We start from the raw sequence: 43,456 nt of genomic DNA on the forward strand, positions 1-43,456 counted from the left end.
TAAGCGCTTGCCCCTCGTCCAGACATTTCAGCAGCGCAAGATTATCGACCACCGGGCCCCGGCAGGCATTTATCAGAATAGTGCCAGGCTTCAGACGACGGATCAGGGCTTCGTCAGCAAGGTGCAGCGACTTATAAGGCCCCTCTTTAAACAGCGGCGTATGGAAAGTGATCACATCGCACTGTGCAACCAGTTCATCCAGCGAACGGAAGTCGCCTTCATCACCGTTGTCTTTACGCGGCGGATCGCACAGCAGAGTGCGAATGCCTAACGCCTCAAGACGTTTATGCAGGCGCCCGCCCACGTTGCCCACACCAACAATCCCGACGGTACGGTCCTGCAACGCAAAACCGTCGCGCTCTGCCAGCATCAGCAGGGAGGAGAAGACATATTCCACGACCGCAATGGCGTTGCAGCCCGGCGCGGCTGAAAAACCGATCCCCGCCTGCTTAAGCCATTTATCATCCACATGATCCGTCCCTGCCGTTGCGGTCCCGACAAATTTCACTGCTTTGCCGGAGAGCAACGCCTCATTTACTTTGGTTACCGAGCGCACCATCAGCGCGTCTGCATCATCCAGCTCGTTTACCGGGATCGGCCGACCCGGGACAGCCTTAACGTTGCCGAGGCGGCTAAAGAGCTCGCGGGCATAAGGCATATTTTCATCAACGAGGATTTTCACGTCTGAGTACCTGTTTGAGAGGAAGAAAACCCATCAAGTGTGCCATAATCTGGCCGCCAGGCATATACGTCTGCCAGGTTTACGCTGAGTTTTGACTTTAAGGATTTTTTGACGATGCAGCCCATTTCAGGTACGCCGCCGCGCCCTCCGGGTGAAGGCCCTGTTACGCCAAACGTTGCAGGCGAACAACCGCTATCCACACAACAGCGCACCGTGCTGGAGCGACTGATCACGCGTCTGATCGCGCTGACGTCGCAGCAAAACGCGGAAGTCTGGGCTGGGGTAAAGCACGATTTAGGTGTCAGGAACGACGCACCTTTGCAGTCGCGCCATTTCCCTGCTGCCGAGCAAAACCTGAACCAGCGGATTGATACTGCACAGCAGAATCACAGCACACGCCAGATTGTCTCGCAGCTGACCGAGCTGTTGGGCCAGGGAAATAACCGCCAGGCGGTGAGTGACTTTATTCGCCAGCAGTTTGGTCAGACCGCCCTGAGCCAGCTGACCCCGGAACAGCTCAAAACCGTACTGACGCTGCTGCAAACCAATCAGCTGTCAATTCCACAGCCTCAGCAACGCCCTGCGACCGAGCGTCCGCTACTGCCTGCCGAGCACAACACGCTCAAGCAGATGGTGACCAAGCTGGCCGCCGCCACCGGCGAACCGACGAAGCTTATCTGGCAATCAATGCTGGAACTCTCAGGCGTAAAAGCGGGCGAGCTGATCCCGGCGAAACAGTTTACGCATCTGGTAACCTGGCTACAGGCGCGTCAGACGCTCAGCACCCAGACCGCTCCAACCCTGCACACGGTTCAGGCGGCACTTAAGCAGCCGCTGGAGCCGAACGAATTTGACGCCATTCGTGATTACGCCCAGCAAACCTGGCAGGCCACACCGCAAACGGTACTGACCACCGCGCAGGTGCAGGATGTGCTCAATCAGATTTTTGTTCGCCGCGCCGAACGCGAAGGGGGCGTGCCGGAGGCACGAAACATACAGCCAATCTACAATCCGCTGTTTGCGCCAGTGGTGGAAACGTTCAGAACCCTCTCTGCCCGTCCAGGATTGATGTTTATTGCGTTAATGATTGCACTGGCGATTTTCTGGCTGGTCGCATAACGGTTTCGCCCGGTGGCGCTACGCCTGCCGGGCCGACAGCACACCGGGGAAGGCATGCCGCCCCGGCACTTAACCAGCTAAGACTGCCGAAACGCCACCAGCGTCACCACAATGCCCATAACCGCTGCAACCGCGCCCGCCAGGAAAACAGACGGATACCCGAACGATGTCGCTAACAGACCTGTCAGCGGCCCGGTTACCCCGTATGAGATATCCTGAAACGCCGCATAGCCGCCAAGCGCCGTGCCACGCACCTGCGGGGCGACACGTTTTACCACCTCCACACCCAGCGCCGGGAAAATAAGCGAGCATCCGCAGCCGGTCAACGCCGCGCCTAACAACGCTACGGACGCAACGGGTGCACTCCACAATAATAGCAAACCCAGGGTTTCAATCACCAGTGATGCCACTGCAACCTTCACGCCGCCAAAACGATCCGGCATCCAGCCGAACAGCACGCGCATTAAGACAAATGCGCCACCAAAGGCGGTCAGCGTAAAACCTGCCATCGCCCAGCCGCGGCTCATAAAGTAGAGCGAGACGAACGTACCGATTACCGCAAAACCGACGCCCTGCAGGGCCAGGCCAAGGCCCGGCTGCCAGATTTGGCCCACCACGCTCCACAAAGACGGGCGCTCCCCTTTATGGGCAGGGACTTTACGTACCGGACCGTTGAATGCCCATGCCAGCAGCGGCAGCATCAGGGTGGTCGCTGCCAGCGCGGCAAAGCCAAAGTGGCTGTGGATAAGCAACCCGAGCGGGGCGCCTGCGGCAAGCGCGCCATAAATGGCCATGCCATTCCAGGACATGACTTTGCCGGAGCGCGCAGGCCCCACCAGTCCCATACCCCATGTCAGCGTACCGGTCAGGAGCTGGCTTTCACCAAAGCCCAGGATTAAACGCCCCACGATCAGCAGCGAAAATTTATACGCAGCGTCAACCGGCAGAAGAGCGGCCAGCAGCCATGCACCTCCCGCCAGACCACAGGCAAACATGCCCTGTAACGCCGAGCGTTTTGCGCCGTGCTGATCCGCCAGACGTCCGGCATAACCGCGGGTTAATACCGTAGCCAGGAACTGAATACCCACGGCGACGCCGACCATGGTGTTGCCATAGCCCAGCTCCTGATGAACAAACAGCGGGATCACCGGCAGCGGCAGGCCGACGGTCATATAGGTCAGGAACACCGCAAACGCGATGCGAAACAGCGAGACGTTCGCTGAAGAGGTTGTTTCTGTTTGAGTGACTGCAGTCATGCTTTACTCCGAAATGAAGAGTAAGGCGGGGAAAAACCACGCCCCCTCTTCCTGATAACCAGGATTTAGGTGCGTTGGTTGACGTTGAACGCTTACGCATTATCGTGAGGATAATGTTGAGGTAGGAAGTTTGCCTGCGAGATCAGCCGCTTGTCAATGCATAAAAAAAGGGAGCCGTCAGGCTCCCCTTTTGAATCAGTCAGAACTTATGCGTTGTACTTACGCATCACCAGCGTGGCGTTAGTACCGCCGAAACCGAAGCTGTTGGACATGACGGTAGTCAGTGTCGCTTCTTTTGGCTGGGTCACGATGTTTAGACCTGCGGCCTGCTCGTCCATCTCGTCAATGTTGATGCTTGGGGCGATAAAGCCATTTTCCAGCATCAGCAGAGAGTAGATCGCTTCCTGAACGCCAGCAGCCCCCAGAGAGTGACCGGTCATGGCTTTGGTCGCGGAGATAGCCGGGCTGTTGTCGCCGAACACTTCACGGATCGCACCCAGCTCTTTCACGTCGCCTACCGGAGTAGAGGTACCGTGGGAGTTCAGGTAGTCGATTGGTGTGTCAACGCCGTGCATCGCCATCTTCATGCAGCGCACTGCGCCTTCACCGGATGGAGCCACCATGTCAGCGCCGTCAGACGTTGCACCGTAGCCCACGATCTCAGCGTAGATGTGCGCACCACGCGCCAGCGCGTGCTCCAGCTCTTCAACCACAACCATACCGCCGCCGCCTGCGATAACGAAACCGTCACGGTGCGCATCATAGGTACGGGATGCTTTATCCGGAGTTTCGTTATATTTGGTGGACAGTGCCCCCATTGCGTCGAATTCACAGGCCATTTCCCAGCCCAGTTCTTCGCCGCCGCCTGCAAACACGATGTCCTGTTTACCCAGCTGGATCTGCTCAACCGCATTACCGATGCAGTGTGCGGAGGTCGCACAGGCAGAGCTGATGGAGTAGTTAACGCCGTGGATTTTGAACGGGGTCGCCAGGCAAGCGGAAACCGCTGAACCCATAGCTTTAGTCACAACATAAGGACCTACCGCTTTCAGACCACGTGGGCTACGCATTGCGTCGGCACCAAAGACCTGCGCTTTAGATGAGCCACCGGAACCGGCGATCAGACCTACGCGTGGGTTGTTCTGGTAAACTTCCGCGCTCAGACCCGCATCCGCAATCGCTTCCTGCATGGAGAGATAAGCATAAATAGAGGCATCGTTCATGAAACGAACCACTTTACGGTCAATCAAACCGGTGGTGTCCAGTTTGACGTTACCCCATACGTGGCTACGCATACCTGAATCTTTAAACTCTTCAGAGAAAGTGATCCCGGAGCGTCCTTCACGCAGAGATGCCAGGACTTCCTGCTGGTTATTACCGATGCTGGAAACGATGCCCAGGCCAGTAATCACTGCACGTTTCATTCAATACCTCTGTAAGTCGCACTATATTAAGTTTCGAGTCGCACAATAGCGTACACTTGTACGCCGAACAAGTCCGATCAGACATTTTCTGCGGAAATTTGCACCGATGGACGCACATCGTTAAGATCGTGTCACTGCCTGTCAGACGAGTAACTTACGTGAAACAAAACGCTATACAACCCGCCAACCTCGAATTCAACGCTGAGGGTACACCTGTTTCCCGAGATTTTGATGACGTCTACTTTTCTAATGATAACGGACTGGAAGAAACCCGCTATGTTTTCCTCGACGGAAACCAGTTAAACGCCCGTTTCCCCACGCATCCGCGCAGTCTGTTCGTGGTCGCTGAGAGCGGGTTTGGTACCGGTCTGAATTTTCTCACCCTCTGGCAGATGTTCGATCAGTTTCACGCTGCTCACCCTGACGCTACACTGCAAAGATTACATTTCATCAGTTTTGAAAAATTTCCGCTCACCGCGCATGACCTTCGTCTCGCCCATCAGCACTGGCCGGAACTTGCGCCATGGGCGGAGCAGCTTCAGGCGCAGTGGCCGCCGCACCTCGGCGGCTGTCATCGTCTGCTGCTGGACGGCGGGCGCGTCACGCTGGATCTGTGGCTCGGCGACATCAATGAACTGACCGATAAGCTTGATGATTCAATGAATCAGAAAGTGGACGCATGGTTCCTTGATGGTTTTGCCCCCGCCAAGAATCCGGACATGTGGAGCCAGCATCTGTTTAACGCAATGGCACGCCTGGCGCGTCCCGGCGCAACGCTCGCGACCTTCACCTCGGCAGGCTTTGTCCGCCGCGGATTGCAGGAGGCCGGCTTTACCATGCAAAAGACCAAAGGTTTTGGTCGCAAGCGCGACATGCTGGTCGGAAGAATGGATCAGACGCTGGAGATCCCCGCTCAGACGCCCTGGTTTTCACGCAGCGCCAGCACTTCACGAGAGGTAGCAATTGTCGGCGGCGGGATTGCCAGCGCCCTGCTTTCGCTCGCGCTTTTACACCGTGGCTGGCAGGTAACGCTCTACTGCGCCGACGACGCGCCGGCAAAAGGCGCTTCCGGCAACCGCCAGGGGGCACTCTACCCACTGTTAAGCGCTCACGATCCGGCGCTGAGCCAGTTTTTCCCGGCAGCCTTTACCTTTGCACGTCGCCTGTATGATGCTCTGCCTGTGGCGTTTGACCACGACTGGTGTGGTGTTACGCAACTGGGCTGGGATGAGAAGAGCCAGCAAAAAATCGCGCACATGTTGTCGCTGGGTCTGCCGCTCGAAATTGCCCGGGCGGTGAATGCGCAGCAGATAACCGAAACCGCGGGCGTCGATACGGGCTGCGACGGTATCCACTATCCGCTCGGTGGCTGGCTGTGTCCGGCAGATCTGACGACGGCAGCCATTGCGCTGGCGCAGTCGCGCGGGTTGACGGTGCACTATTCCCGCCAGGTCGCCTCACTTCACCACACGGAGCACTGGAACCTGCATTTCACCACCGGCGAAGAGGCGCAGCATACCTGCGTAGTGCTGGCCAACGGTCACCCTATCAGCCAGTTCAACCAGACGGAAAAGCTGCCGCTTTACCCTGTCGGCGGCCAGGTCAGCCATATCCCCACCTCGCCAGCGCTGGAAAGACTGCAGCAGGTACTCTGCTACGACGGCTATCTGACGCCACAAAATCCATCCAACGGCCACCACTGCATTGGTGCCAGCTACCATCGCGGTGAGACCGACATGCGCTACAGCGAAGACGATCAGCAGCAAAATCGCCAGCGCCTGCTCAACTGCTTCCCGCAGGCCGACTGGGCAAAAGAGGTTGATATCAGCGCCGGTGACGCGCGCTGTGGCGTACGCTGTGCCACCCGGGACCATCTGCCGATGGCGGGAAATGTGCCTGACTATGAAGCAACGCTTGAGGCCTATCAGGATCTTGCTGAAAACCGTGATACCGCGGTGAGTGCGCCAGTTTATCCGCAGCTGTTTATGCTCGGGGGGCTCGGTTCACGGGGATTGTGCTCAGCGCCGTTGCTGGCCGAAGTGCTGGCGGCACAGATGAGTGATGAGCCCGTTCCGCTGGACAGCGTTACGCTTGCGGGGCTCAATCCCAACCGTTTGTGGGTACGGAAGTTACTGAAAGGAAAAAGGGTGAAGTAACGTGCGGGCCGATGTCCTCCCTCTCCCACCGGGAGAGGGAGGAAAAATGACTACCTGGCTTTTGCCTGCTGGAACAGGGTGTCCCACATACCCAGCACTAATGACTGGTCACGCGGAGAGAGTTCCCCTGCCTGGATCGCTTTCTCCAGGCTGCGGCTCACTTCGTCATGAATGGCCTCGGCAGAGTGATCGTCCCCTGCTTCCAGCTCAGCGACAGCCAGCGTCAGGTGACCACGCAGATAACCGCTGGCGAACAGCTCATCATCACTGGCGTGTTCCACCATGTCATCAATTAACGCCAGAATGCGTGATTCAAATTCTGCGATCATCTTCTTTCCTCTGTTAAAGATCTTCCGGCCAAGGGAAGCATTCCGCCGTGATCTCCGGCGTGTGGTAATAATTCTGTAAGGCCTCGATCAGACGTGCCGGACGTTCCGGGATGCCTTTCTCAAGGTACTCCATCACCTGCGCATGAACGCGGCGCTGGAAGACAATACGGTCTGGCTCGACCTCTCCTTCGAGGTTGTCACAACTGACGTTGAACGGGAAACCTGCCGCCACACAGAATAACCATTCCAGCGCCTGCGGTTTCACCTCCACATCTTCAAACTGGCTCTGCGTGGCGGCGTCACGGCCGTCCGGACAATACCAGTAGCCGAAGTCCACCTGCTCACGACGCGCTTTCCCCGCTATACACCAGTGCGAAATCTCGTGTAACCCGCTGGCGTAAAAGCCGTGCGCGAACACGATACGGTTATACGGCACGTCCGCATCAGCAGGAAGATAGATCGGTTCGTCGTCGCCTTTAATCAGACGGGTATTAAAATCATCAGCAAAACAGCCATCAAAAATCTCAATCAGCTGTTCGTATTTATGGGTTGTGTACATTAATTCATTCCCAGCCAGGTGAGGATCTCTTGTCCATGGCTGTCATAAAGCAGTTTGGCACTCATGACCGCTGAGACGACAACAATCATCGGGCGAATGAGCTTCTGTCCTTTGCTTAATACCAGACGCGAGCCCGCGCGTGCGCCTAAAAACTGCCCTGCCATCATCACAAATCCGGTTGCCCAGATAACTTTGCCACCAATGATAAACAGCAGCAGGCCGCCGACGTTTGACGTCGCATTGAGCACTTTGGCGTGGGCGGTGGATTTAGCGAGATTAAAGCCGGCCAGCGTCACGAACGCAAGGGCATAGAACGAGCCTGCTCCGGGGCCAAAGAAGCCATCGTAAAACCCGACGCAGCCACCCGCGATAAGAGCGAACGGCAGGCCATGCAGACGTCGCTGCCGGTCTTCTTCCCCGAGCTTTGGCATCAACAAAAAGTAGAGACCGATGCAGATAACCAGAATGGGGAGGATCTGGCGCAGAATATCGGACTGTACATGCTGAACCAGCAGTGCACCCGAGGTCGAACCAATAAAGGTCATCAGGATATTGAGCTTCTGGTCAGCCAGACTGACGACCTTACGGCGAATAAAATAGAGCGACGCGGAGAGCGAGCCGCCGCACGCCTGAAGCTTGTTAGTGGCGAGCGCCTGTGCCGGGCTCATGCCCGCGGCCAGCAGCGCCGGTACGGTTAACAAACCACCGCCGCCCGCCAGAGCATCAATAAACCCGGCCAGCATCGCCACAAAGAAAAGCACCACCAACAGAAGCGGCGACACCATAAACAGTTCGACGAAATTATCCATTAAAGTACATGCTCATCCAGTAGCGCCTGGCAGGAAGGCGGCAACGGAGGCGGTGTCTTCTTCTCAGGCTTAGAGGTTCCAGGTTTTGCCGGCTCAAACCAGCTCTGCAGTTCCGCACCACAGCCATCGCCTGGCGGGGGTAACGGCTGATCTTCACATTCCAGGCTGTTTGCCGGGCAGCGCAGACGAACGTGCATATGTGCACGATGCTGGAACCACGGGCGCACTTTACGCAGCCAGTCGCGATCGGTGCCGGCATCCAGGCAGAGCTGCTGCTTGATGGCCGGGTTCACGAAAATCCGCGTGACATCGTTATCTTTCGCCGCCAGCTTAATCATGCTGAAGACGTCCTGCGTCCACAACGATGGCACGACGTTTTTACCGTCGCGCGCCACCAGATCCAGCGCCTGCGGTTTCAGCAACTGGGCTGAACTCCAGCGCGCTTTCGGCAGTTGCAGGAAGATATCGACATCGAGACCGGTCTGGTGACTGGCGTGTCCGCCGTTGAACCGACCGCCGGCAGGCATCCCCATATCGCCAATCAGCATCGTGCCCAGCCCCAGGTTATGCACCTGGTTTCCCAGACGCTGGATAAACAGCACCAGATCCGGGTGGCCAAAATAACGACGCTGGTCGGTACGCATCACCTGATAGGTATCGGACTGCAGCGGAAGTTCCTGTGCCCCAACGATACAGCCGTTCGAGAACGCGCCAATAGACTGCGCGCTGCCCGCCACAGGATGGGTGATTTTCTGCCATGGCGTCGCGGCCAGACTGGCTCCACTGGCAAGCAGTGCCAGCAGAGCAATGACGGTTTTTTTCATGTTTACCAGCGTGGAATGGTGGTCGTCACATCCGCATTCTGCGCGCGCTGGCGCAGGAAGTGATCCATCAGTACGATCGCCAGCATCGCTTCTGCGATCGGCACCGCACGGATCCCCACACAGGGATCGTGACGTCCTTTAGTGATCATCTCAACTTCTTCGCCAGAGCGGTTAATCGTGTGGCCTGGCACGGTAATGCTGGAAGTCGGTTTCAGCGCAATATTGGCAATAATCTGCTGACCGCTGCTGATACCGCCGAGGATGCCGCCCGCGTGGTTGCTCTGGAAACCGTCTTTGGTGATTTCGTCGCGGTTCTGGCTGCCCCGCAGCGCAACGACGTCAAAACCGTCGCCAATTTCTACGCCCTTCACCGCGTTGATGCTCATCAGTGCGTGAGCGATGTCCGCATCCAGACGGTCAAATACCGGTTCACCCCAGCCTGGCGGTACGCCATCAGCCACGACGGTGACTTTGGCACCAATGGAGTCGCCCTCTTTTTTCAGGCCACGCATCAGTTCGTCCAGCGCTTCCAGCTTATCTGCATCTGCACAGAAGAACGGATTTTGCTCGACCAGATCCCAGTCTTTGATAGCCAGTGGAATATCGCCCATCTGGGTCAGACAGCCGCGGATCACAATGCCAAATTTCTGCTGCAGGTATTTTTTGGCGATAGCCCCTGCCGCAACGCGCATCGCGGTTTCACGGGCAGACGAACGTCCGCCGCCGCGATAATCACGGAAGCCATACTTTTGTTCGTAGGTGTAATCGGCATGTCCAGGACGGAACACATCTTTGATGGCGCCGTAATCCTGCGAGCGCTGATCGGTATTTTCAATCAGCAGCCCGATGCTGGTGCCGGTGGTGCGGCCTTCGAAAACGCCGGAAAGAATTTTGACCTGGTCCGGCTCGCGACGCTGCGTGGTGTAGCGAGAAGTCCCCGGACGACGACGGTCGAGGTCGTGCTGTAAATCGGCTTCGGTCAGTTCGATGCCTGGCGGTACGCCGTCAACGATACAGCCCAGTGCCAGCCCGTGCGATTCACCAAAGGTGGTCACCCGGAATAATTGTCCAATACTGTTTCCTGCCATCACGGCTCCGATGTCGTTATTTGTGTTTGAGCGTTGTGAAACGGGCCGAAGCCCGCTGGATTAATCTTTGTAAATGCTGAAGTATTCGCGCGCGTCAAGCAGCTGCGCTTTGGTCAGCATAAAGACGCCGTCACCGCCGTTATCGAACTCGAGCCAGGTGAACGGCACATCCGGGTACTGCTCTATCAGATGTACCATGCTGTTGCCCACTTCACAAATCAGAACACCGTCGTCGGTCAGATAATCCGGCGCGCAGGCCAGAATGCGACGGGTAAGCTTCAGGCCATCAGAGCCTGACGCCAGACCCAGCTCCGGCTCGTGGCGATATTCGTTTGGCAGATCGGACATGTCTTCCGCATCTACATACGGCGGGTTGGTGACGATCAGATCGTACTGCAGCGTTGGCAGATCGCGGAACAGATCGGAGCGGATTGGCGTAACGTGATGGATCAGACCGTGCTCTTCAATATTGTGCTCGGTCACAGCCAGCGCATCGGTGGAGATATCCACGGCATCCACCTCCGCTTCCGGGAAGGCGTACGCACAGGCAATCGCGATACAACCGCTGCCGGTACACATATCAAGAATATGCTCTGGCTGATGGTTAATCAGGCCTTCAAAGTGGTTGTTGATCAGTTCGCCAATCGGCGAGCGCGGCACCAGAACGCGTTCATCAACATAGAACTCGTGACCACAGAACCAGGCTTTGTTGGTCAGATAGGCAACCGGAATGCGCTCGTTAACGCGGCGGATAACACGCTCCACGATACGGTGCTTTTCGCTGGAGGTCAGGCGTGCGGTACGCATGTCTTCCGGAATATCGAGCGGCAGGTAGAGGGACGGCAGCACCAGTTGAACGGCCTCATCCCACGGGTTATCGGTACCGTGCCCGTACCAGATATTGGCGGCGCTGAAGCGGCTAACCGACCAGCGCAACATGTCCTGTATGGTATGCAGCTCGTTTACTGCTTCATCGACAAAAATTTTATCCACTCTTTCCTCCAGGGCATGCTCGCATAATTTTCGGCGGCTAGTTTGCCATGAAGACGGCGATAAATCAGCAATGACGCGTCGCGCTTGAGGTTAAAAAATGCGTTTAGTCGGGTACACTGTCGGAAATACGAGATGAGAATGACCCATGAAAAAGAAAACATCCCTTAGCGAGGAGGATCAGGCGCTCTTCCGTCAGCTGATGACCGGGACGCGTCAAATCAAGCAGGACATCATTGTCCACCGTCCGATGCGCAAAAAAATCACGGAAGTCCCGGTCAAGCGATTGCTCCAGGAGCAGGCGGATAATAGCCACTATTTTTCAGATGAATTTCAGCCGCTGCTCAATACGCAGGGCGCGGTGAAGTACGTACGGGAAGATGTCAGCCACTTTGAGCTGAAAAAATTACGCCGGGGGGATTACTCGCCCGAACTGTTTCTTGATCTGCACGGTTTGACGCAGATGCAGGCGAAGCAGGAGCTGGGTGCGTTAATTGCCGCCTGTCGTCGCGAACATGTTTTCTGCGCCTGCGTGATGCACGGCCACGGCAAACATATCCTGAAGCAACAAACACCGCTGTGGCTGGCTCAGCATCCCCACGTGATGGCGTTTCATCAGGCCCCCAAAGAGTACGGCGGAGATGCCGCATTACTGGTGTTGATTGAAGTAGAAGAGTGGCAGCCGCCAGAATTACCCTGACAGGACGGCGGGAGGCATGTTCTGCTCCCCGCCATATCGCACGTCACATCAGATAGCTTTTGCCATCTTCAGATTGCACGGACTCATTTGCCAGTTGAAGACCCCTTTGCCCGTTTCGTCGAGAGCGACGTTGGCAATGGCGGAAGTCGTGAACATCGGCGGCGTCTCGCCCGGGCACAGCTCAGATACCAGATAGCCAACCAGTGGCAGGTGGGAAATGACCAGCGCAGAAGCGACACCTTCATTGCACAGCGCCTGAAGATAAGCGCTGACAAGGCCGACATCACCGCACGGGGTGAGTTCCGGGAGAACATCCACACTGGCTGGCAGGTTCATACACTCCCCCACCACTTCCAGCGTCTGTTCTGCACGCAGGAACGGACTCACCAGAACGCGTTCGATGTCCACTTTTTGACCTTTAAGCCAGGTCGCCATCAGACGAGATTCGTCGCAGCCACAGACGGTCAAAGGACGTACTGAGTCACTGGCGGCATCGAGTGCCGCGTCGCCGTGACGCATGATAAAAACTTGCATATTGCACCGCTTTTGTTAACCAGAATCACCGGCGTTGACTACCCGCGATTACCGCTCCGAGGTAGAAAACCCGATGGTCGGGCATTGTGCCTGATCCATTCGGTGAATGAAACGCTGTTTTTTACCTCAATGGCGTAAGTATAGTCAATCTCTGTTTACAAAATCGCCAAAACAGGTTCATACACTTCAGGATTTACCCTTTTTTGACCTCAACTTACGAGGACAGTTTCCCTTGAAGGCCAAAATGTCTGGCCCCGTTCCGCCATCTGCAATAATTCGTCACACGGTGTAAACCGCGGACCGTATTGCGAGGCCAGACGTTGCAGGATTGCAACCACTTCACCCGCACCGAGAGTGTCCATGTAACGGAACGGGCCGCCGAGGAACGGCGGGAAACCAATGCCAAATACCGCACCGATGTCACCATCGCGCGCGCTTTTAATCACCTGCTCACCAAAGCAGCGTGCCGCTTCATTAAGCATCATCATCACACACCGTTCAGCACACTGAACGGGTGACAGTTTCCCCTGACCGGTTGTCGGAATAAGCCCATAAACCGAAGGGTCGACCTGTTTCTTGCTTTTACGCCCTTTCGCGCCGTAAAGATAGAAACCGCGTTCATTTTTTCTGCCTTTGCGATCGTCCTTCAAAATTGCAGAAACAATGTTTGCAGGCGGGCTAAAACGATCTCCATAAGCATCTTCCAGCACAGGTATAATTTTAGTGCCGGTGTCAATTCCCACCTCATCCAAAAGTTGGATTGGGCCAACGGGGAACCCAAACTTCACCAGCGCCTCGTCGACGTGTTCGATCTTCTCCCCTTCCGTCAGAAGCCGCATCGCTTCATTTATATAAGGCGCCAGAATGCGGTTAACGTAAAAGCCGGCTTTGTCCGCCACCACTATCGGTGTCTTACCCTGCATTTTGGCCAGTTTAACCACGGTAGCAACGGTTTGCGGGCTGGTACTGGCGTGTGGGATAACCTCCACCAGCGGCATTTTTTCAACCGGACTGAAATAGTGCAGGCCAATCACCTGCTCCGGACGCTGGGCTCTGGCCGCAATATCGCCAATGGGCAATGACGAGGTGTTCGACGCAAAAATGGTATGGGGTGCGCAATGTTGCTCAACGTCAGCCACCATCTGCTGCTTAAGCGCCAGGTCTTCAAACACCGCTTCAATCACCAGATCGCGATGGGCAAAACCGCTGTAATCTGTCGTGCCGGAGATCAGTGCCAGGGTTTTATCACGCTCATTGGCCTTGATATGGCGGCGTTTAACCTTTTGATCAAGGTTCTGCCAGCTGTACTGCAGCGCGTGATTGATTCCTTTCGCATTGATGTCTTTGATACGTACAGGCAATTTGCCTTTGCTGGCGGTAACAAAAGATATTCCGCCCCCCATCAGCCCGCCACCCAGTACGCCAATGGCATGCAGCGGGGCAGGTTGCGCCTCGCTGCCGGGGTCTTTTTTTACCTCTGTACTGGCAAAAAAGATGTTACGCAGCGCCTGAGACTGCGGCGTCATCGCCAGCTCACCAAAGGCTTTTGCTTCTGCGACATAGCCGCTGCTGCTGCCCTGAGATAAGCCCACTTCAATAACCTCAAGGATACGTTTCGCCGCCGGGTAGTTGCCTTTGGTTTTTTGTTCGGTTTTCTTGCCCGCCATGCTGAACAGGAGTGTGCGGCCCAGTGGCCCGGCCAGCACGCGCTCACGCACCGGCAGAGGACGTTTTGCCTGCCGTCCTTTGAGCGCCAGTTCAACCGCCGCCTCAAGCAAAATGGCGTGAGGAACCACCTCGTCGACCAGGCCGGCTTTCAGCGCCTGACGGGCACGCAGTTGTTTGCCGGTTAATATCATTTCCAGCGCAGTGCTGACCCCAACCAGACGCGGCAGACGCTGCGTCCCGCCGGAGCCTGGCAGGAGGCCTAACTGTACTTCAGGCAGGCCCAGAACGGTTTTCGCATCGTCGGTACAAATGCGGCTGTGACAGGCCAACGCCAGCTCCAGCCCACCGCCCAGACAGGCACCGTGGATCGCCGCGATGACCGGGATAGACAGCGCATGGATCTCCGCCATGACCTGTTGCCCCTGACGCGCCAGCTCTTCGGCTTCCTGAGCGTTTTGCGCCCTGGCAATCATGTTGATATCGGCTCCGGCAATAAAGTTGTCCGGTTTCGCCGAGATAAACACCAGGCCGCGAATCGCTTTGTTCTCGCGGATCTGCTTTAGCATCGCGCGCACCTGAACGCCGAACTCGGCTTTCAGGGTGTTCATCTTCTCGTTGGGAACATCGATAGTAATAACGGCGACGTTATCGAGGCGTACCGTCAGATTAAATGCAGATGGCATATCCATTATTCAGCCTCCAGAACCATTGCCGCGCCCAGACCACCCGCTGCGCAGGCGGTTACGAGACCAAAACCACCGCCCCGGCGGAGTAACTCATGTAATGTCTGGGTGATCATTCTCGCCCCCGTCGCCGCAAATGGATGACCGTAGGCGATGGAACCACCCAGGACGTTAAATTTGCTCTGATCCACTTCGCCAGTGGCATGGGCTCGGCCAAGAACATCGCGCGCGAAACGTTCACTCGCCAGCAGTTGTATGTTTGCCAGGGTTTGTGCGGCAAAGGCTTCGTGCATATCAATGAGGGTTAAATCCGCGAGGGTAAGTCCCGCGCGTTCCAGCGCCAGCGGTGTGGACCACGCCGGCCCTAACAACATGTCCTGCCACACATCTATCGCCGTGAAGGCGTAGCTGCGCAGGTAGCCCAGCGGTTTTATGCCCAGCTCTTTGGCACGGGATTCCGTCATCAGGATCACCGCGGCGGCACCGTCCGTCAGCGGAGTACTGTTGGCGGCCGTGACGGTACCGTGTTTGCGGTCAAATGCCGGACGGAGCCTGGCGTAATCCGCCATCGTCGAACTGCCGCGAATATTGTTATCTTCTGACAGCGGTTCACGGTATGACGGGATGTACGCCGTCATGACTTCATCAGCCAGTTTGCCTTCCGACCAGGCTTTCGCCGCCAGCTGATGTGAGCGATGAGCCAGCGCATCCTGCTGCTCACGGGTGATCCCGTAAGTTTTTGCCATCTGCTCGGCGGTATCGCCCATTCTCAGACCGGTGGAATACTCCGCCACTGCGGGCGGTACAGGCATAAGGTCACGCAGGCGTAAGCGTGAGAAAAGTTTGAGTTTCTGACCGACGGTACGGGCTTTGTTGGCGTCAACCAGGATCCGGGCCAGCTTTTTACTGACCCCAATCGGCAGAACCGAAGAGGAGTCCGCCCCGCCGGCGATCCCAGCGCGAATGGTACCTGCCATCAGGCTTTCAGCCACGTTAGCCACCGCCTGGAAACTGGTAGCACATGCCCGGCTGACGCTGTAGGCATCAGTGTGGACGTTCATCCCCGTACCGAGGACGATTTCTCGCGCAATATTGGGTGCTTCAGGCATCTGCACAACCTGTCCAAAAACCAGCTGCTCGATGACCTCAGGCGGAATTTCGCTGCGAGCCAGCATCTCCCCCACCACCATTTTCCCCAGATCGACAGCCGGTATGCCATGAAACGCTGTCGCCTGACGTGCAAATGGCGTACGTAATCCACTGACAATGGCAATGCGATCGCCCTGACGGGTAATAAGCGGTAACGCCTGACTCATAACCTTCCCCTGTAAAATTTTTTACTCAAACATAAAGTGGTCTGACCTGATAACAGTCTTAACCATTTTTTTACATTCAGCCAATCAGGGAAACGAAAAAGTGCGAGCTAAGGCACAGAGAAGAAAAAGAAAATGTCTCTGCGAAAACAAAAGCAAAACGGTAACCCGAAGGTTACCGTTTTAGTGTGCACCCTCTACTGTGAGAGAGGGCCAGGATGAGGGCATTACGCCGTTGAGGTTAGCGCAGACCCAGCTGGAAAATCAGCGTTTCCGCCTCGCAGGCGAACACAAAGTCGATATCCAGCTTCACACCACCGTCCACGTCAGTAAAGGTGGATTTGATTTCGCACGGATCGGATTCGACTTCACGTGCACGTTTGCTCAGCGCGGCCAGGGTTTCTTCCGCTTCGGCGCGGTTGCTGAATACACGGCTGTAAGAGGCGGTGCAATCGGAGTTGTCCATGATGGTACCAACATCCATACAGCAGCAAACCGGGGTTTCATCAGCACTGCATTTACTCATAGCTCAATTTCCTCTGTATTCGCGCAAGGCGCGAGATAAACACGATGCTGCTATTTTACGCCCCGGGGCTGGCTCTCTCCAGCCGTTAATGGCGCAAAAGCGGATAAGTGACCAATATCACACTAAAAAATGATCTAGAACAAAAATCCCCCTTTCAGACGATTCGCAATGGTCACAATTTTGCCAACCAGATCTCGTTTCAAGAAACATGTTTGAAAATATTAATAAACAAACTTGCAACATTCTGGCTGGTCAGACCTATACTCTCGCCACTGGTCTGATTTGTATGTCATACCTCAGACCCTACACTTCGCGCTCCTGTTACGGTATGTAACAATTATTGAATAAAAATAACTCAATGAGGTTATGGTCATGAGCCAGAAAACCCTGTTCAAAAAGACTGCGCTGGCAGTCGCAGTGGCAATCGTCTCTACGTCCGCCTGGTCCGCGGGCTTTCAGTTAAACGAATTTTCTTCCTCTGGCCTTGGCCGTGCGTATTCCGGGGAAGGCGCAATTGCTGATGATGCGGGCAACGCGAGTCGTAACCCTGCACTGATCATGATGTTCGATCGTCCGACCTTCTCTGCTGGTGCAATCTTTGTTGATCCGGGTGTTGATATCTCGGGCCGCTCGCCAACAGGCGCCAGCCTGAAGGCAGACAACATCGCGCCAACAGCCTGGGTGCCAAACCTCCACTTCGTTGCGCCAATTAATGACCAGTTCGGCTGGGGCGCTTCCGTGACGTCTAACTACGGTCTGGCAACCGAGTTTAATAATAACTACGCCGCAGGGGCGTATGGCGGTAAAACCGACCTTGAAACCCTGAACCTGAACCTGAGCGGTGCTTACCGTCTGGACAACCACTGGAGCTTCGGCGTCGGCTTTGATGCGGTTTATGCTAAAGCGAAGATCGAGCGCTACGCGGGTGACCTGGGTAAAGTCGTTGCTGGCTCAGGCGCTCTGCCGCCGATTCCGGGTCTGGCACAGCAGGTTGCAGGTATTCCGGCAGATACCCAGATTGCTTACCTTAAGGGTGACGAATGGGGCTTTGGCTGGAACGCCGGTATCCTTTATGAAATCGATAAAAATAACCGCTACGGTTTAACCTACCGTTCCGAAGTGAAAATTGACTTCGATGGCGATTATAAGAGCAGCCTGCCTTCAGCCTATAACCAGATTCTGGGTAGCTTCGGCCTGCCAATGGGCACCGACGGCCGTACCACTGGCGGTTCTCTGAGCCTGCACTTGCCAGAAATGTGGGAACTGTCGGGTTATAACAAAGTGGCGCCGCAGTGGGCGGTTCACTATAGCCTGACCTACACCAGCTGGAGCCAGTTCCAGGAGCTGAAAGCGACCAACAGCAATGGTGACACGCTCTTCTATAAAGATGAAAGCTTCCGTGATGCCTACCGTATCGCGCTGGGTACCACCTACTATATGGATGACAACTGGACATTCCGTACCGGTATTGCCTTCGATGATAGTCCGGTACCGGCTGACAAGCGTTCCATCTCCATTCCGGACCAGGACCGCTTCTGGCTGAGCGCAGGTGCAACCTATGCCTTCAATAAAGATGCTTCTATCGATGCGGGCATCTCTTACATGCACGGTCAAAAAGTTAACTTTAAGGAGGGGCCGTATGAGTTCTCTTCTGAAGGTAAAGCCTGGCTGTATGGCATGAACTTCAACTACGCGTTCTAATCGCGCAGGGATTAAAAAAGGTGAGCATGGCTCACCTTTTTTCTTTATTCCGGGTCGATATCTTTATTCCGAGTCGATATCTTTTAATTCGTTCTCGATTGCTTTCGCGTTCGGATTCTCTTCCGGCTTCAGCTTGCCGCCATTGGCAATAAAGTCGTGATTCTGGAAGTAAGCTTCGCGGACCATAATATACGGGTCAGAAGACTGACGCAGCAGACCGTCCGAATCAAGCAGTTGCGCACGCGTCTCGATCCCTTCCACCGTCCATTTCCCTACCGACAGCGGCCAGGTCAGCCACGACAGAACCGGATACAGCGTATCCACCATGTCGCCGCCGTCATCTCGTACGGTGAAACTGCCGTAGAATGGCAGATGAACATACGGACCATAACCCACGCCATAATGCCCCATCGTACTGCCGAAACGGTGCGGTTGCTCACGCTGAAGTTTCGGGTTCGCCATACCGGCAACATCGATGAAGCCCCCCATCCCCAGCAATGAGTTCAGGAAGAAGCGGGTAAAGTGCACCATACCCTGATACGGATCGCCCTGCAGGAAGTAGTTCACCATCACCGCAGGTTCTTCCAGGTTACTGGTGAAGTTACTCAACCCGTTACGCGCAGGTTGTGGAACATAATCACGCCATGCAACTGCCACCGGGCGAACCACATACGGGTCCAGCACGTTGTAGTTGAAGCTGTACATTGAGCGGTTAAATCCTTCGAGAGGATCGGAGCGTCCCGTTTGCTCTCCAGAGCTGGCGCAGCCCACAAGCATCGTCGCGCCCAGCGCAAGCGCCGACAGCCGAAGTTTCATAAATATCTCCCTGTTCAGTATGGCTATCGTTGATTGCCATCCGTAACGGAGCATGGGTTGCTCCGCCTGTAAACGTGCAAGTGATTGTAACAGCACGTTTACCGATGTCTACGAGCACAATTACGGGCAGTAACCACCGTCACTCTGATCTCAGCATAGCCTGGCTTTTAGAATTCGTTTCGCTGGCAATTTTATAATGTCTTTTAATGAGATGTATCGCCTTTGTTGCCATTGCCGCCAATTTAAGAGCATCCCCACGGGCATTTCATTAAAAGCCGCTACGCTTTATAGAAAGATCATCGTGTTGGAGTGGCTATGAAAGAAGTGGGCGAAGAAAAAATTGGCGAGAGTAATGAGGAAATTGAAATTGAAAGCGAGGAAAAAGAGCGCGGTGAGGAGATAGAAATCAATGAAGATCGCCTTCCTTCCCGTGCGATGGCGATCCATGAACATATCCGACAGGATGGCGAAAAAGAGATGGAGCGTGATGCCATGGCTCTGTTTTGGTCGGCCATCGCGGCAGGCTTGTCGATGGGCGCCTCACTCCTCGCCAAGGGCATATTTCATGTGCAACTGGAAGGGGTACCCGGTGGATTTTTACTTGAAAATCTCGGCTACACCTTTGGCTTTGTGATTGTCATTATGGCGCGCCAGCAGCTGTTTACTGAAAACACCGTTACCGCCGTTCTCCCGGTAATGCAAAACCCTACCCTCGGTAATTTCGGTTTACTGATGCGTTTATGGAGCGTGGTGCTGCTGGGGAATATCATCGGTACAGGCGTGGCGGCATGGGCATTTGAATATATGCCGATATTCGATGAGCCCACCCGGGATGCCTTCGTGAAAATCGGTATGGACGTAATGAAAAACACGCCGTTCGAAATGTTCTCGAATGCCATCATCTCCGGCTGGATAATCGCGACCATGGTGTGGATGTTTCCTTCCGCGGGCAGTGCCAAAATTGTCGTGATCATATTAATGACCTGGCTGATAGCGCTGGCTGACACCACGCACATCGTGGTCGGAACCGTTGAAATCCTCTATCTGGTCTTTAATGGTACGCTTCACTGGAGCGATTTTTTCTGGCCGTTCGCCCTGCCGACGCTGGCAGGCAATATCTGCGGCGGAACGTTTATCTTCGCACTGTTAAGCCATGCGCAAATCCGTAACGACATGTCTAATAAGCGCAAGGCCGAACAGAAAGCGCGGGAAAACGATGATAAATCTGCAAAAAAATCGACCTGAATGGTGACTCTTTAAGCAGTCAGGCGGCGATGAGCTTAACGCAAAGTGTAAATGAGGCTATACTCGTGCCGCCTTGTCCCCTTAGTTAAATGGATATAACGAGCCCCTCCTAAGGGCTAGTTGCAGGTTCGATTCCTGCAGGGGACACCATCCCTGTCTCTCCCGAGCTCTACCCAACTCAACAAAACCCTTCTATAATCAGCAATAACCCCAGCAATCCTGCAAGCTGCTATCAACTGACATCTACCCAACAAAACGTAAATCAATTGATGCTTGGGGGCCTTTGTGGGGGCTTGCTGTGTTCAATTAAAATTGAGGCCCCCAAATGCCGCTTAATGCACGTCAGGTTGATACTGCAAAACCTAAAGATAAAACCTACAAACTTGCCGATGGCGGCGGGATGTATCTCCAAATCAATGTAAATGGTTCCAAATACTGGCGCATGAAGTATCGGTTTGCAGGCAAAGAGAAAAAACTATCTTTCGGGACTTATCCTGACGTTTCTCTTTCTGATGCTCGCTCAAAACGGGAAGATGCCAGGAAAACTCTGGCTGCGGGCAACGATCCCGGTGAGCTTAAGAAAGCAGAACAGCTTGCTAAAAAAATGTCTATTGAAAATACCTTCGAGTCTATTGCTACTGAATGGTATAGAGCAAAAGTCCAGGGCTGGTCAAAAAGCTATGCTGATTATGTCGATCGAGCCTTTAAGAACAATGTGTTTCCCTTTATAGGTTCTCGACCAGTTAACGAGATAAAACCCCTTGAACTTCTGTCTGTTTTGCAACGAATCGAAAAACGTGGCGCGCCTGAGTTAGCCAGTAAGGTCCGCCAGCGGTGTGGCGAAGTTTTCCGATACGCAATTGTGACGGGCCGAGCTGAGTACAATCCAGCCCCCGATCTCGCAAGCGCTTTACAAGGATATGAAAAGCGGCATTATCCATTCTTGCAGACTTCCGAACTACCCGAATTTCTCAACAGATTATCTGAGTACACAGGAAGTTTTATTACGCTACAGGCAACCCGTTTGCTTATGTTGACAGGTCTAAGAACCGTTGAATTACGTATGGCTGAATGGAGTGAAATTGATTTTGATAATCATATATGGGAAATACCAAAAACCAGAATGAAGATGAAAAGGTCCCATCTGGTGCCACTATCACACCAATCACTAGAGGCTCTTCACCAACTGAAGCAGATCACCGGTCGTTACCAACTCATTTTTTCTGGACGAAACGATGTCAATAAGCCGATGAGCGAAGCTAGTATTAACATGGTTCTAAAGCGAATTGGTTATGACAAAAGGGCTACAGGGCATGGTTTCCGACACACAATGAGTACCATCCTTCATGAACAGGGTTTCAATACTTCGTGGATTGAAATGCAGTTGGCTCATACGGATAAAAACAGCATTCGTGGAATCTACAATCACGCTCAGTACCTGGATGGCAGACGCGAAATGATGCAATGGTATGCTGATTATATCGACACCCTCGCAACCGCTCCCGAATAGAAGATAGAATACCCCTCCCATTGGCCCGGTAATTAAGACCGGGCCAATGCTTTCCTACAGCACCTACTGACCGCTCTCCTTTTTCGCTGATCAGATAGTAATAATGGACCGCCACCGGGGCCTCGAACCCCGCACCTGCAACATCAGTGTGTCACCGGCTCTATCCTGCTGAGCTAGTGGCGGTATTTAGATCTTATCAATGTCGTATAAATTATTACTCATAGCTCATTTTCCCCACAACCACTCTATATTAACCATTTATTTCTCATAAATTCATAGTGTTAAAGTTGTTTCAATAGTCATTTCAAATAGCAAAAGTATTTATTGTTGCTGCTGCTGCGGGCAACTCAGTGCTCTTTTTTATTTGCCTCGAATGCTGAAAAAGTAAATTGCAAAGAAGCGTCTTTTTTGGTATGAAAGGCGTAACTTGGAAAATCAGATAAATCTGAGTGAAAAAAAACCATGCCAAACAATGAACTATATTTTCCAGCGCAGGGAATATTTTCGACCGCCCACATTACATTCATTAAAGAGTCATACAACGGCCATATAAAACATATCTAAATTGTTCCTCAGTAATTTTGCGTACAGGGATCTTTATGAACAGTACTCTAACCAAAGTATCAGAAAATGAAATCCCCCCCCTGATTAGCGCCTCCAGTAGAGGCCCTGTCTTAAGAGCACGCAACCTTAGTAAGGCCTGGCCCAGGCAACCTTACCTGCTGAAGAGTATCAATTTTGATCTTTATGCTGGTGAGATGGCTGGGGTTATTGGCAAGTCTGGATCCGGTAAATCAACCCTGTTTCAGCTACTAAATGGAATGCAATCCATTAGTGGCGGCGAAATCCTTAGCCATTATGAATCTGGCAAGTTGATTGATATCACAAAATTAAAACGTCGAGCCCTAACAAGCTGGCGCAGCCGGTGTAGCATGATTTTTCAGGACTATTGTCTCGTCCCGCGTCTCGATGTCTTGACTAATGTCATGTTAGGTCGACTGCACCATACTTCTACGCTCAAATCCCTTTTCAATCTATTTTCTGAAGCCGACCGGTCTCGTGCAATATCTTTGCTGGAGTGGATGAACATGTTGCCATATGCGTTGCAGCGAGTAGAAAACCTCTCTGGCGGCCAGATGCAGCGCGTGGCCATTTGTCGGGCGCTAATGCAAAATCCAAAGATTTTATTGGCCGACGAGCCCGTGGCCGCACTGGATCCAAAAAACACTCACCTGATTATGAGCGCTCTCTGCGAAATAGCCGGACAAGGTGTCGCCGTAATGGTCAATCTCCATTCCTCGGAACTGGTTAAAAAGTATTGTTCGCGCGTGATTGGCATTGCTGGTGGACAAATCATCTTCGACGGGCCGCCCTCAGGGCTGAATTCTAAAATTCTGCACCAGTTGTACAGCAAACAAGATTAACTACTTAATTCATTTACACGGGGAAGGAAATGACAACACATTCTTGTAATGGCATTCGAATTTCTGCAATTACTCTTGGCATGGCGCTTTCTGGACAAGCAACCGCTGCTGTACAACCAGAAACATTAAATCTCGGTATCCTGGGTGGCCAGAATTCCACTCAACAAATCGGTGATAATCAATGTGTTAAATCATTCCTGGATAAAGAGCTAAATATTGAAACTAAACTCAGAAATGCTTCCGACTACACGGCAATCACACAGGGCCTGCTGGGGGGAAAGGTGGACGTGGTATTGAACATGTCACCGGCCGCCTACGCATCGGTATATATCAAAAATCCGAATGCCGTTGATGTCATTGGAATGACTGCAGATGATGCAACCGGTGTACACGGTTACCATTCGGTGGTCGTGGTGAAAGCCGACAGCCCTTACCAGACGTTAGATGACCTGAAAGGCAAATCCTTTGCTTTTGCCGATCCCGACTCCACTTCAGGATACCTGATCCCTGACTACTCCTTCAGACAAAAGCTAGGCGGGAATGTAGATAACCAGTATAACCATTTCTTTTCCAGTATTACGTTCTCTGGCGGGCATGAGCAGGATATTCTTGGCGTTCTGAACGGGCAGTTTGCCGGAGCAGTGACCTACAGTTCGATGTCAGGGGATTACAACACCGGTTATAGTGCCAGCGCCTTCCGCTCATTGATCCGTGCAGGACACACGGATGTGATGAAACAGATTCGTATTATCTGGCAATCCCCGCTGATTCCGAGTGGACCAATCCTCATCAGCAATACTCTTCCTACAGAGTTTAAAGAAAATGTAATCCGTGCCATCAAAAAACTGGATACGGACGATCATGCCTGTTTTGCAAAAGCTGTCGGGGGGCAATTACATATCCGAGAAGGGAGCGTCGCTGATTTCCAGCACATTATCGACATGAAGCGTGAAATACTGAGTGCGCATTAATATAGTTTTCGCTCCTCCCGGCAGTAAAGTCGGGAGAGTTCAGCCCCGGAAAACAACGATCAATGAGTAGCCTCCATAACGAGTTTGAACGCTATTACCAACAGATTCGCAAGCGTCAAAGGCGGGACACACTAGGCGTATCGGCTCTCCTTCTGTTGCTCTATTTTTCTGCCGGACATATTGCCGAGTTCAGCCCTGCCAGCATATGGCATGCGTTACCTGATTTCTTCAGCTATCTGCGTGATATCTTGCCTGCACTTCATCTGTCCGACCTGTTTGCAGGTTCTGATATTAGAGGGTCATTGTCATGGTGGGGTTATCGTCTGCCTATTCAGTTACCTCTCATTCTTGAAACACTACAGATGGCAATGGCTTCAACGATTATTGCAGTTTTTCTCGCCATTCCACTTTCATTCCTTACGGCTAACAATGGAGGAACCGCATTACCGATACGCTTAGCATTCCGTACACTGGTGGCTTTCCTGCGAACCATGCCTGACCTTGCATGGGCAATGATTTTCGTCATGGCATTTGGTATTGGTCCATTTTCGGGATTTCTGGCCCTGTTGTTACACAGCACCGGAAGTTTAACGAAACTCTTTTACGACACTATAGAAAGCACTCATGATAAACCAGTCCTAGGGCTCAAGGCATGTGGAGCATCATCCTTTCAACAGATACGTTTTGCCTTGTGGCCGCAGGTAAAACCCCTCTTTATCTCATTTAGCCTCATGTGCCTTGAAATCAATTTTCGCTCATCTACCATTCTTGGGCTTGTGGGGGCTGGGGGGATAGGCCAGGAACTCATGACTAATATCAAGCTCGATCGTTACGATCAGGTCAGCATGACGCTGCTACTCATCATCGTTGTCGTCACTCTGTTAGATAGCTTTTCCGGATTATTGCGAAAAAAGGTACTGCACGGACACAAGATACCGCGCACATTTAACCCATTAAAATCCAGTTCTCTCCAGAATGACAAAAAATTTTTGCGCCGTTTTAATAGACACTCACTATTTCATACCGGGCTATGGATTTTTGGTTGCGTGTCGTACTACCTTTGGTTTTTTTCACAACATGGCATCAGTTTAGAGCAGTTCAGTAGTGGTATTCGCCAAATAGGCTTTTATTTGCAACGGATGTTTATCTGGCATAATTTTACTGACTGGCCACTGCGATATTACCTGACACAAATCCTGATCACACTGGCGATAGTTTTCACCGGGACGATCACCGCTACGGCAATCGCTCTTCCACTTTCTTTTTTGGCTGCGCGCAATGTTATGCAAGGCAAGTTAGCAGGCATTGCCGCCCTGCTGATGCGTCGCCTGTTTGATATTTTGCGCGGGGTAGATATGGCCATATGGGGGCTCATTTTTGTTCGTGCTATTGGTCTTGGTCCATTGGCAGGTGCATTGGCGATTCTCATGCAAGACATAGGACTTCTGGGACGGTTATATGCTGAAAGTCATGAAGCTGTAGATGGTTCCCCAACAAAGGGACTCACATCGGTTGCAGCCAGCCCTCTGCAAAAGCACCGCTTTGGTATTTTTACGCAATCTTTCCCGGCTTTCATCGCTCTTAGCCTTTACCAAATCGAATCAAACACCAGGTCAGCTGCAGTATTAGGTTTTGTGGGTGCAGGAGGCATCGGACTCGTCTATGCAGAAAACATGCGTTTGTGGAATTGGGACGTGGTGATGTTCATCACTCTGATCATGGTTATTGTCGTGATGGCCATTGACGCGATCTCAGCATGGCTACGATACCGCTATATTGACGGAAATGTAGTCCCCCAGTTTACTCTCCCTGAGCGTCGGTATTCTGGTGCTGAGAGCTCTTAATTTTGAATCATCGAAATGACCTCTGTCGCCAGGAGCGTTCTTTCTTAACGGCTGCAATCACCTTAATAACAGCATAACCCAGCGTTCTGTTGACGTAATGTTTAGTGTTGCGTTTGTAGCGTCACTATTTGTACCTCCTTAACATCCTTTATGTCTTCCCGCTGTTTCCCACCTTAACAGCGGGATTTTTTAGCGAAGGAGAGCCTGGCGGCCCTTCTTACCCTCTGTTAGTAAGGAAACATGATGATTGATTTAATGAAAGCCCTTGGACTTGGACTTGTTGTCCTTCTCCCTCTGGCAAATCCACTGACCACCGTTGCATTGTTTCTTGCACTCACTGGTGGGATGAGTGTAGCCATGAGAAACCGCATTGCATTTCTGGCCTCAATGAACGTATTTATTATCATGATGGTGACGTATTACGCGGGACAGTTGGTGATGAACACGTTCGGGATTTCTATTCCTGGACTGCGTATTGCCGGGGGATTGATTGTCGCTTTCATTGGCTTTCGTATGCTATTCCCGCAGCCCACCAGACCAGTTTCACTCGGTTCTGACGCTGAAACTGCCGATACTGGAATAGCTTTTGTTCCGTTAGCGATGCCCTCAACAGCAGGTCCCGGTACTATTGCCATGATTATCAGCTCTGCTTCTACTTCTGCGGCTCGGCATGGTGCTGAATATGCCCCCTGGATAATTCTTGTGGCACCACCACTCATTTTCCTATTGGTGGGCCTCATTCTCTGGTTGAGTCTTCGAAGCTCTGGAACCATTATGCGACTTGTCGGGACTGGTGGTATTGATGCTATTTCAAGGCTGATGGGGTTTCTTCTGGTCTGTACTGGCGTGCAATTCATTATTAACGGCACGCTTGAGCTCGTTTCACTCGGTCAGGGATAACAAACTTTACTCCTTCATTCTTTTTAGTGGCAGAAAATAACCAGCTGCTGGCGACCAGTCACAAGGACCTCGCCAGATGAATACCATGTACATAAACGCTGCTTTCTGCCTGACCGGCTACGATTTACAGCGCTTGTTCCCTGCAGGAGATAATCAGCGGCGCGACTGAGATAATGGTGTCCTTTTTCGCCATAGGAAGATCATCGGCACGTGAAAATAGCTGCTATTTATTTGCCCCAATCGACGGACGTTAAAAACACAAAAAACACTCATGATTAACTTCCTATAACTAAGATTAAGCGTAATAACTCTTTATCTTCCGCTGGAATATTTGAATGAATACCAAATCAAATCAATCCCACAAACACAATGCATGTAACCTAACATGCTTAGATTGGGATAACAGCCACTATCATTGCTTTGTGCATTTCAGTAACTAAAGCCTATGAGCCCCAGAGTTGATAATCAACAAGGTCCATGTCAATTGAATGTTTTATATGTTTTTTTATAGCGTCACAAATTGGACCAAAACCACCGGCATGTTCATAAGCTGTATAACGCATCGTTTCGTTCTCTTTGTTTAGGATAACGTTTATCGCCCTCCCTTTAATATACATATTGACGTATATATTAAAATAGGATTTCAATGCATAATCCCGTGTACAAAGAGCAGTACTCAGTATAAATTGAATGGTATTATCTTGAGACATAGGTATATCAGCAATGGAGCAAATTAAACCATCTCTCTCACTACTTTCGATCCCTATTTCAACGACATTAAATTTTTGGTTATTCGCAGAATATTTTATATTGCTAAGCAGACCTAATGCTGAAATATATTCACTTTTGAGTTGAGAGATCGCATTATGCAAACGTTCAAGCATGTTATTAGGAGCTTCCGCAATGTTTAAGCACTCATCTGCCTTGCCAATTAATTTACATATCACCGTTACTCCTTAGCAAGGATGGAATTGCCAATTATTTTTTTTATCAAAATACGAAGGTAGACAAAAATCAACCCTCAAATTAACAGATTAGCCATTGCTCTCTTTAACGATGAAGTTAGATATTTAATAGCGTTGTGATGCCTGGTGCCTCCAGGTGAGTCTTTAGTCTGCAGCCTTGACTCGCATCTATTTCGATTCCCTACGACCACAGGAGTAGTTTGCTGGTTCTGCCCCTCCGCACAGGGGGATTCATCACAACAGGAAAGGATACTGATAGCTGACCCGACATATCCGGGTGAACCCTCAGAAGCAGTATGCTTTCCTGTTATTAAGTTAAAATGCCTACCCGAACCGACGAAGATAATTGTGGAAACGATAAATAAGCCCCACAACCGTGTATTAACAATTCGTTACCAGATAAGTGAAAAAAATGACAACGTTCTATACGTCAGATTCAAGAATACAGAGGGATATAGCGACATTCTGTTGACACAGAAAAAAAACGTTAACAGTATCATTAAAGTCTGGTTTCCTGCCGGTTTTCCAGACACGGCGGTGCTTTCAGTTACTTCCGAAGCGCAACACCAGGTAGTTAATCCCCTGAAAGCACCGCCACCAACAAATTTGACGAAAAAAAAGAAGGCAGATTAAAATCATCTGCCTGATAAGTTAAATCGGTTCTATCTTAGGAGTTACTTAATTTCTTCGATCTCACCCGGTTTCCACGTTTTATCAAACCAGGGCTCGAGAGGCCCATATAGGCGAATGATTGTAAACCAGCCTTTTCCAGGAACTGTTTGCATCCAATTGGCTTCCTTACCCTTAGGTGGTTTAGGGCCGAAGAATAAGTCTACGGACCCATCTTGATTTGCAATCAATTTGTCTCGTTTGTTATTTTTACTCGGGAATGGCTGAGAGGTCTGCAGTTCAGAACGGGTCTGAGGGTCATAAATAACCACTGACCAGAAGTCATTTGCCGGCACATTGCCAGGAATGTTGAGCCTGTAGTTCTTAGAACCATTAAGGGGGGCTCCCATCTTATCTGCGCTGGCAATAGCATACTGCGAACCACTGCCCACCGATTTTGCCGCCATTGATGGTGTATTAACAGTTGCGACGTAGAAGAAGCTGGTTCTGGCATCAAGATCGCGGCCAGCAAGCCCATCCCCACCAAGCCAGAGATAGTCGTCACCAATGAAGCTGGTTCGCCATTGACTGTTAGGATAAAGAATAGAGCGAGGATCTCGGTTATGAAAACTAATCGCTCTGGCCGTTGCGTTACCCGTCGCAACTGCATCTGTTAAAATTGCTTTCATCCGTTTATCAGGATCAAACTTTTTACCTTTGCTAATACCAATTGAGGCAGCAAGACCACGTATTTCAGGATCAATAAAATCGACAGGCTCTTTCTGTATGACGTTATTGAGTTCATTATAAAACTCAAAATTGTTTGCATGGACAGTATTAAATGCCTTCTTAGATGAATTGATAAATTCCATTTTAGGTGGATTATCTGCTTTGCTGAGCGGATAAACTTTAAAACCATCGCGAAACATCTTTGATGCGGCATCTGGCTTACCGTCAACCAGAAATCCACGTAAAATAACAATGTTTACATATGAGGGTGAGCGCGTAATATAATATTCACCGCCATTCCTGACATCCTTAGGTAGATTACCCATATAATCAGATGGCACGATTAAATATTTTCCTCCCCTTCCCCGATCCGGCCCAGGGACGCCCATATCAACAACGAATCTGAAAAATGCGTCATTCACTGTTCCCGGACCACTTCCAGGCGGTACCTCAATGACCGTTGGGCCATCAGTTTCGAGGTCAAGCATTGAGAAAGCGTAAACGGTATCAGTATTCGCCGTCAGTAACAGAGGGTTTGAATCTGCAAGTTGATCATAAATTGTTGCCTGATTACTTTTACTTGCACCCAATGCAATATTTCCACGGCGAATTGCTTCAATACTTGCGGCAGGCATAAGGCTCAAGAAAACCTCGACTCCGCGAATGAAGTCAAGGTTATCAAAAGCCAGTTTTGCCGTTTCTTTTGTTGGGACACCATCGATAAAGTTAAGTGTTCCAATACGGGTGTGGATCTTATCCGGAGTTAGAATATCTTCCGGAATAAACGTATTAAAGCCATGAGTCGGAACCGTTACATCGGGAGTCTTTTGTGCGTAGCTACATTGAATGTTTACCGCACTAATAAATGTCATAATAGCCAAACATGTTTTACGCCTAATCATCATAAATTCCTCCACTTTAATATTATAAAACGCATTCATATAAAATCATTATACAACCGTATAATCTAGAACAATGACGTTCTGAAGTAGAGGCTTGAAAATCTCTTTCAATTCCTCATGAACTGAATGTGGCAAATATCTTTGTCGGGCAGTATCATCCGAAAATGTCATGAAAACACAATGTGTATAGCCTGCATTTTTCATCTCTGGGCTATCATTCTCTCCCCACTCAACATCTAAAACACCTTCAATTTTATTTCTAACATCTAAAAACAAAATACGAACAATATCAATATCAAGACTCGAAACATCAGGTTTAAACTGTATAAACAGTACGTGTCTAATCATTAACACCTCATCTAAAATAAAGGCACATATTCTGAAATAAAAAATAATTCATTAACAGATCAAGGTAACAATAACAGTATCCTGATCATGCTCCTGAGCCAGACCATTCTGGGGTAATACCCGCCCATATATAGAGATCATGAGCGGGTTAGCAATGCCCGCTCCAACACCACTCAGGGTATCCACATTATTTTTATTACCCCAGGTTTGTGTTCGTGCCGCATCACGATAAATTTGATACTGAAAAAAATCACCCTAGTCATTGCTCATTCTCCGTGCTCCGTGCTCCGTGCTCCGTGCTCCGTGCTCCGTGCTCCGTGCTCCGTGCTCCGTGCTCCGTGCTCCCCCCGCCGAATATAACCCCTCGTTCAAAGCCAGTTGCTAGGTTGTACCCACAGGACATTGCAATGTCAGACTCAAGCGTTGATCGAGTGGGGCAGTAATATCATACTCATGAATACCAAAATCGATAACCGAAATCGAACGGATCATACATGAGTTTTCAGCACTTGCGACAACATTGAGGTAGTAACTCACCTAACTTTATATCTAAAAAGAGTTAAGTTGTGTGTTCACACATTTTATTTACTTCAATGTAATACTGATTTATTTCCCATATGAATATCTGAAAAAAACATAAATTAAACTCTCAACGTTTTTTACAAAAAGCAAGCACTATAAAATAATAAACACACTAGAAAATCACTTCGTACGAACTTTTATCCTGCCAGACTCTCGAAAAACGTGCTGCGTTGCCAGCAGTGTAATGGACAGTGTGCCTGATATTTCGATGACCAAGATAATCCTGTATCAGGCGTGTATCCATACCTTGCTCTGCCAGTTCATACCCACATGCATGCCGCAGCATATGAGGATGTACATCGAAAGGGAGACCAGCCAGTCGTCCATACTCTTTGCAAATCATATAAAAACGCTGACGTGAGATACGCCCACCTTTACGCGAAACAAATAGCCACTGAATATCATTATCAGTTACAAGTTGACTTCGTATATTTAGCCACATATCCAGTGCCTTTCTGGCCTGTATATGTAAAGGGTGTACAGTACTAAATCCATTTTTTAATCGACTAATAGATAAGCGCCCCCCTGACAAGTCAAGGTCTGATAGTTTTAACCCTGTTAACTCACTCGTTCTGAATCCATGTAAATAGCAGAGCAGCAACATACAGTAATCTCTTAATCCATTCTTACTACCAAATGTGGCCCTGACTAAAACAGATACTTCCTGACGCGTGAGATATAATCTTTGCTTCATGGAAAACTCCGGCATCATGTAGTCTGATAAAATAAGCATGTTCAGGAATAAACTGTTGTTAACACATTCCCGGCATCCTCTGAATCAAAAGAATCCATCCTAAAATATTCAACCCGCGTTCAGTCACCTGCATAAGGGCAACTGTCACAGGTGACGGTCAAGCTCCTTCTCCAAAATTTCATTAATAAAAATGATTACTTACGGGTCGTACTAGTGCTGTCCGCACAAACCTCGTCATCAGTAGGTGTTACTCACTTTCTTAACAACCAACACTACCCTGTATGCGGCCGTGTATTTTTTCCCACAGCCTGCCTATGAGACTTTTTGCCTGACACACTTTTAATACATAATTTTCTGATGCAAGATTGTGTCAAATCGGACAATTGAGGAAGAAAAGTGGAAATGACTCGAGAAAGGGCTGAGCATTTGATCTGCCAAAGAGGGTGGTTATCGCTCATGCCTGAAGATTTCAGAACGAGGCTGCTGAAGCATGCTTTACTTCTGAAATTTGAACCTGGGCAATTTATCTTCCGTACCGGAGCCCCTGCCGGAGGAATCTTTGGCCTTGTGGACGGAACCGTTGTTATCAATACGGCTCCGCTTGATTCCGTGCCTCGCCTCATCCACATTGCTGTACCAGGTGGATGGACGGGAGAAGATAGTTTTCTAACGGGCGATACTCGAAGAATTGATGTTGTCGCACAAAGTGAAACCTGGATTTTGCACGTACCGATTAAAGCGATGGAACAAATGGTGTCTGCTTATCCAAATGACATTCGCGCTTTTGGCGTGATTTCTATGCAGCAGGCTGATTCAGCTTTAAGAATTGTGCATGACTTACAGAAGAGGGATATCAGCTCAAGAATCGCCTCAGCGTTACACCGTATGTCGTGGTCCACAGATACTCCGGTAACGGTTTCCCAGGATAATCTCAGCATCATTACCAACACTTCTCGTAAGCAGGTCAACAATGTCATTCAGCGGTTTGTTGAAGAGGGATGGGTTGAAACCAGTTACCGCTCAATCACCGTTAAAGATCCTGCTGCACTGCTTCAGCATGCAGAAAAGGACATAAGTAACTAGCTAAACGATATTCCCATTATGCATTCCATTGATTTACGTATTAAGCCGATCACGCACACTGCATAACCAGGAAATGGACAGCCTGGTTATTACGGCTCAAATAGCAATCGAGTTGTATTATCTTCAATAGATCCCGAGCGCTTCCCGTCAGCATCGAAAAAACGATCCTTGCGACATAATTTCGCCTTCGTGTCACAAAAAACTCCATTTGCAAAAGTAAATGCTGAATGATCGAAGTCGCCCATTGCACTCAGTTGGTCTCCACGCACTTTGCCCAAAAATTTCGTTGTTAAAGCATCTGAAACTCCGTTGGCATCAGCACAAAAAAACACATCGCACACAACCCCTTGCGCTGGGGAAGTCAGCCTATGTAGTGTCGAAGCTCCCGCTGATACCGCGGTTGCACCCAGTATTAAAAAAACTATCCTTAAAATAATGCTCATTGACATAATTCGCCCTCTATAGATTAGTTTCACTCAGTTCGAATACTGTTGGCGACACCGTATCCTTCTTGCCTATGAACTCTATGATTCACTGATCAGGTTAAACAGTGTTCTAACCATACGTCGTTTGTAATCGTTTTTTTTGAACGGTTCATATTGACAGAAAGGAAAACCGTTATGAGATTAAGAAGGACTTAAACAAAAATAACTAACCACTTAACTTTGTGTCACCCGCTCCCCCGTAGCGGGCTTTTTTTAATTACTAATAATCCCTTTGATACCCACTGAATGTCGGCATAATCGGGTTGATTTAAGCCAAAACGCCTCAGGATCCTTCGATTAATCCGCCAGCCATCAGTTTTATAAAATTGTCCTCCGTTTTCCATATCTTCCTGAAGTAACGATAATATTTCGTGCTAAATTACTCAGTTGAATTTCTTCATCACTAGTGTCAACACTACTGTGGCAGGTATCAATAAAGACAAGTACGGCGCGAAGGATTACGAACCTATGTTGCGAAAAAACGCGGAAGCGATAGTGATTCAAAGGGGCTGGTTGAGCCGGACATCTGAAGCGTTCAGGGTCCGTCTTCTGGAAAATGCCGAGCTACTGAAGTTCGACACGGGACATGTCATCTTCGCTAAGGGTGACAAGGCTGGTGGGATTTATGGGCTTGTATCAGGGACTCTGGGGATCATGGCTGCACCACCTTATTCAACACCCCGTTTGATCGATATTGCAGTTTCAGGCGACTGGCTTGGTGAAGACAGCTTTATTTCGGGCAAACCAAGAAGGATTGAACTGGTTGCACAAAATGAAACCTGGCTACTGCATGTACCGCTTGAAAAAATGGAGCAAATGGCTGAACAAGATCCTGACAATATGCGCGCTTTTGGCGTGATGTCTATCCTGGGGGCGGACTCGATGCTCAGGCTTGTACATGACTTACAGAAGAAAAGCGCAAGCGCCAGAGTCGCCTCTGCCCTTCATCGTATTTGCTGGGCAACGCATATTCCCGTAGCAGTTTCACAAGAAAGCCTGAGCGTCATCACTACCACATCGCGAAAACAAGTTAATGCCATTATCAAGCGTTTCGTTGAAGAGGGCTGGGTTGAGACTGGTTACCGATCCATCACGGTTTTAAATCCAGAAGCGTTAAAACATCATGCAGATGAGGATATGGCTGACTGATTAGTATAATAATCACCACGCTGATAATGGAATTTCTTGGCTATACTACCCACAACAATCATTAACCAAGCAGGGAAATAATGACGTTGATGTCCCTGAAATCACGAGAAAAGGCTGAGAAAATCATCTGCCAGCGAGGCTGGCTATCTCATATGTCAGTTGATTTCAGAATGTTGTTATTACACAACGCAGAATTTTTACGATTCCGGGCCGGGACCGTAATCTTTGGCCCGGGGGATCCTGCAGGCGGTATTTATGGTCTTGTCAGTGGGGTCGTAACGGTAAAAACAGCGCCTTCAGGCCAGACACCGCGGCTGATACATATTGCAGTGCCTGGTGGTTGGACAGGTGAAGACAGTTTCCTGACTGGTGATCCTCGGCGTATCTCTTTGACGGCCTACACTGACATTCAGGTTATGCACGTCCCACTCCCCGTGATGGAAGAAATGGTCTGTGCCTATCCAAATACCTTACGGGCTTTCTCCTCTATGTCTCTCATGTCGACAGACTCTCTAATCAGAATCGTTCATGACCTGCAAATAAAAGATGTCAGTTCAAGGATCGCCTCTGCCCTGCATCGAATGTCCTGGTCAACAGATACGCCAGTAATGGTATCCCAGGAAAATCTGAGCATCATTACCAATACCTCTCGTAAACAGGTCAATATCGCAGTTCAACGCTTTGAGGAAAAAGGTTGGATTGAGGCTAGCTACCGTGCAATAACGGTAATCAATCCAGATGCTTTGCTACAATTTGCAGAACGCAGGACTTAGTTCCTTTGTGTTTCGTTATTATTTTTTAATGAAAAACATCAATCGTAAATCTGCAGCGTATTGACAAGATAAATTCCCGTTTCGATAATCATTTATGTTTAGTCCCTAGCCTATTTTTCAAGAGTTTTTCACTTACTCTATCCTGATTTTTAGGCTGTTAAAATAACTGTCTCTACTTTCTTTAGAGAAATAATTTAAGCGGGATTACTATGGATTTAATGATTATTAGTGTTTTCATACTGGTTATATTTACTTTGGTTTACTCTTCAATCATTTCACTCTATATTCTAGGGTGTACTTTTAACGCTTTAATTACAAAATTGGCAACTCAGTGGTATCTTTGATTTTTTCCATACTAAAACTTGTCATGATTTTTCTGACTCCTACAACAGATGAAATCAGAGATTTGTAAAATTCATCAAATGCTTTTACATCATTAACCAGTACCTTAAGGAGATAATCATACTCTCCCGTTGTCTGGAAAAAACCAACTACCGCATCCATACTGCATACGTTGTCAATGAATGCGCGCCGGCACACTTCACTATGATTACTGACTTTGAGCATCAGGAAGGCAGTCAGGCTTAATCCAAGCTTTTCATTGTCCAGTAAATATACCTGTTCCCTGATATAACCTTTCTCCTTAAGATTTTTTAATTTTTGTCGGCTTGCAGAAATGCTTAAACCTATATCTTGGGCTAACTCCTGCAAGCGAATTCTACAGTCGGACTGGAGGCGTTTTAAAATTTTCAAATCATTGTCGTCTATCATATGTACACCTTGCATAGTTTTATATATTTTAGCTCACCTGACTTGCTAACGGAGCCGATTTAGAACCAGTCACAACTGATCCTCTTTCATTTTTTCAGACTGGGATTCAAGTTTTATTAGCTCATCCATTATTACTTTTTCATCAACCTGACGATTGTTATTATTCTGTACCTTTAGTGACATCACATTATCGGTATCTACCTTCACCACCTCAGATTTATGCAACTGAGAAGTGCCTATAAATACTCCCCCCTTCTCAATAATCAACTCATCAGTGTTAATCTCTCCTTTTATTTTCCCTTCACGCTGCAGGGTAAGAGTATCTGCATAAAGCCCCCCTTCAGCATAGCCATTAATCACAATATGACTGGCTCGAATATCGCCTTTGATCTGACCACCAGCCTCTACTCGAACCTGAAGAGTCCCGCTGACATTCCCCTCAATTAAGCCTTCAATAACAATATTCCCTTGCCCTTCAAAAGAACCAGACAACTGTACTCCTAATGCAATAAATGTATTTTTACGTGTCACTCCTGAAACTATTACTTCGGAATCTTCTGTTCTTGATTGATTTTCTTCTGCAGAAGTAATCAAATCAACTCTTTGACTCAAAGAAGTGTCCTTACTTTCAGAAATAAATTTACTATCCCGTTTAAATATTTGCATCTTACATACTCGCCTTATGAAGAATTGTCGATAAATAAAATAAGTACTAAATGCGCTTAGTAAGAGTAATGAAAGCTGTAAGATTTGTATATCTGGATAAATTTCTTTGATAAGCATAACGACCCAGACAAACCACACGCCCCACAAAACCTGGTAAAAAACCACTCAACCTCCTGAATCACTTTGAATGACGCCTAAATAAAACAGGCCATGCTTGATTCAGGGCGGCATTTACTCCCTTGTTTTGTCGGAAGGCGACTACGTGCTCGCACTCTCTCCTACGCCTGGATTCCCGCACGACTGATATGATTTAGAGGGAATCTCAAATGCTATCTCCTAATAGCACAAGCCACACTGCAAACTGCCCCACTCCCGTTCGGCATATTTGTCACACCAAGACATCACATCCATCCACCGGGCCGTAGCAAAACGGTTGATTCTCGCGCTCTCAAGCTACTAAGCCACTACATATTCATCACCTTTTATCTCCTCGCTCTGTTCTATCGTAATCACACTAAAAATACCGCCGGCTCTCCGGCGGTATTCTGTCATCAGAACTGGTAAACCAGCCCCATAGCGACCACGTCATCAGTGCTGATGCCGTTGTGTTTATAGAAGCTGTCATCCCCGTCCAGCAGGTTGATTTTATAATCCATATAAGTGGACATGTTTTTGTTGAAGTAGTACGTTGCGCCAATATCGGCGTACTTCACCAGGTCCTTGTCTGAACCTCCTCCGGTAAGGTTCAGATCCTTACCTTTGGACTGCAGATACGAAATCGCCGGACGCAGGCCGAAGTCAAACTGGTACTGCGCTGTCAGCTCAATGTTCTGAGTTTTGTTGGCAATACCGCCGCCATCACGGCTGTCGTCCGAACCATACGATGTCATGTTGCGGGTATCTGCATACATCGCGGCAATGTACAGATTATTCGCATCAAACTTGACCCCGGTGGTCCATGCATCCGCCCGCTCTCCCCCGGCAAACTGGGTGTGTCCCAGCCCGGCATGCTTCTGCTCCGTGGTACGGTCAGAGGAGGTATACGCCGCACCGGCACTGAACCCCTTGCCGATATCGTAGGTGGTTGATACCCCGATACCATCACCGTTGGCATTACGGATATTGCGACCCGCACCGTTACTGGTCCCTTCTCCCCTGCCCGGGTTTTCATTTTTACCCTGATACTGGAGGGCGACATTCAGCCCTTCAACCAGGCCGAAGAAATCGTTATCACGGTAAGTGGCAACGCCGGTTGCACGACCGGTCATGAAATTGTCCGCCCGGGTATAGCTGTCTCCGCCAAATTCCGGCAGCATGTCGGTCCAGCCTTCCACGTCGTAGAGCACGCCATAGTTACGGCCGTAATCGAATGAGCCGTATTCCCCTGCCTTCACGCCAGCAAAGGCCAGTCGGGTAAATGACTGGCTCTCATCATCTTCCGCACTGTCAGCATTGAGATTATATTCCCACTGACCGTACCCGGTCATCAGGTCGTTAATCCGGGTTTCCCCCTTAAAGCCCAGTCGCGCGTAAGACTGGTCGCCATCCTGACTCCCGTCACCGGAAAAGTAATGCAAACCATCAATCTTGCCGTACAAATCCAGCTTGTTGCCGTCTTTGTTATATATTTCTGCAGCCTGTGCTGCGCCTGCGGCGAGTAACGCCGGAATAATCAGTGCCATTGCTGTTCTTTTCATCACGCATTCCTTGTTAATTACGCACACTGTATATTCAGGTGCCGGTCGATGCTACGAACGGCTTTTTATTACGCACCGCACTAAATTGTAAATATCCATGACAATTAAATTCCTGATGTAAGAATTATATCTACCATTGCCACTGGTGGTTTTATAAGCCAACGCTTGTACTATAAAGAGCATTAAGTCACTGTTTCTATGCCGTATGTTGAACACCTTCGGACCCTGCCTGCTAACGGACTTTTTTAAAATCACAAACTGATAAAGAATGACAATAAATTTCAATGAGGTTGTTACAGAAAAAAAGGAAACACGATGACAGTGTTTCCTGTAAGGGTGGTTGTTTTACTGTTGATACATATTGATTTTATAATTACGTATAAAATCAAAACGAAAATTCTTTTTGTCAACCGAAATAATTAAAATGCTGCTCCTCCTTCTTTCCTTCATGTACCGGCGTAGAGAGTCCGCGCAGAAAAGTGAAACGCCACAGGTTTAACAGACACCTCAGAGCCATTTAACATGGCTTAAATATAGGTGCACATGAGCAGTAAGCGTTATCCTGTAGAGTTTAAAATTGAAGCAGTCAAACAGATTGTTGATTGTGGCCATTCTGTTTCCAGTGTCGCAACACGTCTCGATATCACTACCCACAACCTTTATGCCTGGATAAAGAAATACGGGCCGGACTCTTCCACCAACAAAGAGCTGTCAGATGCTCCAGGCCGAGATCCGCCGACTCAAGAAAGAGCTGAAGCGGGTTACTGACGAACGGGACATATTAAAAAAGCCGCGGCGTACTTTGCAAAGCTATCCGACTGAGGTACGCCTTTATCCGTGACAACACTCGTTGCTGGCCTGTCCGTATGCTCTGTCGGGTGTTGGATGTTCATCCCAGTGGCTTTTACGCCTGGCTTCAGCAGCCGCATTGACAACGCAATCAGGTAGATCTGAGACTGACAGGACTGATTAAACAATTCTGGCTGGAATCGGGATGCGTCTATGGCTATCGCAAGATCCATCTGGATCTGCGAGCCTCGCGCAACGCGGAGGTAGTGCATAAGCCGAAAAAACGTGCAGATGTGCGGATTAAAAGTGTGTGTGATCGGCTGTTCAGAGCGTTATAACCACCATCTGGCGCAACAGTTTAGCTGCATAGGGATTGAGGGCTTGTTCTGTGTAGTTTTTCCTGACGAGAGCCAACTGGCTGAACAACAGCTACTGGTTTTCGACGGCGATAGCTCCACCCTGTTTCACCCCACAAACCAACTACCCTGGCCCGCGCTGCCGAAAATTGCGCTCACCGCCATTGAAACGCCATCGCGTTTACAGTGGATTGCCTGGCAGAAGATCGACAGCTATATGCGTAAACCAGTGCGCTTTGATGGTGTGATGACAGCCTTCACGCTGGCGCTTAATCATGCCGCGCACATCAACCGACTTGAAGCACAGCTTAGGCGGCAGGCGGAGCGACTACGAGCGTGCAAATTTCTGTTTTCCGTTATGCATGTACTACGGCTGGAGGAGGACGATGCCTACAGCTTGCTGCGCCGTGCTTCAATGCCGCAACACATGACCATTGAAAACCTCAGTTGTGAGCTGCTGGACGACACGGAGTCCTGGCTCAACCGGTTGAGATCACTGCTGGCGGAATAGCGCACTGTGTTTCACAAGATGCAGTAAAAAAGGCAGAAGAGGCAGAAGAGGCAGGAGCGTCGGGTTTTCACCATGCCGCTTAGTTTCTGAGGTTAATCACGCCCTGTTTTGATGCCTGATCCTGGAACACTACTTCGGTGAAGATCGCAGCCAGCAGTTTGCCCTGACGCCGGTTGAAGAGTCGCCGCAGCCGTGGTTACCGACGCTTTACCGCCGGGCGCAGTTTCATGCCAGCATTGCCACGCGCGGTGAATCGGAAGAGCCGGATGCCTGCCTGGTAGCGGTCGCCTCCACGCGTGGCGATGCGATTGATTGCCACTTTGGTCATGTCGATCGCTTTCTCATTTACAGCCTGTCGGCAGCAGGCGCAGTGCTGGTCAACGAGCGCTTTACGCCGAAATTTTGTCAGGGAAATGACAACTGCGAACCGCAGGACAGCGATACGCGAATGACGGCGATTCTCGATCTGCTGGCCGATGTGAAAGCGGTGTTTTGCGCCCGTATCGGCTACGCGCCGTGGCAAAAACTGGAAGCGCGCGGCATTCAACCCTGCGTCGATCGCGCATGGCAGCCGGTTAACGAAGCACTGACCGGCTGGTGGCAGCAGTGGCGGAAAAATGCCCCGTGCGATCCTGCGTCACAGGGGGTGGTATGATGCCTGTTCACGGCTGGCTGCGGCGCTTGCTGTGGCTCTATGCACACGGAGATGGCTGTTATCCATTGATGATGGGCCTGCAGGCGGCCGAATGGGATGCACTGCAGGCTCAATTCGATCCCCCCACGCAGCCGATGCCCGTCGATTGTTTGCTACGGCAAAAGCTGATGAGCGAGCTGAATGCCACCCGCAACGATGAACAGCAACAACTGGCGCAGTGGCTGGCAGGCTATATGGCGCCGGGCGCGGCGCCGATGCATAACGTTATCGCCAGTGTTTCACTATCGTTTAATCACCTGTGGCAGGATCTGGGGCTAAGCTCGCGTCAGGAGTTGCGCGAGTTAATGAGCGATTGTTTCCCTCTGCTGGTGGAAATGAACAGCGAAAATATGCGCTGGAAAAAGTTTTTTTATCGTCAGCGCTGCCTGCATTCCGCTGGGGAGCTTATTTGCCGCTCCCCAAGTTGCGACGCCTGCTACGAACGCGAATTCTGTTTTTCCGATTCCTGAACCCAAGTTGCTTAGAAATATGAGCGGACATCTATCGAGGTCTGAACCGGATTGAGGATGTCTGTTCTATTACTCAGACTGTAATGTGATCCGATTTACCTTAATCCGGAAATGTCCATAAGAAGCGGATTTCTGTTAGTTCATGAAGTTATTTTGAAGTGAATCGATTTACATATTGGGAAAAATCATTTAAAAAAAGTTACCTGAAGCGCCTCCTTATCCTGCATGGCTTCGGCGAGCAACTTCTTGAGGCGGGCGTTCTCCCCTTCAAGTGACTTAAGCCGCTTTACCTCAGGGACTTCCATTCCGCCTGCTTCATCAGCGCCAGCGACCGTCCGTATTCCCCGCGTGCCGCCAGATTTCCAGCCAGCATATACTGCGCCTGTGCATCCCCGGCCTTCCGCAACTGCTCCAGGATAAATCGCGTGGTGTGCTCACTCAGGCCCGTCATAGTGGTGACTACCTGTAACGTCATGACCGGTACTTCTCTAAATGCGCCCATAATGCGTTTTACGTCATCCGTCATCGTCTGTGTCATTTCACTCAAATCCATCGGGTTATCAATCTACAGAAAAAAATAAATCAGAGCGCCAGGGTATAATCCAGCACGATGATGTCCTGCAGAATCGGTCGAAAAATCGCTTTCAGGCCATCATGCGCCGAATGCGGGGGATAGCGCTGGCGAGCTACTTCAGCCGGCCCGTACCGTGGTTACAATTGAACGGGGTGTTTTATACCTTTCCATGAACATTTTCCTGCGTTAACAACACTCATAATGAAAGCCCTGAACTGCAGGATGTGAATCACCACACACCTTCAGACACTTTCGGACTTTTGCTGATACAAAGCCTGCCTGCTGGCAGGCAATTCTTCTTTTCTGAGCTCGTGTCGTCGCACAACAAGCACCTACGCTCTCTGTATAAACACCCCGGTCGCCAGGCAGGCGGCCAGCCCCTGCGCCTGTACCGGCGGGGAGAAGTAGTACCCCTGCTGCTCGCGCACCCCGTGGGCCAGCAGCCACTCATGCTGGGCCCGGGTCTCCACTCCCTCTGCCACCACCTCCAGCGACATCAGCTGCGCCAGGCGGATGATGAGCTCCGCCTGCGAGACCGGCGTGGCGTGCAGGCCCTGCACGTGGCTGCGGTCAAGCTTCAGGCCGTCCACCGCCAGCACATCCAGACCCGACATTCCCTGGTGCCCGGTCGCAAAGTCATCCAGCATCACCCGGATACCCGCCGCCTGCAGGGCCTTCAGCAGACTCGCCCCGCCCGGAACCTGCTCAAACACCACCCGCTCGGTCACTTCGGCGGTGACCTTCAGGGCCTTGTTCCGGAACTGTTGCTGCAGGCGCCGGCAGTCCCGCAGGAAGGTCTCACTCCCCGCATGCGCCGCACTCAGGTTCACCGACACGTCAAAGCCCGGCGGCAGCCAGACCTGCATGTGCTCAAGGTCCCGGCGCACCTGGCGCATCAGCAGCCGGGTCAGGGGGACAATCAGCCCGCTCTGCTCGGCAAGGGGAATAAAGCGCGCCGCCCCGCGGATGCGCCCGTCCGGGAGGTGCCAGCGGGCCAGCACCTCGCAGCCGCAGACCCGGCCCTGGCTGCCGTGCACCACCGGCTGGTACCAGGCCTGTATCTGCCCCCGGGCCAGCGCCCGGCGAAGCCTGCGGATCTGCCAGGCCGTCCAGGTGATGTTCGCCACCCCGGCCCGCAGAACCAGCAGGAGCGCCGTGCACACCAGGCTCAGCAGCACCCGCAGGTGACCGTCGTCCCCGGTGAACCACACCGCCCCGCTCACCAGCGCCAGCAGCGAGCCGGCGGTAAGCCAGAGCCCCGTGGGGATATCGTGATGTGCCGGTGTTCTGCCTGCTGTTCTCATGCTCTCTCCTGTCAGTGTCAGCTGCCCGGGACCCGCAGTACCGTGCCCAGCAATATGCACAGCACCAGGGCCACCGCCAGGGCCAGGCCAATGACCACCCGGTCATGGAGGCTCATCGGGTGCTCTGTTTTTGTTTCCGTCTCTGTTTCTGCCGTGCTGTCGTCAGGCACAGCCTTTTTCGCTTCCGGGTTCATCCTCGTCCTCCGTTTCCACTTTCATGCGTCCCTTCCACAC

At 50.6% G+C, this 43,456-nt stretch carries 41 protein-coding genes, 1 tRNA gene and 4 pseudogenes (1 of these 46 cut by a window edge); 20 read left to right on the forward strand and 26 right to left on the reverse strand.

The window, feature by feature from the left end; genetic code table 11:
* Positions 1–682: the 5' portion of a 4-phosphoerythronate dehydrogenase PdxB gene (gene pdxB / locus QMG44_RS11915; protein WP_025203570.1), read on the reverse strand. It extends 455 nt beyond the left edge of the window; the window shows 682 of its 1,137 coding nt (coding positions 1–682); it begins with the start codon at positions 680–682; the stop codon falls past the left edge of the window.
* A gap of 114 nt (positions 683–796) precedes the next feature.
* On the opposite strand from pdxB, the gene flk reads away from it, so the two are divergent.
* Entirely contained in the window at positions 797–1,801 is a 1,005-nt protein-coding gene (flk, locus tag QMG44_RS11920; protein ID WP_025203569.1) for a flagella biosynthesis regulator Flk, read from the forward strand.
* Between the two features lie 77 nt (positions 1,802–1,878).
* On the opposite strand, the gene QMG44_RS11925 is transcribed toward flk, so the two are convergent.
* Both QMG44_RS11925 and fabB read right to left on the reverse strand, forming a co-directional pair.
* Entirely contained in the window at positions 1,879–3,057 is a 1,179-nt protein-coding gene (locus QMG44_RS11925) for an MFS transporter (protein ID WP_086532263.1), read from the reverse strand.
* 206 nt (positions 3,058–3,263) lie between these two features.
* Positions 3,264–4,481, reverse strand: a complete 1,218-nt coding sequence (gene fabB / locus QMG44_RS11930; RefSeq protein ID WP_014171039.1) for a beta-ketoacyl-ACP synthase I — start codon at positions 4,479–4,481, stop codon at positions 3,264–3,266.
* Between the two features lie 158 nt (positions 4,482–4,639).
* Between fabB and mnmC the strand changes: the two genes are divergently transcribed.
* Positions 4,640–6,637 (forward strand): bifunctional tRNA (5-methylaminomethyl-2-thiouridine)(34)-methyltransferase MnmD/FAD-dependent 5-carboxymethylaminomethyl-2-thiouridine(34) oxidoreductase MnmC, encoded by a 1,998-nt coding sequence (mnmC, locus tag QMG44_RS11935; RefSeq protein ID WP_214579558.1) that lies wholly within the window; start codon positions 4,640–4,642, stop codon positions 6,635–6,637.
* 50 nt (positions 6,638–6,687) lie between these two features.
* Here mnmC and QMG44_RS11940 read toward each other — a convergent pair whose 3' ends face one another.
* The 6 genes from QMG44_RS11940 to prmB are packed head-to-tail and all read right to left on the reverse strand — an operon-like array spanning position 6,688 to position 11,239.
* Complete coding sequence (locus tag QMG44_RS11940) at positions 6,688–6,966, reverse strand: YfcL family protein (protein ID WP_020883115.1); 279 nt, start codon at positions 6,964–6,966, stop codon at positions 6,688–6,690.
* Positions 6,967–6,979: 13 nt separating this feature from the next.
* Complete coding sequence (locus tag QMG44_RS11945; protein WP_086532261.1) at positions 6,980–7,525, reverse strand: elongation factor P hydroxylase; 546 nt, start codon at positions 7,523–7,525, stop codon at positions 6,980–6,982.
* Positions 7,525–8,334: a sulfite exporter TauE/SafE family protein gene (locus QMG44_RS11950; RefSeq protein WP_014171043.1), complete on the reverse strand. Its 810-nt coding sequence runs from the start codon at positions 8,332–8,334 to the stop codon at positions 7,525–7,527. Before QMG44_RS11950 ends, QMG44_RS11945 begins: the two co-directional genes overlap by 1 nt.
* The gene (mepA, locus tag QMG44_RS11955) at positions 8,334–9,158 is read right to left on the reverse strand and encodes a penicillin-insensitive murein endopeptidase (protein ID WP_014171044.1); all 825 of its coding nucleotides are present in this window, start codon (positions 9,156–9,158) and stop codon (positions 8,334–8,336) included. Before mepA ends, QMG44_RS11950 begins: the two co-directional genes overlap by 1 nt.
* 2 nt (positions 9,159–9,160) lie before the next feature.
* Positions 9,161–10,246: a chorismate synthase gene (gene aroC / locus QMG44_RS11960; protein WP_025203566.1), complete on the reverse strand. Its 1,086-nt coding sequence runs from the start codon at positions 10,244–10,246 to the stop codon at positions 9,161–9,163.
* Positions 10,247–10,306: 60 nt separating this feature from the next.
* On the reverse strand, positions 10,307–11,239 hold the full coding sequence (gene prmB / locus QMG44_RS11965; RefSeq protein WP_014171046.1) for a 50S ribosomal protein L3 N(5)-glutamine methyltransferase: 933 nt from the start codon (positions 11,237–11,239) through the stop codon (positions 10,307–10,309).
* Positions 11,240–11,384: 145 nt separating this feature from the next.
* Here prmB and smrB point away from each other — a divergent pair, with 145 nt between their 5' ends.
* A complete protein-coding gene (smrB, locus tag QMG44_RS11970) occupies positions 11,385–11,936 on the forward strand; it encodes an endonuclease SmrB (protein ID WP_014171047.1) in 552 nt (183 codons plus the stop codon).
* 48 nt (positions 11,937–11,984) lie between these two features.
* On the opposite strand, the gene sixA is transcribed toward smrB, so the two are convergent.
* The 4 genes from sixA to QMG44_RS11990 all read right to left on the reverse strand — a co-directional run bounded on the left by sixA (position 11,985) and on the right by QMG44_RS11990 (position 16,660).
* Entirely contained in the window at positions 11,985–12,470 is a 486-nt protein-coding gene (gene sixA / locus QMG44_RS11975; RefSeq protein WP_014171048.1) for a phosphohistidine phosphatase SixA, read from the reverse strand.
* 209 nt (positions 12,471–12,679) lie between these two features.
* A complete protein-coding gene (gene fadJ, locus QMG44_RS11980; protein WP_196355797.1) occupies positions 12,680–14,827 on the reverse strand; it encodes a fatty acid oxidation complex subunit alpha FadJ in 2,148 nt (715 codons plus the stop codon).
* Complete coding sequence (fadI, locus tag QMG44_RS11985; protein ID WP_086532259.1) at positions 14,827–16,137, reverse strand: acetyl-CoA C-acyltransferase FadI; 1,311 nt, start codon at positions 16,135–16,137, stop codon at positions 14,827–14,829. The genes fadJ and fadI overlap by 1 nt, the downstream gene beginning before the upstream one ends.
* 238 nt (positions 16,138–16,375) lie before the next feature.
* Positions 16,376–16,660, reverse strand: a complete 285-nt coding sequence (locus QMG44_RS11990) for a YfcZ/YiiS family protein (protein WP_014171053.1) — start codon at positions 16,658–16,660, stop codon at positions 16,376–16,378.
* Between the two features lie 372 nt (positions 16,661–17,032).
* Here QMG44_RS11990 and fadL point away from each other — a divergent pair, with 372 nt between their 5' ends.
* Positions 17,033–18,361: a long-chain fatty acid transporter FadL gene (gene fadL, locus QMG44_RS11995; protein ID WP_020883109.1), complete on the forward strand. Its 1,329-nt coding sequence runs from the start codon at positions 17,033–17,035 to the stop codon at positions 18,359–18,361.
* Between the two features lie 63 nt (positions 18,362–18,424).
* On the opposite strand, the gene mlaA is transcribed toward fadL, so the two are convergent.
* Positions 18,425–19,177, reverse strand: a complete 753-nt coding sequence (mlaA, locus tag QMG44_RS12000) for a phospholipid-binding lipoprotein MlaA (RefSeq protein ID WP_020883108.1) — start codon at positions 19,175–19,177, stop codon at positions 18,425–18,427.
* A gap of 315 nt (positions 19,178–19,492) precedes the next feature.
* Here mlaA and QMG44_RS12005 point away from each other — a divergent pair, with 315 nt between their 5' ends.
* The 8 genes and pseudogenes from QMG44_RS12005 (at position 19,493) to QMG44_RS12040 (ending at position 27,071) form a co-directional block, all read left to right on the forward strand.
* Complete coding sequence (locus tag QMG44_RS12005) at positions 19,493–20,422, forward strand: formate/nitrite transporter family protein (RefSeq protein WP_020883107.1); 930 nt, start codon at positions 19,493–19,495, stop codon at positions 20,420–20,422.
* 75 nt (positions 20,423–20,497) lie between these two features.
* Positions 20,498–20,572: transfer RNA gene (locus tag QMG44_RS12010), tRNA-Arg, on the forward strand.
* A 175-nt stretch (positions 20,573–20,747) separates the two neighbouring features.
* On the forward strand, positions 20,748–21,932 hold the full coding sequence (locus QMG44_RS12015; protein ID WP_126796704.1) for a phage integrase central domain-containing protein: 1,185 nt from the start codon (positions 20,748–20,750) through the stop codon (positions 21,930–21,932).
* A gap of 599 nt (positions 21,933–22,531) precedes the next feature.
* Positions 22,532–23,356: a phosphonate ABC transporter ATP-binding protein gene (phnC, locus tag QMG44_RS12020; RefSeq protein ID WP_232937503.1), complete on the forward strand. Its 825-nt coding sequence runs from the start codon at positions 22,532–22,534 to the stop codon at positions 23,354–23,356.
* A gap of 29 nt (positions 23,357–23,385) precedes the next feature.
* Complete coding sequence (phnD, locus tag QMG44_RS12025) at positions 23,386–24,327, forward strand: phosphonate ABC transporter substrate-binding protein (protein ID WP_281853084.1); 942 nt, start codon at positions 23,386–23,388, stop codon at positions 24,325–24,327.
* Positions 24,328–24,389: 62 nt separating this feature from the next.
* Positions 24,390–25,259: pseudogene (gene phnE, locus QMG44_RS12030) on the forward strand (phosphonate ABC transporter, permease protein PhnE); the annotation flags it as partial.
* 57 nt (positions 25,260–25,316) lie between these two features.
* On the forward strand, positions 25,317–26,171 hold the full coding sequence (gene phnE / locus QMG44_RS12035; RefSeq protein ID WP_281853090.1) for a phosphonate ABC transporter, permease protein PhnE: 855 nt from the start codon (positions 25,317–25,319) through the stop codon (positions 26,169–26,171).
* A 243-nt stretch (positions 26,172–26,414) separates the two neighbouring features.
* Entirely contained in the window at positions 26,415–27,071 is a 657-nt protein-coding gene (locus QMG44_RS12040) for a MarC family NAAT transporter (RefSeq protein ID WP_281853091.1), read from the forward strand.
* 443 nt (positions 27,072–27,514) lie between these two features.
* Here QMG44_RS12040 and QMG44_RS12045 read toward each other — a convergent pair whose 3' ends face one another.
* The gene (locus tag QMG44_RS12045) at positions 27,515–28,018 is read right to left on the reverse strand and encodes a hypothetical protein (protein WP_232937499.1); all 504 of its coding nucleotides are present in this window, start codon (positions 28,016–28,018) and stop codon (positions 27,515–27,517) included.
* 366 nt (positions 28,019–28,384) lie between these two features.
* Between QMG44_RS12045 and QMG44_RS12050 the strand changes: the two genes are divergently transcribed.
* On the forward strand, positions 28,385–28,669 hold the full coding sequence (locus QMG44_RS12050) for a hypothetical protein (RefSeq protein ID WP_126796708.1): 285 nt from the start codon (positions 28,385–28,387) through the stop codon (positions 28,667–28,669).
* A 41-nt stretch (positions 28,670–28,710) separates the two neighbouring features.
* On the opposite strand, the gene QMG44_RS12055 is transcribed toward QMG44_RS12050, so the two are convergent.
* From QMG44_RS12055 to QMG44_RS12065, 4 genes and pseudogenes are all read right to left on the reverse strand, one after another.
* Entirely contained in the window at positions 28,711–30,315 is a 1,605-nt protein-coding gene (locus tag QMG44_RS12055) for a DUF1254 domain-containing protein (protein WP_232937498.1), read from the reverse strand.
* 9 nt (positions 30,316–30,324) lie between these two features.
* Positions 30,325–30,624 carry a Dabb family protein gene (locus QMG44_RS12060; RefSeq protein ID WP_126796709.1) on the reverse strand — a complete coding sequence of 100 codons (300 nt, stop codon included), beginning with the start codon at positions 30,622–30,624 and terminating at the stop codon, positions 30,325–30,327.
* Positions 30,625–30,675: 51 nt separating this feature from the next.
* A pseudogene (locus tag QMG44_RS24315) lies at positions 30,676–30,861 on the reverse strand (spore coat protein U domain-containing protein); the annotation flags it as partial.
* Positions 30,862–31,318: 457 nt separating this feature from the next.
* On the reverse strand, positions 31,319–31,900 hold the full coding sequence (locus QMG44_RS12065) for a tyrosine-type DNA invertase (RefSeq protein WP_281853085.1): 582 nt from the start codon (positions 31,898–31,900) through the stop codon (positions 31,319–31,321).
* Positions 31,901–32,302: 402 nt separating this feature from the next.
* Between QMG44_RS12065 and QMG44_RS12070 the strand changes: the two genes are divergently transcribed.
* On the forward strand, positions 32,303–32,983 hold the full coding sequence (locus tag QMG44_RS12070) for a Crp/Fnr family transcriptional regulator (protein WP_126796750.1): 681 nt from the start codon (positions 32,303–32,305) through the stop codon (positions 32,981–32,983).
* A gap of 89 nt (positions 32,984–33,072) precedes the next feature.
* On the opposite strand, the gene QMG44_RS12075 is transcribed toward QMG44_RS12070, so the two are convergent.
* Positions 33,073–33,432 (reverse strand): YcgJ family protein, encoded by a 360-nt coding sequence (locus tag QMG44_RS12075; protein ID WP_232937495.1) that lies wholly within the window; start codon positions 33,430–33,432, stop codon positions 33,073–33,075.
* A 456-nt stretch (positions 33,433–33,888) separates the two neighbouring features.
* On the opposite strand from QMG44_RS12075, the gene QMG44_RS12080 reads away from it, so the two are divergent.
* Both QMG44_RS12080 and QMG44_RS12085 read left to right on the forward strand, forming a co-directional pair.
* Positions 33,889–34,617 carry a Crp/Fnr family transcriptional regulator gene (locus QMG44_RS12080; protein WP_232937494.1) on the forward strand — a complete coding sequence of 243 codons (729 nt, stop codon included), beginning with the start codon at positions 33,889–33,891 and terminating at the stop codon, positions 34,615–34,617.
* Between the two features lie 80 nt (positions 34,618–34,697).
* Entirely contained in the window at positions 34,698–35,390 is a 693-nt protein-coding gene (locus tag QMG44_RS12085; RefSeq protein ID WP_232937493.1) for a Crp/Fnr family transcriptional regulator, read from the forward strand.
* A 312-nt stretch (positions 35,391–35,702) separates the two neighbouring features.
* On the opposite strand, the gene QMG44_RS12090 is transcribed toward QMG44_RS12085, so the two are convergent.
* The 3 genes from QMG44_RS12090 to ompC form a co-directional block, all read right to left on the reverse strand.
* The gene (locus QMG44_RS12090) at positions 35,703–36,161 is read right to left on the reverse strand and encodes an Lrp/AsnC family transcriptional regulator (RefSeq protein ID WP_281853086.1); all 459 of its coding nucleotides are present in this window, start codon (positions 36,159–36,161) and stop codon (positions 35,703–35,705) included.
* A 69-nt stretch (positions 36,162–36,230) separates the two neighbouring features.
* A complete protein-coding gene (locus tag QMG44_RS12095; protein ID WP_281853087.1) occupies positions 36,231–36,992 on the reverse strand; it encodes a polymer-forming cytoskeletal protein in 762 nt (253 codons plus the stop codon).
* 386 nt (positions 36,993–37,378) lie between these two features.
* Positions 37,379–38,524 carry a porin OmpC gene (gene ompC / locus QMG44_RS12100; protein ID WP_232937488.1) on the reverse strand — a complete coding sequence of 382 codons (1,146 nt, stop codon included), beginning with the start codon at positions 38,522–38,524 and terminating at the stop codon, positions 37,379–37,381.
* Positions 38,525–39,067: 543 nt separating this feature from the next.
* On the opposite strand from ompC, the pseudogene QMG44_RS12105 reads away from it, so the two are divergent.
* The 4 genes and pseudogenes from QMG44_RS12105 to QMG44_RS12120 all read left to right on the forward strand — a co-directional run.
* Positions 39,068–39,558, forward strand: a pseudogene (locus QMG44_RS12105) (transposase); the annotation flags it as partial.
* 46 nt (positions 39,559–39,604) lie between these two features.
* Positions 39,605–40,180, forward strand: coding sequence for an ANTAR domain-containing response regulator (locus QMG44_RS12110; protein ID WP_232937486.1), 576 nt, complete (start codon positions 39,605–39,607; stop codon positions 40,178–40,180).
* Between the two features lie 136 nt (positions 40,181–40,316).
* Positions 40,317–40,835, forward strand: a pseudogene (locus QMG44_RS12115) (NifB/NifX family molybdenum-iron cluster-binding protein); the annotation flags it as partial.
* Positions 40,832–41,344 carry a nitrogen fixation protein NifQ gene (locus QMG44_RS12120; RefSeq protein ID WP_404997242.1) on the forward strand — a complete coding sequence of 171 codons (513 nt, stop codon included), beginning with the start codon at positions 40,832–40,834 and terminating at the stop codon, positions 41,342–41,344. The pseudogene QMG44_RS12115 and the gene QMG44_RS12120, both read left to right, overlap by 4 nt.
* 286 nt (positions 41,345–41,630) lie before the next feature.
* Here the strand turns inward: QMG44_RS12120 and QMG44_RS12125 are convergent, their stop codons facing one another.
* From QMG44_RS12125 to QMG44_RS12135, 3 genes are all read right to left on the reverse strand, one after another.
* The gene (locus tag QMG44_RS12125) at positions 41,631–41,882 is read right to left on the reverse strand and encodes a hypothetical protein (RefSeq protein WP_232937484.1); all 252 of its coding nucleotides are present in this window, start codon (positions 41,880–41,882) and stop codon (positions 41,631–41,633) included.
* A gap of 368 nt (positions 41,883–42,250) precedes the next feature.
* Positions 42,251–43,222 carry an EAL domain-containing protein gene (locus tag QMG44_RS12130; protein WP_281853088.1) on the reverse strand — a complete coding sequence of 324 codons (972 nt, stop codon included), beginning with the start codon at positions 43,220–43,222 and terminating at the stop codon, positions 42,251–42,253.
* Positions 43,223–43,239: 17 nt separating this feature from the next.
* Entirely contained in the window at positions 43,240–43,416 is a 177-nt protein-coding gene (locus QMG44_RS12135) for a hypothetical protein (RefSeq protein WP_281853089.1), read from the reverse strand.
* Positions 43,417–43,456 lie beyond the last annotated feature (40 nt).

The organism is Enterobacter sp. 200527-13, assembly GCF_027924865.1.
GTDB lineage: Bacteria > Pseudomonadota > Gammaproteobacteria > Enterobacterales > Enterobacteriaceae > Enterobacter > Enterobacter ludwigii.

Excerpts from the sequence above, each read along its gene's own strand:
- QMG44_RS12015 (WP_126796704.1), top strand. The coding sequence starts at position 20,748 with ATGCCGCTTAATGCACGTCAGGTTGATACTGCAAAACCTAAAGATAAA.
- QMG44_RS11940 (WP_020883115.1), bottom strand. The coding sequence starts at position 6,966 with ATGATCGCAGAATTTGAATCACGCATTCTGGCGTTAATTGATGACATG.
- flk (WP_025203569.1), top strand. The coding sequence starts at position 797 with ATGCAGCCCATTTCAGGTACGCCGCCGCGCCCTCCGGGTGAAGGCCCT.
- QMG44_RS12005 (WP_020883107.1), top strand. The coding sequence starts at position 19,493 with ATGAAAGAAGTGGGCGAAGAAAAAATTGGCGAGAGTAATGAGGAAATT.
- QMG44_RS11950 (WP_014171043.1), bottom strand. The coding sequence starts at position 8,334 with ATGGATAATTTCGTCGAACTGTTTATGGTGTCGCCGCTTCTGTTGGTG.
- mlaA (WP_020883108.1), bottom strand. The coding sequence starts at position 19,177 with ATGAAACTTCGGCTGTCGGCGCTTGCGCTGGGCGCGACGATGCTTGTG.
- fadL (WP_020883109.1), top strand. The coding sequence starts at position 17,033 with ATGAGCCAGAAAACCCTGTTCAAAAAGACTGCGCTGGCAGTCGCAGTG.
- fadJ (WP_196355797.1), bottom strand. The coding sequence starts at position 14,827 with ATGGATATGCCATCTGCATTTAATCTGACGGTACGCCTCGATAACGTC.
- sixA (WP_014171048.1), bottom strand. The coding sequence starts at position 12,470 with ATGCAAGTTTTTATCATGCGTCACGGCGACGCGGCACTCGATGCCGCC.
- QMG44_RS12060 (WP_126796709.1), bottom strand. The coding sequence starts at position 30,624 with ATGATTAGACACGTACTGTTTATACAGTTTAAACCTGATGTTTCGAGT.
- phnD (WP_281853084.1), top strand. The coding sequence starts at position 23,386 with ATGACAACACATTCTTGTAATGGCATTCGAATTTCTGCAATTACTCTT.
- aroC (WP_025203566.1), bottom strand. The coding sequence starts at position 10,246 with ATGGCAGGAAACAGTATTGGACAATTATTCCGGGTGACCACCTTTGGT.
- QMG44_RS12065 (WP_281853085.1), bottom strand. The coding sequence starts at position 31,900 with ATGAAGCAAAGATTATATCTCACGCGTCAGGAAGTATCTGTTTTAGTC.
- QMG44_RS12120 (WP_404997242.1), top strand. The coding sequence starts at position 40,832 with ATGATGCCTGTTCACGGCTGGCTGCGGCGCTTGCTGTGGCTCTATGCA.
- QMG44_RS11945 (WP_086532261.1), bottom strand. The coding sequence starts at position 7,525 with ATGTACACAACCCATAAATACGAACAGCTGATTGAGATTTTTGATGGC.
- QMG44_RS12070 (WP_126796750.1), top strand. The coding sequence starts at position 32,303 with ATGACTCGAGAAAGGGCTGAGCATTTGATCTGCCAAAGAGGGTGGTTA.
- ompC (WP_232937488.1), bottom strand. The coding sequence starts at position 38,524 with ATGAAAAGAACAGCAATGGCACTGATTATTCCGGCGTTACTCGCCGCA.
- fabB (WP_014171039.1), bottom strand. The coding sequence starts at position 4,481 with ATGAAACGTGCAGTGATTACTGGCCTGGGCATCGTTTCCAGCATCGGT.
- smrB (WP_014171047.1), top strand. The coding sequence starts at position 11,385 with ATGAAAAAGAAAACATCCCTTAGCGAGGAGGATCAGGCGCTCTTCCGT.
- QMG44_RS11990 (WP_014171053.1), bottom strand. The coding sequence starts at position 16,660 with ATGAGTAAATGCAGTGCTGATGAAACCCCGGTTTGCTGCTGTATGGAT.
- QMG44_RS12125 (WP_232937484.1), bottom strand. The coding sequence starts at position 41,882 with ATGACACAGACGATGACGGATGACGTAAAACGCATTATGGGCGCATTT.
- QMG44_RS12130 (WP_281853088.1), bottom strand. The coding sequence starts at position 43,222 with ATGAGAACAGCAGGCAGAACACCGGCACATCACGATATCCCCACGGGG.
- QMG44_RS12085 (WP_232937493.1), top strand. The coding sequence starts at position 34,698 with ATGACGTTGATGTCCCTGAAATCACGAGAAAAGGCTGAGAAAATCATC.
- fadI (WP_086532259.1), bottom strand. The coding sequence starts at position 16,137 with ATGAGTCAGGCGTTACCGCTTATTACCCGTCAGGGCGATCGCATTGCC.
- QMG44_RS11925 (WP_086532263.1), bottom strand. The coding sequence starts at position 3,057 with ATGACTGCAGTCACTCAAACAGAAACAACCTCTTCAGCGAACGTCTCG.
- QMG44_RS12135 (WP_281853089.1), bottom strand. The coding sequence starts at position 43,416 with ATGAACCCGGAAGCGAAAAAGGCTGTGCCTGACGACAGCACGGCAGAA.
- QMG44_RS12075 (WP_232937495.1), bottom strand. The coding sequence starts at position 33,432 with ATGTCAATGAGCATTATTTTAAGGATAGTTTTTTTAATACTGGGTGCA.
- QMG44_RS12090 (WP_281853086.1), bottom strand. The coding sequence starts at position 36,161 with ATGATAGACGACAATGATTTGAAAATTTTAAAACGCCTCCAGTCCGAC.
- QMG44_RS12055 (WP_232937498.1), bottom strand. The coding sequence starts at position 30,315 with ATGAATGCGTTTTATAATATTAAAGTGGAGGAATTTATGATGATTAGG.
- QMG44_RS12110 (WP_232937486.1), top strand. The coding sequence starts at position 39,605 with ATGTGCGGATTAAAAGTGTGTGTGATCGGCTGTTCAGAGCGTTATAAC.
- phnC (WP_232937503.1), top strand. The coding sequence starts at position 22,532 with ATGAACAGTACTCTAACCAAAGTATCAGAAAATGAAATCCCCCCCCTG.
- mepA (WP_014171044.1), bottom strand. The coding sequence starts at position 9,158 with ATGAAAAAAACCGTCATTGCTCTGCTGGCACTGCTTGCCAGTGGAGCC.
- QMG44_RS12040 (WP_281853091.1), top strand. The coding sequence starts at position 26,415 with ATGATTGATTTAATGAAAGCCCTTGGACTTGGACTTGTTGTCCTTCTC.